Origin of the sequence: Glutamicibacter sp. FBE19, from assembly GCF_015524875.1 — a bacterium.
Lineage (GTDB): Bacteria > Actinomycetota > Actinomycetes > Actinomycetales > Micrococcaceae > Glutamicibacter > Glutamicibacter halophytocola.
In genome coordinates, this window is record NZ_JACKQN010000016.1 from 1 (window position 1) to 43,191 (window position 43,191).

Sequence of the window (43,191 nt, forward strand, 5' to 3'; positions counted from 1 at the left end):
AATGGCCGCCCAATGCGTTTACTTGAAACTAGGCTTCTTCAGCAGGTGCCAACTCAACGTTGGTTACCGTGAGCTCGCCTTCTGCTTCAACCAGTGTCAATTCGCGTGCGTTGGCCGCGGACTTCAGGTCCTCGAAACCAGCGCGCAACTGAGCTACCTGCGCCGGGGATGCGTGGATTTCGCCCGACAGCACCTCGGTGCGCTGCTTGACCTTCGCATCGGATTTGGCCTTGCGGATGCCCGAAAGGGCTTCGCCAACCAGCGGGAGAACCGCAGGATCGGCGCCCTCGACGGCGCTGGCCAAGTGATCGGTGCCCGGCCACTGGGTCAGGTGCACCGACCCGGTTCGCCACCAGCCCCAGACCTCTTCGGTGGCGAAGGGCAGGAACGGCGCGAACAGGCGGAGGACCGAATCCAGTGTCGTAGCCAACGCAGCCAGGACGCTGGCCTGCTCGGCCTCGCCATGGCCGCCGTACGCACGGTCCTTGACCAGTTCCACGTAATCATCGGTGAACGACCAGAAGAACGACTCGGTGATATCCAAAGCGCGCGCGTAATCGTAGTTGTCGAAGGCGCGCTTGGCGTCCTCGATCACGGTGGACAGGCGTGCCAGCAGTGAACGATCCAGGCCGTTGGTGACAACCGAAGCATCGTCAGTCAAGACGTTGGCCTCGGTGGCGCCCAGATTCAGCACGAACTTCGAAGCATTCAGAATCTTGATGGCCAGGCGGCGGCCAATCTTCATCTGGTTGATTTCGTACGCGGTATCGGCACCCAGCTTGGCGCTGGCTGCCCAATAGCGTACGGCGTCGGCGCCGAACTTCTCCAGCACCTCGTTGGGAACCACGACGTTGCCCTTGGACTTCGACATCTTCTTGCGGTCCGGATCCAGGATCCAGCCCGAAATCGCTGCGTGCTTCCACGGGGCGCTGGCGTGCAGGGAATCTGCGCGGACGGCGGTGGAGAACAGCCAGGTGCGGATGATGTCGTGGCCCTGTGGACGCAGGTCGAAGGGGTAGACCTTCGAGAAGAACTCGTCGTCGCGGCCCCAGCGGCCCGCGATCTGCGGAGTCAGCGAACTGGTGGCCCAGGTGTCCAAGACGTCGGCGTCGCCGATGAAGCCATTGGCGGTGCCACGCTGATCCTCGGTGTAGCCGGTTGGCGCATCCGCGGCCGGATCAACCGGAAGCTGCTCGATGGCCGGCAGGATCGGTGCGTCGTAGTTCGGCTCGCCGTGCTCGTCGACCTGGTACCACACGGGTACCGGAACGCCGAAGAAGCGCTGGCGGGAAACCAGCCAGTCGCCGTTCAAGCCCGACACCCAGTTCTCGTAGCGCGAGCGCATGAACGAAGGATGGAAGTCGATTTCCTTGCCGCGGGCAATCATCTGGTCGCGGCGCTCTTCATCGCGGCCACCATTGCGGATGTACCACTGGCGGGAAGTCACGATTTCCAGGGGCTTGTCGCCCTTTTCGAAGAAGTTCACCGGACGCGAGATCTTCTTCGGTTCTCCGTCAAGCAGGCCCGCGTCGGTCAGCAGCTCGACCATGGTTTCCTTGGCGGAGAACACCATCTTGCCGGCGATCTGGGCGTAGGATTCCTTGCCGGCCTCGGTGGTGATCCACTCCGGGGTCTCGGCCAGGATGCGGCCGTCGCGCCCGATGATGGGACGGGTTGGCAGCTGCAGTTCGCGCCACCAGGTCACGTCTGTCAAGTCGCCGAAGGTGCACACCATGGCGATGCCCGAACCCTTGTCGGCCTGGGCCAGCGGGTGCGGGTGCACGGTGACCGGGACGCCGAAGAGCGGAGAGGTGACGGTCTTGCCGAACAGGTGCTGGTAGCGTTCGTCATCCGGGTGGGCCACCAGTGCGGCGCAAGCCGCCAGCAGCTCCGGACGGGTGGTCTCGATGAAGACCTGCTCGCCGTTCTCGGCGTTGAAGCCATAGCGGTAGTACGCGCCGGGCATTTCGCGGTCTTCGAGCTCGGCCTGGGCCACGGCGGTGCGGAAGGTGACATCCCACAAGGTCGGAGCCTCGGACATGTAGGCATCGCCCTTGGCCAGGTTCTCCAGGAAGGCACGCTGGGACGCTGCGCGGGAGTTGTCGTCAATGGTGCGGTAGGTCATCCGCCAGTCAACGGACAGGCCCAGGGTGGTGAACAGCTGCTCGAAGACCTTTTCGTCCTCGACGGCCAGCTCCTCGCACACCTCGATGAAGTTCTTGCGGCTGATAACGTCCCAGTCGCGCTGGTTCTTGGCCGGCTTTTCCGGTGGACGGTAGCCTTCGATGTACGGCTTGGTCGGGTCGCAGCGCACCCCGAAGTAGTTCTGCACGCGGCGTTCGGTCGGCAAGCCGTTGTCATCCCAGCCCAGTGGGTAGAAAACGTTCTTGCCGCTCATGCGCTGGTAGCGGGCCAACACGTCGGTCTGCGTGTAGGAGAACATGTGTCCTACGTGCAGGGACCCGGACGCCGTTGGCGGGGGAGTGTCGATGGAGTACACGGACTCGCGAGTCGTGTCCTCGTTGAAGTGATAGGTGCCCTCGGTGCGCCACCGGGACGAAAGACGTTCTTCCAAGCCTTCCAAAGCGGGCTTGTCAGGAACGGAAACCGTTGCGGGCGTGTCTGTGCCCAAGTTTTCTTCTGCCATAGCCTTATTCTTTCATGTTTTGCACAGCGACAAGGCATTGTTTCCCATGGCCTGCGCCACGATGCCGCCAAGGGCGGGTAAAACCGCATTTTGGCCGCATCCCGGGCAGAAAGCAGAGGTCAACGGCCACAGCACCTGGCATCCTGCTATTTGCGCATGAAGCAGCTGGGATCTCGAGGTCCTGAAACGTAAGAGAAATTCACGCCTTACCAGCTGGCAATGAAGTAGCCATAGAGTTGGAGGTATGACTAACACAGAATTTCAAGCGCATCGTTCCGCCGTTGTCACCGGCGCTTCTAGCGGTATTGGCCAAGCCACCGTTCGAGCCCTGCGCAATCAAGGATGGACCGTTTTCGCTGTCGCTCGCCGTGCGGATCGATTGGAAGCTCTTGCCCAGCAGACGGGTGCGATTTCCGTCCCTGCGGATGTCAGCGTCCAGACCGATGTAGAGGTATTGGCCAAGACCGTTGAAGCCGCAGGAGGCATCGATACACTGATCAATTGCGCCGGTGGCGCACGAGGCACCGAGTACTGGGCCGATGCCATTGACGAGGACTGGGAATTCATGTGGCAGGCCAATGTCATGGGAACGATGCGGCTCACGCGCGCCCTGTTGCCACAGTTGCGCCAGGCCCGGGGCACGGTCCTGAACGTGACCTCGACAGCAGCGCTAGCAAGCTACGAAGGCGGCAGTGGATACAACGCCGCCAAGGCGGCCGAGCGCGCCATGACCCAGGCTTTGCGTTTGGAAGAAGTGGAAAACGGCTTGCGAGTCATCGAGATCCTCCCTGGCCTGGTGCAAACCGAGGAATTCGCGCTGCGGCGCCTTGGCAGCCAAAGCGCGGCAGACAGTGTCTATGCCGGGGTTGACAATCCGTTGACGGCCGAAGATGTCGCCGAGGTGATTCGCTACGCCATCAGCGCTCCAGCCCACGTTAATCTCGACGAGATCGTCATCCGGCCCCAGGCGCAAGCCGCCAACCACAAGCTAATCCGCAACGCCAAATAATCGTTGCGCAACCCACCGTTGAGGATTTATTCAATGAGCCAAAAAACCCAGCGCACGATTCACGTAGTTGCAACATCGCACGGAACGGACAATGCCAACGGCCAACAGCTGATCCACGATTTGCGAGCCCAGCTCGAAGAGCTGGGCAAGGACCAGATTCCAGCCTCGCTGGTATGGCACGAGGCCTACGTGGATGTGCAGCAGCCGTCGTTGGATGACGTGGTTGCCGGACTGCCGGATGCGGAACCAGCAGTGGTTCTGCCGCTGCTGGTTTCAGATGGCGTGCACACCACCCTCGACATCGCCAAGGCCGTGGATTCCCGAGAAAATACTGTGTCGGCTGGCCCGCTGGGACCGATGCCCGAGCTTGCCCAGGTCCTCGCGGACCGGGCTGAAGAGCATCTCGACGGTGACCCAATGGTCGTCCTGGCCGCTGCGGGCACCCGGCTTGAAATCGGCCAACGCCAAGTCCGCGACCTCGCCGGGCAAATTTCGCGCATCCTAGACCGTGACGTGCCTTTTGGCTATTGCGCCGGAGCAAAACCACAGATCTCAGAAGTTGTTGAAGGCGCGTTAAAGCGTCCGGTGCTTGTTCTGAGTTCCTTGCTGGCCGACGGATACTTCCAGTACAAGCTCGCTAGCACGGGAGCAGATGTGGTGACAAGGCCTCTTTTACCTGACGTAACGATTGCGCAATGTTTCCTCGTGCGTCTCCAAGAGACGCTAAAACAGGCCGGTTATGTGTCGCCAAATGACGAAGTTCTAACTCAGTAGGCAACCAGCGGTCATGTGACTACTTGCGTTTGCCGTCCCCCTGGGGTGGGTTTCTACGCTGGATTACATGACGCAGACAACCACACCCGCTCGTCCTAAGAGGGCGGCAAAGCCCAATGGCCAATGGAAAATCGACGGCCCTGCGCCGTTGAACGCCAACGAAGAAATGAAGGCCGCGGATAACGGCCTGAACGTGCGCCAGCGCATCGAGGAAATCTACTCGAAGCAGGGCTTCGATTCCATTGACCCAGAGGACCTGCACGGGCGCTTCCGCTGGTGGGGCCTCTACACCCAGCGTGCCCAGGGGATCCCGGGCGGCAAGACTGCGACGCTGACCCCCGAAGAACTTGAAGACCGCTACTTCATGCTGCGCGTGCGCATCGACGGTGGTGCGCTGACCACTGAGCAGCTGCGCGTCATCGGCCAGATCTCCACCGAGTTTGCCCGCGACACCGCGGATTTGACGGACCGCCAGAACGTCCAGCTCCACTGGATCGACGTTGTCGACGTGCCTGAGATCTGGCAGCGGCTGGAAGCCGTGGGCCTGCACACCACCGAGGCCTGCGGCGACGTTCCCCGCGTGATCCTCGGTTCGCCGGTAGCTGGCATCAGCAAGGACGAGATCATCGATCCGACCCTGGTGATCGCCGAAATTTCCCGCCGCTACATCGGCAAGCCGGAATTCGCGAACCTGCCACGCAAGTTCAAGACGGCCATCACCGGCCACCCCAGCCAGGATGTCGTGCACGAAATCAATGACATCGCCCTGATCGGCACCGTCCACCCGGAACTTGGCCCCGGATACGACCTTTGGGTGGGTGGCGGCTTGTCCGCCAGCCCGCGGCTGGGCGAGCGTCTCGGCGCCTTCGTCACCGAAGAGCAAGCGCCAGATGTCTGGGAAGGCATTGTCTCGATTTTCCGCGATTACGGCTTCCGACGCCTGCGCAACCGTGCGCGCCTGAAGTTCCTGCTGGCCGAATGGGGCACCGAGAAAATGCGCCAGGTGCTGCAGGACGAATACCTGGGCTATGAGCTGCCCGACGGCCCGTTGCCTGTCCAGCCGACCGAGGCCGGGGACCACAGCGGAGTGAACGAGCAGAAGGACGGCAAGTTCTACATCGGGCTGACTGCTCCAGCAGGGCGAGTCTCGGGCACCTCGCTGACCGCTCTGGCTGATCTGGCTGAGGCACACGGATCCACCCGGCTGCGCACCACCCCGCACCAGAAGATCATTGCGCTGGACATCGCCGAAGACCAGGTCAAGGGCTTTGTCGGTGCGGCCCGCAGCCTGGGGCTGGAAGCGTACCCGAGCCTGTTCAAGCGTTCGGCGATCGCCTGCACCGGTATCGAATTCTGCAAGCTGGCGATCGTGGATACGAAGGACACCATGATCGACGCCGTGGCAAAAATCGAAGATCGCCTGGCCGACCATGAGGGCAAGCTGCCGCGCCAGCTGTCCCTGCACGTGAATGGCTGCCCGAACTCGTGCGCCCGCATCCAGACCGCCGACTTGGGCTTCAAGGGCCAGCTGATCACCAATGAGCAAGGTGAACAGGTTTCCGGCTTCCAGGTGCACCTGGGCGGGACCCTGGCCGGTTTCGAAAATGGCGAAGCGGCCCTGGGCCGCACGGTCCGCGGCCTGAAAGTCGCTGCCGATGAACTCCCCGAATATGTAGAACGCGTTGTCAAGAACTACTCGGCTTCCGCCACAGAAGGCGAGTCTTTCGCCGCCTGGGCCCACCGAGCCGAAGAGGATGAACTGAAATGAGCCAGCAGACCCCTAACCGCACCCGCAGCGAAGCAGAACTGCGCGAAATCGCACGGCTCGGAGCTGAAGAGCTGGCGTGGGATGCCAGCGCCGCGGAGGTTGTCGCCTTTGCCGCCAAGCACTTTGACGCCAGCGAAGTAGCCGTGGCCTGCTCCATGGCTGATGCGGTGCTTCCGCAAGTCGTTGCCGAGCAGCTTCCGAAGGTCGATGTTCTCTTCCTCGACACCGGCTACCACTTTGTCGAAACCCGCAGCACCCGCGATGAGGTGGCCCGCGTCCTGGACGTGAACATTGTCGATGTCCTTCCCGAGCTCACCGTGGCCGAACAGGATGCCAAATATGGCAAGGACCTCTTTGCCAGCAATCCGGCGCAGTGCTGCCAGATGCGCAAGGTGGACCCGCTGGCCAAGTCCCTGGGCGGCTACAGCGCCTGGTTCACCGGGGTCCGCCGCGACGAGGCACCCACGCGAACCAATACTCCGCTGGTGGCTTTTGACGAAAAGAACGGGCTGGTCAAGTTCAATCCCTTGGCACCTTGGAGCTTTGACGAGCTGATCGACTACGCCACCGACAAGCAGGTCCCTGTGAACCTGTTGCTGTCCAACGGCTACCCATCCATCGGTTGCGAACCGTGCACCCGGCCCGTTGCCGAGGGCGAAGATCCTCGTGCCGGCCGATGGGCCGGGCTGAACAAGACCGAATGCGGCATCCACATCTAAGGAGCAAGCCATGACCATTACCGCTAACGCCCCCACCGGCACCCAGCGCAGCGTCCTGGACGCCCTGGAAGCTGAATCCATCCACATCATCCGTGAAGTCCTCGCCGAATTCGAGAAGCCAGGTCTGCTCTTCTCCGGCGGCAAGGACTCCGTGGTGGTCCTGCACCTGCTGGCAAAGGCCGTCGCGCCACTGCGCGTGCCGATCCCTGTGGTGCATATCGACACCGGCCACAACTTTGCCGAAGTCCTGAACTTCCGCGATTCGGTAGTCGAAAAGTACGGGCTGAACCTTGTGGTCGGCTCCGTGCAGGAGTACATCGACCGCGGCGAGCTGACCGAGCTGCCAGATGGCACCCGCAACCGCCTGCAGACCCGTGTCCTGCTGGACACCATCGAAAACAACGGTTTCGATGTCGTCTTCGGCGGCGCCCGCCGCGACGAGGACAAGGCCCGCGCCAAGGAGCGCATCCTGTCGCTGCGCGACGAATTCGGCGTTTGGGATCCGCGCAACCAGCGCCCGGAAATCTGGAGCCTGTACAACGGCCGCCACGAGCCGGACTGGCATGTGCGCGCCTTCCCGATTTCCAACTGGACCGAACGCGATATCTGGGCCTACATCCAGCGCGAAAACATCGAGCTGCCATCGATCTACTTTGCGCATTGCCGCCAGGTCTTTGAACGGGACGGCATGTGGCGGGCGCTGACCCCGGTGAGCCAGCCCAATGATGACGAGCCGGTGATCATCAAGCAGGTGCGCTACCGCACCGTGGGCGACGCCAGCTGCACCGGAGCTGTGCTCTCGGCCGCCGACACCGTAGGTAAGGTGCTCGACGAACTGGCCATCGCCACCGTCACCGAACGCGGGGCCACCCGCGCCGATGACCGCATTTCCGCCGCGGGAATGGAAGACCGCAAGACCGAAGGGTACTTCTAAAATGACCACCACACTATTGCGCATCGCTACTGCAGGCTCGGTAGACGACGGCAAATCCACTTTGGTCGGACGGCTCTTGCACGATGCCAAGGCGATCCTTGCCGATTCCCTGGATGACATTGCCCGCACCAGCGCCGAGCGGGGCTTCGGCGGGTCCGATGGCACCTTGGACCTGGCCCTGGTGACCGATGGCCTGCGCGCCGAACGCGAGCAGGGCATCACCATCGACGTGGCCTACCGCTACTTCTCCACCGACAAGCGTTCCTTCATCCTCGCGGACTGCCCTGGGCACGTTCAGTACACCCGCAATACTGTCACCGGCGCCTCCACTGCGGATGTTGCCATCGTGCTGGTGGACGCCCGCAATGGCGTCCTTGAACAGACCCGCCGCCACCTTGGCGTGCTCGCCTTGCTGCGCGTTCCCAACCTGGTTGTGGCAGTGAACAAGATGGATCTGATCGGGTGGGATGAGCAGGCCTTTGGCGCCATTGAAGCCGAAGTCCTGTCGCTGGCTGCGGAGCTGGGCCTCCAGTCAACCACTGTTATCCCGGTCTCTGCGCTGCAGGGCGATAATGTGGTTGAACCATCCCAGGCGGCTCCGTGGTATGCCGGACCCACCCTGCTGGGCCTGCTCGAAGAACTGGAACCGAAACTCGGCAGCGGCACCGCACGCCTGGATGTCCAGTACGTCATTCGCCCGCAGGGCGCCCTCGCTCCAGGCCTGGATCCGGAAGCCTACCGCGATTACCGCGGATATGCCGGAACCCTGGTCGACGGCACCTTGAACGTGGGGGATGCCGTGCAGGTGCTCTCCAACGGCCAGCCAGCAGCCAGCCGGGTCAAGGCCATCAGCACCCCTGCCGGTCCAGCCCAGAGCGCTCAAGGCGGCGAGGCGGTTGTTGTCGAGCTGGAATCGGACGTGGACATTGCCCGCGGCGACACCATCGTGGCCGGTGAACTGCCTGCGGCACAGCGCGAATTCCAGGCGAACATCTGCGTCTTGGATCCGGTAAAGCTCACCAGCGGCCAGCGACTGCTGATCAAGCATGGAACCAAGGTAGCCGCAGCCAAGCTGTCGACCATTGATTACGTGATCAACGTGGCCGACTATTCGCAGCAGCCAGCCGAATCCCTGGAACTCAACGACCTGGGCCGGATCACCCTGCGCAGCCAAGCCGCCTTGGCAATTGAACAGTACGCCTCCTCGCGTACCGGCGGCAGCTTCTTGCTGATCGATCCAACCACGGGTCGAACGCTGGCCGCGGGGATCATCGAGGAAAAACATGAAGCGGCCTGAAACTGCTGAACCGGCAAGGCATGGCAATCGTGTGCGCTTGACGGCCCATGGTCCCGAGGCGGGATACGGCGGCAGGTTTCTTGGGCTTGCAGGCGTAGGGGTGCTCGCTGCCCTGGCAGTGGTCACGGCCTTGTTGCCCGGGCCCAGCGACGAGCAGGCGCAAGCTGCGGATCTTGGACCCGCAGCCGAACTGAAGGTCGGCTACTTCGCGAACCTGACGCATGCTCCAGCCCTGATTGCCCAATCCGAAGGAATTCTTCAGGACGCGGTGCAAGAAGACGGAACCAAGGTGCAGAGCCAGGTTTTTAATGCAGGACCCGCAGCAGTGGAAGCCCTGAACTCCGGTGCCATTGACGCGGCATACCTGGGGCCAAACCCGGCGTTGAACAGCTACCTCTCCAGCCACGGCGAATCATTGCGGGTGGTATCAGGCGTAGCCTACGGCGGTGCCAGCCTCGTGGTGAACGACCAGATCAACAGCCCAGGGCAACTGGCTGGCAGCAACCTGGCTAGCCCGCAGTTTGGCGGCACCCAGGACGTGGCGTTGCGAAATTACCTCAACGGGCTGGAGCTGAACCAGGACGCAACCGTCACACCGAGTTCCAATGGCACGGTGGCCCAGCTATTTGGCCGCGGAGAAATCGATGGCGCTTGGCTCCCTGAGCCTTATGCGTCGCTGCTGGTGGAAAAGTACGACGGCCATCGCCTGGTCAATGAGTCGCAGCTGTGGCCTGACGGAAAATTCCCGACGACAGTTTTGGCTGTTTCCCAGGACTTCCTGGCAAGCCATCCGGAAACTGTCCAGAAATTGGTGGATGCCAATACAGAGGCAATCAGCTGGTTGAACCACGCGGATGAAAAGCAAAAGCTCGAGGCCGTGCAATCCGCTTTGGTGAAGGCCAATGGAAGTTCGTTTGATGAGTCAGTGATCGCTTCTGCGCTGAAACAGATTTCATTCAGCGAAGATCCATTGCCTGAAACCTACCAAACGCTGGTGGACCATGCGGCCGCTGTTGGCGTTGGCTCCACGGGTGATGCACAAGGGCTTGTCGACACTCGCTTTCTCAACCAACAGGAGCGGTAATGGGAGTTCTACTCAATGAAGTATCGCTGAGCTATCCTGGCACGGGGCTGGTCATTGACCGGCTCAGCGCTGAAATTGAAGATGGCGAATTCATTGCAGTTCTCGGCGCCTCCGGATGCGGGAAATCCTCCTTGCTGAATATGATCGCCGGCTTGCTGGCGCCGAGTTCTGGATGGCTGGAAGTACCTGAAGACGGGGCCGCCTTCATGTTCCAGGACGCAAACTTGTTGCCTTGGCTGACTGCCAGCCAAAACGTCGACTTGGCCTTGAAGCTTGCCGGTTACCCGGTAGAGAAGCGGCCAGCACGAGTTGAAGAATTGCTGGATCTTGTTCAGCTGGGGCACGCCAGCAGCAAAAAGCCCCACGAGCTATCCGGCGGCATGCGCCAGCGGGTAGCCCTGGCCAGGGCTCTGGCACAGGACCGGCAGGTCTTGCTGATGGATGAGCCTTTCGCGGCGCTGGATGCCATTACCCGCGACATGCTCCATGAACAGCTGCGCGCCTTGTGGGAGCAAACGGGAAAGACGATCATCTTCGTTACGCACAATGTGCGCGAGGCAATTCGGCTGTCCGGACGGATCCTGGTGCTCTCTTCGCATCCGGGACGAATTCTGGAAACCCGCCGGATCACCGACGAATTACGCCAGGACCCAACCCAAGCGGCCGCACTGGCAGATGAACTAACCACGATATTGAGAAAGGAGCAGCGGAAGCATGAGCTCACTGACCGAGTCTCCAACTGAGTTGAAGCCATTGCAGCATTCAAAGCTGCGCCAGCGCAGCCGCCTGGACGCAGTGGTCGCACCGTTGCTCACCGTGGTGGTACTGATTAGCTTGTGGCAGATCATTTCTTGGGCCAGCCCGCTGCGCGAGGATCTCTTCCCGGGACCGCTGGCTGTCGCCCAGAAGCTTCCACAGCTGCTCTCCGACGGATCTCTGCTTTCAGCTGTGGGCACATCGCTATTCCGTGCCATCAGCGGATTCGCTATCGCGGTGGTCGTTGCGACCCCTGTGGCGTTGCTCCTGGCCCATCAGCCTTTGCTGCGCAAAGGTGTCGGCCCGCTCGTATCGGCGATGCAGGTACTGCCCTCCATCGCGTGGGTTCCAGCGGCAATCATCCTCTTCGGATTGAGCGACGCAACCATTTACACGGTCTTGCTGCTCGGCGCGATCCCGTCCATCATCAACGGGCTGCTCGCCGGAATCGACATGATCCCGGCACAGTACAAGGCGCTGTCCAAGGTGCTTGGCGCCTCCAAATGGGAACATGTCATGCACATTGAGCTGCCAGCTGCCATGCCAGGCTATGTTGCAGGATTGCGCCAAGGGTGGGCCTTCGCCTGGCGCTCGCTGATGGCGGCCGAATTGATCGCGGTGGGCGGCTCGCTGGCCCTCGGCGTAGGTTCGCTGTTGCAGCGTGGACGCGACCTGGCAGATCTGCCATTGGTCATGCTGGTGATCCTGACCATCCTGCTGGTTGGCGTGCTGATCGAATTAGTATTCTTTGCTCCGATTGAACGCAAGCTTTTGCGTGATCGCGGCATGAGCCGAACTGGAGACAACAATGGCTAAAGGACATATCACCCTCATTGGCGGTGGCCCCGGTGATCCAGAATTGATTACCGTCGCCGGCTACAAAGCGCTTTTGTCCGCCGATGTGGTTTTGGCTGACCGGCTTGGCCCCACCGCATTGCTTGCCGATTTGTCCGATGACGTCCTGGTGATCAACGTGGGCAAGTCGCCTGGCTGCCACGTGAAGACCCAGGATGAGACCAACGAGCTTTTGGTCAAGCACGCGCTTGAAGGAAAGCACGTGGTCCGGCTTAAAGGCGGAGACCCCTTTGTCTTGGGCCGTGGCGGGGAAGAGATGCTCTACGCCGCCGAATACGGGATTTCCACGCGCGTGATTCCCGGAATCACCAGCGCCATTTCGGTTCCCGGCGCTGCCGGCATCCCGGTGACGCACCGTGGAATCGCTGCGGGATTCACCGTAGTGAGCGGCCATGCCGAACTGGCCGACGTGCCGATTCGCTCCGATCACACCCTTGCGGTGCTGATGGGAGTATCAAATTTGGCACTAATTGTTGAGACATTGCTTACCCGAGGTTTGCCGTCAAGTACGCCAATTGCGATAGTTGAGCGAGGTTACTCACAGACGCAGCGCACAACTATCGGTACTCTAGAAGAGATTGTAGTGCGCGCCCGCAAGGCCGCAGTGGCGAATCCGGCCGTCATCGTCATCGGTGATGTCGTTCGGCTAGCCCCGGAAGCCTCCGACCAACTGGTAGACCTCCTGCCGCTAGAGAACGCCGATGCCACCGAGCCGGCCTCATTCGTTGACTAAGAAAGAGAAGTTGTTTGATGAGTGAAATTATCGTCCCTGATCACCTGGCCTCCCGGGCACTGCGCGTGGCCATCGTTGGCGCCGGTCCTGCAGGCATCTACGCAGCAGACCTGCTGAACAAGAGCCAGCCAGTTTCCAGCGGTGAACTGAAACTGCACGTCGACCTCTTCGACGAGCTGCCTACTCCTTTCGGCCTGATCCGCTACGGCGTATCCCCGGATCACCCGCGCATCAAGGGCATTATCAACGCGCTGCACAAGGTGCTCGACAATGACTGGATCAATTTCTACGGCAATGTCGGCCTGGGCCGAGACATCAGCCTCGACGACCTGCACGCACGCTACGATGCAGTGATCATCTCCACCGGCGCCCAGAAGGACGCCGACCTGAACATCCCGGGCATCGACTACGAAGGCTCCTTCGGCGGCGCTGACTTCGTTTCCTGGTATGACGCGCACCCGGATGCAGACAAGAACTGGGACCTGTCGGCCAAGGAAGTTGCTGTTATCGGCAACGGCAACGTGGCCCTCGACGTCGCTCGCATTCTTTCCAAGCACGCTGACCAGCTGCTGGAGACCGAAATCCCAGAGCACATCTACCAGCAGCTGAACGACTCGGCCGTCACCGACGTCCACGTCTTCGGCCGCCGCGGACCAGCCCAGGTGAAGTTCACCCCTCTGGAACTGCGCGAACTGTCGCACTCCAAGGATGTAGACATCGTGCTGTACCCGGAGGACTTCGAATTCGACAAGGCTTCGGACGAAGCCATGAAGACCAATAACCAGACCAAGACCATGGTCTCGACCTTGACCAACTGGCTCATTGAGCAGGAAGAACGCGAAGAGGCACCAAGTGCTTCACGCCGCCTGCACCTGCACTTCCTGCAGTCGCCCGTCGAGGTTCTCGGTGAAGACGGCAAGGTCACCGGCCTGAAGGTGGAACGCAACGAATTGGACGGCAACGGCGGTGCCCGCGGCACCGGCGAGTTCGTCGAATACCCGCTGCAGGCCATCTACCGCGCCGTAGGCTACTTCGGCTCGGCCGTTGACGACATTGAGTACGACGGCGCCAAGGGTGTACTGCCAAACATCGAAGGCCGTGTTCTTGACGCTGCCGGAACCCACGTTCCGGGCCTCTACGCGACTGGCTGGATCAAGCGTGGCCCAATCGGCCTGATCGGCCACACCAAGGGCGACGCCCTGGAGACCATCACCCACCTGCTTGAGGACCTGACCCAGCTGGCTGAGCCTGAATCCTCGCAGCAGATCGCAGAACTGCTTGAAAGCCGCGGTGTGGCCTTCTCGGACTGGGATGGCTGGAAGACATTGGACGAACGCGAGAAGGAACTCGGCGCAGCCGAAGGCACCGTTTCCACTCGCTTCGGTGACATCACCCGTGACCGAATCAAGGTTGTCGAGCGCGAGGCCATGATGGAATTCTCTCGCGCAAAAAAATTAGCTGAGAGCCTGTAAGTCTCACCCCAGGCTCTGAACCTCAATGGCGGTGGCTGCTGGCAATAATTTGCTGGCAGCCACCGCCATTGGTGTATTCGGCTGTACTCAGAGCAGTACGTTCCACAGGTAGTCTTCGCCTACGATCGGTATGCCGTAGTCTCGTGCCTTCTTGGCTTTTCCAGACAGAGAATCGGGATCGGCTGCCACCAGCAGCGCCACCTTCTTGGTGACAGCGCGATGCGGAGTGAACCCCGCCCGGGCGAGCTGCTCCTCGATATCGCTCCGAGCGCGTGACATGTCGCCCGTGAGCACGACCAGGGAGCTGGGCGGAACCTCGTGGCTGTTTGCAGGAGCAGCGCCTTTCGGCAGATACTGTGCAACTGCTGGGGCAATTTTCGCTTCGTTGATTTTTTGTGCAGGCAATCCCAACAGGGCGAGGACCTTGGAAAGATCAGCAATTTCGTCGTCTGCAAGAACACCGTCTGCCCAAGCAGCAGCAACCAGCTGCTGGAAGTAGTGCTCGTGAAGGGCCAAAGCGGCCTTCTTGTCCAGGCCGATATCCGAAGCTGTCTGCAGCAGCTGGGCTTCCTCGTGCGCAGAGAGATAGCGATCCATGAGTGCCAGATCCAAGATGGCTAGATAATTCTCTTCTGTCTCGGTGCCGGAGAATTCAGGAAGCCTTGACGCAAGCTTTTCCAGGAAATGGCCCGCAGGCTTGTCCGTTGACCGTGAACGAACAACCGCCGGAACACGAAGCGCCGGCACATTATCAAACCAGCGGTTGTCCGCGGCAGCATGCAGCCGGTGGTCCCAATCTGGTTCGTCTGGATCCAATTCCATGTATCGGGAAAGCAAAACTGCGGTTGCCGATGCATCGCCGAACGCACTGTGCGCTTGCTGCAAATCAATACCAAATGAATCGCAGCAATCCTGGAGCGAACGCCCGGCTCCTTGCAGATATCGATGGGACAAGCGCATGGTGCATAAGCCCTGGGATAAGAAGTCCCCGGGAACAGGAGCGCCTGCCTTGCGGAACTCGGCATCCAAGAAACGCGCGTCAAAGGATAGGTTGTGTCCTACGAGTACAGTGCCGGACAATCGCCAATGAAGTTCTTCGGCCAGTTGGCCAAAGGTCGGCGCGTCGAGAAGATCACGGCTCTGGAGTCCATGAATCGCCTGCTTCCCAAGATCTCGCTGTGGATTGACCAAGGTTTCCCAGGAGCCTACGACTTCTCCTGCGCGGTTCATCGTCACAATAGCGATTTCTGCGATCCGGTCATTGCCGCCGGGAAACAACCCAGTGGTTTCGGTATCGACGATGGAGAATAGCTCGCGGCTCATTTACCTGCTCCTGACGAAAAAGTTGTTGCGTCAATCTATAACAGCCTGATCGTGAAGATGCACTACTTTTCTTCAACGTGCGCATTCGGCATCCGTGCTGCCCAGACCCTGTCGGCCTGGGCAGCACGGATGCCGGGCGCAGAGCAGCAAGGGCTATCGGCCTGCGAATGGCACCTTGTCGTCGTGGCTTTGTGTTCTAACGCTGCGGCGAAGCATGATGAACAGCAAGATCATGCCTGCAGTGATCGACATGTGGCCAAGACCGGCGACGCCCGAAATCATCTTGGAAGACTCCATGCCTAGTACGGTCATAGAGCCGTGGGTGAGCTGCATTCCCGCGGTCAGGATTACTCCTGCGTTGTAGGTGCCCATGAACCAGGCAAAGAGCTTGCGGTGCTTGCTTAGCCCGAAGGACTTCTCCAGCAGCAATACCAGCAGCAGCATGATGAAGCCCAGAACCAGCAGGTGAGTGTGCACCACCGAAAGCTGGGTCCACTGTCCCTCGGGGAAGCCATTGATCTTGGTGAATTCGCGGTAGAAAAGACCTGAAGCAACGCCGAGGAGCATGTAGGCGAAGGAGAAATTAACGAGATTACGCATCGATTTTGCTTTCTTTCTGAATGGCTGGTTGTGCAAAAGACTTGGCGGGCGGGGAAGCTTTGCCAAAGATTGGATGCTTTCCTGAGCCCAGGACAGCGAAGAGCGCGGGCAGCATCAGTGTTCGAACCACGAAAGTATCGAGCAGGACGCCGAGCCCGACTATCAAGCCCAGCTGGCCCAGAACCGTCAGCGGCAAGGTTGCCAGGGCCGCGAACACGCCAGCCAACACGAGTCCGGCACTGGTAATGACTGATCCCGTGCGGCTAGCAGCCATGACGACCGCCTCACGCAGATCCAGTGCCTGTGCGTCTTGGCGCACACGCTGCGTCAGGAATATCGTGTAGTCCACGCCAAGGGCTACCAGGAAGACGAAGGCCAAGAGCGGCACTTGGACATCCAGTGCGTCAGCCTCGAAGACTATCGAGGAAACCAGGGAGCCGAGGTCAACAGCAGCGGCAGCGCTGAGCAGATTTGCCAACCCCAAGGCCAAGGCGGTGCGCCACGAGCGGGTGAGCCAGCCGAGCATCACGAAGCAGATGGCCATGATTAGCGGGGCAACGAGGTACAAGTCGCGCAAGTGCATCTGGTGGGAATCCAGCTGTTCGGCGCTCTGCCCGCCCACCAGCACCTGTCCTCTGCCGATTGCTGCCGCGGTATCTCGCAGATCTTCCACCAGATCCTGGGCGTGGGCGGAGCTGGGATCTACAGCCGGAATGACGGTGAACTGCTGCCACGCGGTCTTCCCGAGCTGATGGACCTCGCCCACACGCTTGACGTTCGCGACGCTTGAGAGATCATGGCGCAGTACCTCGGTATCGATGTCTTGCGCCAATACCGTGATCGGCTGTGTTTCACCGGCGGGGAAGTGCTCAGCGAGAGTCTGCATGGCGTTGGTTGATTCGGTGGCCGTGCGGAACTGCTGGGCCTGGTCCAAGCCAATGCGCGTCCCGGTCAGCGCACCGGCAAGAACCAGGAGCAAAACCGCCAGCGCCGCGAGGTTCAGTCCCGGGCGGTTCATCACAGAACGAGCGGCACGACCGAAGAAGTTTTCCTTCTTGGCTTCCTGATCTGGACGAGGAATCAAAGGCCAGAAGGCATTGCGGCCGCACATGGCCAAGACCGGAGGCAGGAGGAATAGCGCGAAGACCGCAGCGATCAGCAAGCCAGCGGCGCAAACGATACCCAAACCGCGGGTATCTTCCATGGCGGCCAGCCCCAGCGTGAGCAGTGCCAAAACCACGGTCAGGTTGGAAGTCAGGATGGCTTCAAAGCTGGATGCCCACGCCCTGGATAGCGCCTGGCGATGATCGGCGCTTTTGTGCAGCTCATCGCGATAGCGGGAGATCAGGAGCAAGGCGTAATTGGTGCCCGCGCCGAAGACCAAAACGCTGAGCACCCCGGAGTCGAAGTGCAGATCGAAGGCGTTGCCCAGCAAATTGGCTACCAGCGAGGCGCTGCGATCGGCGATGGCAATCACGACCAGCGGGATCAGCCAGAGCACCGGCGAACGGTAGGTGAGGATCAGCAGGACTGCCACGATGCCGACGGTCACGGCCAGCAGGGTGAAATCAGCCCCCGCGAAGGCATTGGTGATGTCCACCGCGAATGCGGTGGAACCTGTGACCTGCAGCGCCATCCCATCGGCGCGATGGTCCTGGACCCAGTCGCGGATCTCGCTGAGCTTCTCACGATCGGCCTGATCTGAGACCGTGCCCCAGGTCAGCGGAACCATCGCTGCCTGCTGGTCCTCGCTGGCCAAGGTGCGTCCTGCGGTGACCCCGACGTCGTGGCTCAGTGCCGTGCTGCGCTGGTCCAGGGACGCCATGTCGGCGTTGCCCAAGACCTGGCCATCGGGGCGGTTGGCCACCAGCAGGGCCGAGCTCTGGGAATCGGTGGTGTTGGCCTCCAGCAGTTCGGCGACCTGCGCCGAATCCGAGCCGTCGACCAGGGAACTGGCCGAACGGGCGGGAGCCTGGATGCTGCTCAGGGCTCCGAAGAGCACCAGGATCACTGCAAAAACTGCGGCGGCCCAGATGCGGGCACCGCGGCGGCTGGTCAGCGAATCGCCGACCCGGGAGATAACTGGAACTTTCATAGTTCCAGTCAACGAGAATTTACGGGTTCAGCCATCGTGGAATGAGGTGAATAAAAGATCAACCGAAAGGTTGAGAGCACCTCTGGCGTGTCGGCCACACGATAATCGACGCTACAGCAAACCGGCCTCGCGGGCTTTATTAATTGCGTCGGTCCGTGTCCTCGCCTGAAGCTTGTCGAAAATGTGCACCAAGTGCGTTTTGACCGTCGCTTCAGAGACAAACAAGGACTTGGCGATTTGCTTGTTGCCGGCCCCGGTTGCCAGCTGCACGAGAACATCGCGCTCTCGTGCGGTCAGCTCCGCTTTGGGCCGGCGCATGCCCTCAACCACACGGCGGGTCATTTCCGGGGCCAGAACCATGAGACCCGCGGCAGCTTGGCGCAAGGACTCGACGATGGTTTGGGCGCTGACGTCCTTGAGCAGGTAACCGCAGGCGCCGGCCTCAATGCACGCCAGAATCTCCGCATCCTTGTCAAAAGTAGTCAAGATCAGCACCTGTGGCGCGCGGTGCAGCCGTCTGATGCTTGCCGTTGTCTGGGCGCCATTCATCCCTGAACCCAGTCTCAGGTCGCAGAGCACAACGTCAATTTGCTGATCTTTGGCGAATTCAACGGCTTCTTCTCCGGTGGAAACTTCGCCCACGACCTGGATATCGCCGTAATTTTCGAAAAGCGCTCTCAACCCGGTGCGAACAATCGGGTGATCGTCCACCAACAGGATGCGGATCATGGTTTGTCCTTTCGTGCCCGAAGAGGCAGATGGGCGCACAAGGCGGTGCCGTCTCCAGCAGCGCTTTCCACTTCCAGTCCGCCGCCAAGTTCAATGAGGCGTCGGTTCATCGCCGTGAGGCCAAAGCCTCCCACCTGCGTATTTGGCAATAGCCGACCGGCCGGGGGAGTGAAGCCAATACCGTCATCCACGATATCCAGGCGTACCTCGTCATCGCTGAAACTCAAGCTCAAGACGACCTTTGTGGCTTGCGCATGCCGGCGAACATTGGACAGCGCCGACTGGGCCGTCCTCAACAGGGCAATTTGAACACTGGGGTCCAATAGCGGCAATCCAGGCTCAATATCCAGAGCGGATTCAACACCGGAGTCGCTGCTGAAGTTCTCAAGGACGCGAGAAAGGGCTCCGGCGAGCGCCTGCGAATCAAGTTCAGCAGGTGCCAGGGCGGCAATGATTCTGCGCAGGTCGTTGAGTGCCTGCGCGGATAGCTGGTCGATACGTTGCAGCGCCTCTTGCGCCGCACCGGCGTTGCTGGCGCCCGTGGCGGCCTTGGCATGCAAGCCGATAGACGATAGCTGCTGGGCGATAGTGTCGTGGATTTCCCGGGCTAGGCGTGTGCGCTCGGCCGCGATTCCTGCTTCATGCTGGGACCGGGCCAAATCCTCTTGGAGCGCGGCCATTTCCTGTTGGGCTCTCATTAAGGAATTGACCAAAGAGGTGCGTTCTTGGGCGTCCCGTTCCATCTGCAGGTAGCCTCGCGAAATGCCCCAGGCAAAAAGGCCGCCGACCAATGGACCTGCTGCGGACGCAAGGCTGAGCTGCGTGTGGTGCAGGTAGGGTGCGAGCAAGGTAAAGGCATAAACCACAACGGACCACAGCACTGAAGGCAGGAATGGCAGCTGGTGTCCTATGAGCAGCCAAAGGCTGAAGGCTAGCCACATGAATTCAGCCGAAATCAAGAGGCTTGCTATCCAGATTCCCAGCAGGAGCGCCAACCACCACGTGGGTTTGGGGAAGATCCTGTTCTTGGCATGCGGGATGAATCCTGCGCTGTACCAGGCGGCGAAGAGCAGCGAGATGAGAATTGCCGGCAGCGCATTGTCTTGCGCCGAAACTTGTCGCAGCAGCGCGATGACAAGCAGGATGGCCGTCACCAGATGCTGTCCCCAGCGCAGCACCCTTGGCGAAGCCAAGGAGTGCTGCTGATTTTGGGTCTGAACCCATCGTGGCTCCGTAGTACTCATGCATGCCAGCCTACCTAAAGGGAGCGTGGCCTATTGCTCGGTGAGCACCACCAGTTGAGCTGTTGCCCTGGTCATGGCCACGTACCTGCGGACAGCGCCGCCCAAGCCTGTTCCGAAGGACTGTGGCTGGCAGACGAGTACCAGGTCGAATTCCAGCCCCTTGGCGTTCTCCGGAGATAGCACGCTGACCCTGCTGGGCGCACGGAAGTCAGAGGCACCGATGACGGCTGCCGTGCCCTGGGCATTCTCGGCCAGCCAATGATCCAGAATTGTTCCGAGTTCTGTGGGCCGGGCGTACTTTACTGGCGCACCGTCTAGGCGCAATGATCGCGGCACGTTCGCTTCTGGCAGGTGGGCCAGGATCTGCTCTGCGGCAGCTTCCATGATCTGCGCGGTACCTCGGTAGTTGACGTGTAGCGGGGATACGGTGATGTCGCGAATGCCGATCTGGGCCAGCCGCTGTTCCCATGTCATCCTGAAGCCGTCGACGGCCTGGGCCCTGTCGCCCACAATGGTCAGGCTTCCTGAGGGGCAGCGCCTTTGGACCATCGCCCACTGGGCATCGGTCAAATCTTGCGCTTCATCGATGATGACATGTGAAAAAGGTCCACTGTAGCCGCCTGAGGCCACATGGCTCTCCAGGCCCTGGGCAAGCAGTTGCTCCTGAAGGTCTTGGTGCATGAGCTGGGACGACAGGTCTTCCTTGTCGTCAGCCGAAGCCATCAGGTCATCAATCACGTTTTTCCACCGCTTGCGCTCGGCAGCTATGCGCGATTGCTCATCGAGATGTTTCGATTCGCTGTGCGGGTCGCCAATGAGGAAGCGGGCAAGGTCAATCAGGGGGATATCTGATGCGGTCCATGACCCGGCTGCCGGATTTGCCAGCAGCTTTGCAATTTCTTCACTGCCGAGTTCTCGGCCGCTATAGCGGAGCAGCGCTGGCGTCGAATACAGGGCCTTGAGCAGATTGAGCGGATCCAACACGGGCCAGTGCTCATCTAGCAACCCGTTCAGCGCTGTACTTCGCGCCAACTCTGCGCGCAGCAGCGGCTCATCGTCATCGGCACTGGCAACTTGGGGAAGCAGCTGGTCTATGAGGGCTTCGCGCAATTGGATGCGTGCTTCATTGTGCGGGGTATCGTGATCAATCATGGCAGCGGCATCGCGCCACAGCTGCGATGTCACGGTGGCTTGAGCTTCTGCAAGGTCGATGAGCACGTCGGCGGAAGGCGGTTCTTCAAAGACCAGCACTGCCCGCTTGATTGTGTCCAGCATTGCCAAGCTGGATTTTATGCGGTGGACTTCTTGGTCCGGTTCCACAAGCACGCCATCGTCATTCGAAACTATATTCGAAAGCGTTGAAATGAGCGCTTCGTCCTCACCGAGATTCGGAAGAATGTCAGAGACATAGGCGGAATAGGCTTCATGCGGGCTTACCACCAAAATTCTGCCACCTTGGCTGCGAAGCCGCGGATCCGCGTACAGCAAATAAGCTGCGCGATGCAGGGCAACCACCGTCTTGCCGGTACCAGGTCCTCCATCCACGACCAAGGCGCCCTGCGAGCCGCTTCGGATGATTGCATCTTGATCGGACTGGATGGTGGAAAGCACGTCCTGCATTTTTGGTGAACGCTTGCTGCCAAGGGATGCAAGAAATGATGAGTGGTCATCCAAGCGGGCATGGGAGGCCAGCTGGGAAGAATCGAACACTTCGTCCCAATAGTCGGAAATGCGTTGCCGGCGCCAACGGTAGCGGCGGCGTATCGCCAGGCCGTAATTCTTTTCGTGCGTCGCAGCGAAAAACGGTTCTGCTGCCGGGGCGCGCCAATCAATCATCAGCTGCTTGCCGTGTTCGTCGCTCAAGCCCAGGCGGCCCACGTAGAGGCGCTCGCCGGTCTCGGCCAGTTCCATGAATCCCAAGCAGGCGTATGGGCCCATGCGGTCTAGCTGGCGCAGCCGCCGAGCCAATTCACCGAGTTCGACATCGCGTTCAAGGGATTGCTGCAGAATGCCGGCCTGGTCTTTTCCTCGTGCGGCGATGCGCTCGATCAATTCGGCACGGAGCTGCTCAATCCGCGCGGCGATTTCGCAGAGCCGTTGCTGGTCTTGTTCGGTATTGGCAGGGCTCTCTGATGATGGACTTGGCTGGGTGGCATCGAAGTAGCTGGTATTTGAGGTTTTGGCAGGCACGCGGGCTCCCTGAAGTGGCTGGCTTTCGTGGCGAAGATATCGATTATGGACCATATGCGGGGCCTTGCGGCAAGGCCCCCTCAACGCGCTATTCTGAAAATGCAGGGATTGTTGTTTTGGGTTTTCCAGTCAGGGTGCTGTGAGCCTGAACTCACTTGCGATCCCTGGGATTCTGGTGAATGTGCACCAAGGGCATCACGCGGTACGATATAAGGACTGCGACTTTGACCCGGCTATCACCGGCGAGTCTTCGGAAGAACGGTGTTCCGCATTGATGGGAACCACCTAGTAGAACCGAACGGGACCAGCCCGTCACAGCTGATGATAAGTGGTTCTCCACCATCTGGTGGGGGATAAGCGGGGTGGTACCGCGGCTTAACTGCCGTCCTCGTAGGCAAGGAATTATCGACCCTACGCTTGAAGGACGGCCCATTCGATGAGCTTCTACCCGAAGGTCACTACTGACCCAACCGGTTCGACCCCGGCTTCACCGCGCTTCCCTGAACTAGAGAAGCGCGTCCTCGAATACTGGAAGAACGACGACACTTTCCAGGCCTCCATCGACCAGCGCGAGGGCGAAGAATTCGTCTTCTACGATGGCCCTCCCTTTGCCAATGGGCTGCCGCACTACGGCCACCTGCTCACCGGCTACGTCAAGGACCTGGTCGCCCGCTACCAGACCCAGCGCGGCAAGCGCGTCGAGCGCCGCTTCGGCTGGGACACCCACGGCCTGCCCGCCGAGCTGGAAGCCATGAAGCAGCTGGGCATGACCGACAAGAAGCAGATCGAAGCCATGGGCATCGACAAGTTCAACGACGCCTGCCGCACCTCGGTGATGAAGTACGCCGACGAGTGGAAGCAGTACGTGAACCGCCAGGCTCGCTGGGTCGACTTCGAAAACGACTACAAGACCCTGAACGTCGAGTTCATGGAATCGGTCATCTGGGCCTTCAAGCAGCTCTCGGACAAGGGCCTGACCTACCAGGGCTTCCGCGTGCTCCCATACTGCTGGAAGGACGAGACCCCGCTGTCCAACCATGAGCTGCGCATGGACGACGACGTCTACAAGAACCGCCAGGACCAGACCGTCACCGTGGGCTTCACCATCCTTGCCGGCGAAACCGAGGCCTCCCAGGCCCTGGCCGGCGTGCAGGCCCTGGCCTGGACCACCACCCCGTGGACCCTGCCGACCAACGCCGCGCTGGCCGTGCACCCATCCATCGAGTACGTGGTGGTTCCTGCCGGGGAAGCCGGCGTAAAGGCTTCGGCCGCCGCCGGCCCGTTCCTGCTGGCCAAGGACCTGCTCGGCTCCTACGCCAAGGACCTGGGCTACAAGGATGCCAAGGAAGCTGCCGCGGCGATCACCGCCAGCTACACCGGTGCCCAGCTGGCTGGCGTGCGCTACCAGCCGTTGTGGGATACCTACACCGACACCGAGAAGTACGGCACGCAGAACGCCTGGCAGATCCTCACCGCCGACTACGTCACCGTGGCCGACGGCACCGGCATCGTCCACCAGGCTCCGGCCTACGGCGAGGACGACCAGAAGGTCTGCGAAGAGCACGGCATCCCGGTGATCCTCTCGGTGGATGAGGGCGCCAAGTTCCTGCCGGTCTTCGCCTCCGGCCCGCTGGCCGAGATCGTCGGCGTGCAGGTCTTCGACGCCAACAAGACCATCACCACTGTGCTCAAGGACGAGGCCAAGCTCATCAAGCAGGCCTCCTACGAGCACTCCTACCCGCACTGCTGGCGCTGCCGCACCCCGCTGATCTACCGCGCGATCTCCTCGTGGTACGTCGAGGTCTCCAAGTTCAAGGACCGCATGGTCGAGCTGAACGAGCAGATCAACTGGATCCCGGGCAACGTGAAGCACGGCCAGTTCGGCAAGTGGCTGGAAAACGCCCGCGACTGGTCCATCTCGCGCAACCGCTACTGGGGCTCGCCGATCCCGGTCTGGGAATGCACCGGCGCCGAGTGCACCCACCGCGAAGTCTTCGGCTCGCTTGAAGAGATCAAGAACTTCTTCGGCCGCCTGCCGGTCAACCACGAGGGGCAGCCGGATCTGCACCGCCCGTTCATCGACGAGCTGACCCTCGCCCATGAGGGCTGCGCCGAAGGCGGCACCCTGGTACGCGTGGAAGACGTGCTCGATGTCTGGTTCGACTCCGGCTCGATGCCCTACGCCCAGGTGCACTACCCATTCGACAACCAGGACTGGTTCGATGGGGGACACCACCCGGCTGACTTCATCGTGGAGTACATCGGCCAGACCCGTGGCTGGTTCTACACCATGCACGTGCTCTCCACCGCGCTCTTCGACCGCCCGGCCTACACCAACGTGATCTCCCACGGCATCGTGCTCGGCTCGGATGGCCAGAAGATGTCCAAGTCGCTGCGCAACTACCCGGACGTCACCGAGGTCCTGGACCGCGACGGCTCCGACGCCATGCGCTGGTTCCTGATGGCCAGCCCGATCCTGCGCGGCGGCAACCTGGTGGTCACCGAGCAGGGCATCCGCGACGGCGTGCGCCAGGTGCTGCTGCCGCTGTGGAACGTCTGGCACTTCTTCAACCTCTACACCAACTCCGCGAACAACGGGGCCGGCTACGAGGCCAAGCGCTCCACCAGCTCCACCGACCCGCTGGATAAGTACATGCTGGCAGCCACCGGCCAGCTGGTGCGCGAAGTCACCGTTGCCCTGGATTCCTACGAGGTTTCCGACGCGACCGAAGCAGTGCGCCAATACATGGACACGCTGACCAACTGGTACGTGCGCCGTTCCCGCCAGCGCTTCTTCGACGAAGACACCCAGGCCTTCGACACCCTGTACACGGCGCTGGAAACCCTGGTGAAGGTCACCGCTTCGCTGCTGCCGCTGGCCAGCGAAGAGATCTTCCGCGGGCTCACCGGCCAGCGCTCGGTGCACCTGACCGACTGGCCAGATGCCAACGAGTTCCCGGCCGATGCTTCCTTGCTGGAAACCATGGAAACCACCCGCAAGATCTGCTCGGTCGGCTCCTCGCTGCGCAAGGCCAAGAACCTGCGCGTGCGCCTGCCGCTGGCAGAACTGAAGATCGTCCTGAACGATGCGGCCCGGCTGGAAGGCACCTACGCCTCGATCATCAAGGACGAGCTGAACCTGAAGGCCGTGACCCTGATCGACGCCGAAGGCGTGGACGCCGCCAGCTACGGCATCAGCCAGCAGCTGGTGGTCAATGCCCGCGCTGCAGGCCCCCGATTGGGCAAGAACGTGCAGCAGGCCATCAAGGGCGCCAAGTCCGGGGACTGGTCGGTAGCCAATGGCGTGGTCACCGCCGGCGGCCTGGAATTGGCAGAGGGCGAGTACACCCTGGATACCGTGGTGGACGCGGCCGGCGAGATCGCCGCGGCGGTCATCGACGGCGGCTTCCTGGTGCTGGACACCGAGGTGACCGAAGCGCTGGCCGCCGAAGGCACAGCGCGCGACATGATCCGCGCCATCCAGTCGGCCCGCAAGGACGCCGATCTGCAGGTTTCCGATCGCATCCGCACCGTGATCACCGCCAACGCCGCGACCATCGCGGCACTGGAAGCCAACCGCGAGCTGGTGGCCGGCGAAACGCTGACCGCCCAACTGGAACTGGTGGCCGATGATGCCGCCGCCGACGAGCAGATCACCGTATCCAAGCTGGATTCCGACAAAGTTGAGGTCAACTAGTGAGCGAACTGGACCGCGTCTACGGGCAGCTGCTGGCCCGCGCGCCGGAAAACAAGATGGAACCGCGCATGGATCCGATGTTCCGCGCGATGGAGATCCTCGGCGAGCCGAACAAGGCCTGCCCGGTCATCCACATCACCGGCACCAACGGCAAGACCTCGACCGCCCGGATGATCGAGTCGCTGCTCATCGCCCATGACCTGCGCACCGGCCGCTACTCCTCGCCGCACCTGGTCTCGGTCACCGAGCGCATCGCCATCGATGGCGAGCCTGTGGACGATGAAACGTTCGTGCGCGTTTGGGACGAGATCAGCCCGTTCTTGGAGATTGTTGACGCCGAGCTCGTGGAGCGCGGCGAAAACAAGCTGACCTACTTCGAAGCAGTCACCATTTTGGCCTTCGCGATTTTCGCCGAAGTCCCGGTCGATGTTGTGGTGCTCGAAGTCGGCCTGGGCGGCATCACCGACGCCACCAACGTGGCCGATGCGGATGTCTCGGTGTTCACTCCGATCTCCCTGGACCACACGGACCTGCTGGGCGATACCACTGAGCTGATTGCCGAGGAAAAGGTGGGCATTCTCAAGCCCGGCGGATACCTGGTTTCCTCGGTGCAGCCCACGGATGCAGCCGATGTCTTGCTGGCCCGCGCCCGAGAACTGGAAGTGCCGGCCGCGTTCGACACCTTGGACTTCAAGCTCTTGGAGCGGAAGTCCGGAGTTGGCGGACAGCTGCTTTCGATTCAGGGCCAGGCCGCACGCTATGAAGAGATTTTCCTGCCGCTCTTCGGTGCCCACCAGGCGCAGAACGCCACCGTCGCCCTGGCTGCGGTGGAGGCCTTCCTGGGCGGCGGGCAGCGCGAGCTGAACATTGAATTGGTGCGCCAGGGCTTCGCAGCGGCTTCCAGCCCGGGCCGGCTGGAACTGGTGCGCAGCGCGCCGAGCATTCTGGTTGACGCCGGCCACAACCCGGAAGGCATTCGCGTCTCCGCAGAAGCCATCAAGGAATCCTTCGGCTTTACCCGGCTGGTTCTGATGGTTGGCATCCTGGCGGAGAAGGACGCAGAAGCAATGCTCTACACCATGCGCGAGGAGTACGGCGATATGGTCGAGGATCTGTGCATCACCCAGTCCTCGTCGCCGCGAGCTATCCCTGCCGGCGAATTGGCCAATCTGGCCATGAATGCCGGATGGCCTGAAGAAGATATCCACGTGACCGAGGATCTGGAAGACGCGGTGGAGTGGTCGGTGGGCCGAGCCGAAGCTGGCGAGGACCTCGGTGGGGGCGTGCTGGTCACCGGTTCGATTACACTGGTGGGCGAGATTTCCCTGCTGCTCAAGAAAGGCGACTCCTAATGGCCAAACTCACCCGTGCCCAGCGCGAGTGGCGTCCGGGCATGAAAAAGAAGCTGCGCTCGACCAAGATGATGTTCGCGTCAACCGTCCTGGTCTGCGAGGCGCTCCTGGCAGTATTCGTCACGCTTGCTGCCTTTGGGCTGAAGCGCGGGGGAGAGCCGGTGGTCGTCCTCGCCCTCGGCGCTGTGGTTGCACTGTTGTGCATCCTGAACTGTGCCTTGCTCGGCAAGAAAATCGGCTACATCATCGGCTGGATTCTGCAGGCGGTCTTCTTCCTCACGGGATTCATTCTCGTGGACATGTTCTACCTGGCCGCCGCCTTTGCGCTGTGCTGGTGGTACGCCTTGTACAAGGGCGAAGAAATCGACGTGGAAAATAAGCGCCGTGCCGCAGCCCAGGAAGCCTGGGAACAAGCCCATCCCGAACAAGCCTGAAAACCTAGAAATACATCAACGATACGAAGAGGTAGTCAAATGACTGAACGTACCCTGATCCTGGTCAAGCCAGATGGCGTCAAGCGCGCCCTGACCGGCCAGATTCTCGCCCGCATTGAAGCCAAGGGCTACACCATTGCCAAGCTGCAGCAGCTGGAAGCAACTCGTGAGCTCCTGGCCGAGCACTACGCCGAGCACGAGGGCAAGCCATTCTACGAGCCGCTGGTCGAGTTCATGCTCTCCGGCCCGGTTGTCGCCATCGTCGCAGAGGGCCAGGGCGTTATCCCGGGCTTCCGCTCGCTGGCTGGCACGACCGATCCAACCACCGCAGCTCCAGGCACCATCCGTGGCGACTTCGGCCGCGACTGGGGCCTGAAGGTGCAGCAGAACCTGGTGCATGGTTCAGACTCGGCTGAGTCCGCAGAGCGCGAGATTGCGATCTGGTTCGGCAAGTAAGCCAAAAGCCGAAGAACCCCGACAGTTTAAAACTGTCGGGGTTCTTTGCGCGTTAATGCCGGTTTCAGTACCAGTCATCCAGGCTTTCGGCATCTGGCCCAGGAGCCTGGGCCGCGCGGTCCACAAGCGGGTAGGAAGTTTGAGGATCATGAACCGAATTTCGTCCGAGGTCTTCGACCGAGCCGATCGTGACGACCTGATGATGCCCTGCCGTTGCGTCGACCAGGTGCGACAAATCATCGTCCATGTTCTCGTTGCTGAAACTCAACATTCTCAGTCCTTCCAGGCTTGTTGCGTATCGGCCGCTATTTTGCGGGGCTATTGGGTCCGGGGTGAGAGCTCGACCCGGCGGAAGACCGGGTGCTGCCGGTCAACCGTTTTCACTTCAGTCACATTAAACACACTGGGCACTTCCGTGACAACGCCATCCAGCTGATTTCGAGCTGTGACAGCGAATGAATCGAAAGCCGATCAGCCGCATATCACGCTGGATCAGCCCGTTTCGAAATCATGCTAGCAATCGCATCTGGCGTTTTAAAGAATTTGCTCCACAGAAACAAGCCGGGTGTCTGCTGTGAATCTGTGGAGCACCATATTCTTCAAGCTATCGAGGGCCGCGGCTAGCCTTTGCCTTCCCCAGAAGTGCTGTCCTGGCCAGCCTCGAGCTTTTCGAGGGCCTTCTCGTCTTGGTCGGATTCAACTTCCGACTTGATCTCGGCACTGGCATCAGGGACCGGATCATTTCTTTCCCGACCCGTCCAGACCTTGATCACTGCCCACGATGCGGCAACCAGCGGAACCGAAAGCACGGCGCCGACGATGCCGGCCAGGACAGTGCCTGCGGTCAAGGCCATCAAGACCACCAATGCGTGCAGGTTCAGGGCGCTGGCCATGACGACCGGCTGCAGGAAGTTTCCTTCAAGCTGGTTCACCAGGATCACGGACGCCAAGACAATCAAGGCAACGATGGGCCCGTTGGTTACCAGGGCAATCAAGGTCGCAAGAACACCGGCGACCGTGGCGCCAACCATGGGCACGAACGAACCGAGGAACACGATAATGCCCAACGGAATCGCCAGCGGCACGCGGACGATCAGCAGGGTCGCCGTGATGCCAATGGCGTCTACGGCAGCAACGGTAGCGGTGCCGCGAATGTACCCGCCAAAGGTGCGCAGGGCCCGGTCTCCTGAGAGGATCCACTTGTGGCGGTAATGCTCAGGAGTCCATGAAACGGCAAAGGCCCAAATCTTGTCGCCGTCCTTCAAGAAGAAGAACAGGATGACCAGCAGCAGTACCAGGCCAGTGAGGAAGCTGCCGGCTGCGCTAAGGGTGTTCAGCGCACCAGTTCCGAACTGCGAGCTGGTCAAGAAGCCGGTGACCGTGTCAACGACGCTATCGATCTGCGCTTGGTCAATCGCGATCGGCAAATTGCCCATCAGGTCCTGGACCATGTCGTTGAGCTGGTTGAAACCCTGGACGGCTTTGTCAACGAGTTTTGGCCATTCATTAATAACGGAGAAGACCAATCCGGTGCCGATTCCACCGAGAATCAGCAATGAACCGAGGAACACGATCCAGGCCGAGAGCATCGGCGAGAAAACCTTGCGCAGTTTCACTACCAGTGGCCACAGGGCACAGGAGATGATCACGGCAAGCAGGGTGGGGATGACGATCATCGTCAAGCGCAGCATTCCGATGACGAGGAAGGCGCCCAATGCGCCGACAACGAGCAGCTGGGCGCTGCGGATCCCCAGCCGGCCGAGAAGATCAGTCCACAGCCCGCTGACCGTGAAGTCGGGTTTTGCATCCGTGCCGGCCAGCGTGGAGCCCGTTGCCGAAGCTGGAATGGCTTCCGGTGCGTGCTGTTTCTTCGGCGCTTGGGATTTACCCTTGCGGAAAAGGGCCATGGTTACTCCTTGTCGCTAGTAATAATTAGTTCTAAGACTAGGCTAGCTAGTTCGGCTGCTGCGCAGGCAACACCGAAAGGATGATTTAATCCAGCTCAAGGCTGAATATCGGCTTCCGATGCAGAGGTTCCCCAGCCGTGCCAAAAAGAAGTGGCCGCCCGCGATCGCGGACGGCCAGCACGCCCGAACGGCGTGAGCTAGGCGCTACTTTCTGAAATATTCCTCGGCGAGCAGCCCCATGATGATCTTGTCGTGGAACGATCCGTCATGGAAGCCGGCTTGCCGAATGCGCCCTTCTTCCCGGAAACCGGAACGGATGAACGTGCGCAGCGCCCTTTCGTTGTAGGCCCAGACGGTCAATCCAATGCGGTTCAATCCCATTTCGCGGAAGCCGTAGTCAATGATCATCTTGGCGGCCAGGGTTCCATAGCCCTGTCCGACATTTGATCCGCCAATCATGATCATGAGTTCCGCGGACCGGGCAGGCGCGTTGTAGTCATATAGCGCGGTGTGCCCGATCAACGTGTCGTCGGGCAGGGTGATCGATAGCCCAACACCGTCGGTGGTGCCACGATTCAGGCTTCGGGACTTGAAGAGGGCGGCCGCTTCGTTGACCGGATGGGGGAGCACCAGGCTTCCCTGCAGTGCCATGAATTCCGGGCTGTTCCACCATTGCGTGAGGAAAGGCAGATCATCTTCCTGGAGTTCGCGCAGGCGCAGTTGTTCCGAGATCAGAAGATCGATCCCGTAGTTTTGGGCATTTTCTGTGTTCCATTTGTCACTTGCCATGTTCCCAATCTAGCGGTCTTAGCTGGGCAAGGACGGCAAAATCGCGACGCGCGCAGCCAAATCACTGGAAATCAAACGCGCTGGCACAGCTATCCGCTGGCTGCAGGCAAAAGAAAAGCCGGTTCGTTCCCAAGGCAACGAACCGGCAATCGATAGCGGGGCTTAGCCGAAAAATGCGTTCGGGAAGCGAAGCACCACTGTAGCTGCAACCAAGAGCCACAGGATGGCAGTGGCAATCCAGCTCCACTCGGTGAAGAACTTTTTCGCCGCTGCGCCAGCGGGGATCACGCCCGTGACCACATTGCGAGCCGTAGTGAAGACAAAGAGCGGTATGGTCATGGCCCACACGACCATGCAGTAGGGGCACAGCGCGTTGATCTCGTAGAGGGCTTGCGACCAGAACCAGATGACCAGGCCCATGGCGGCGGTAACACCAATCTGGAAGCAGATCCAGAACCAGCGCTGCAGCTTGTTCGCGCCGGCAAGCAGCACCACGCCGATGGTGATGACGATCGCGAAGCAGACGATGCCGAAGAACGGGTTGGGGAATCCGAAGATTCCAGCCTGCTCCGACCTCATCACGGTGCCGCAAGAGATCCATGGATTGATATCGCAGCTGGTGACGTAGTCGGGGTTCTTGTAGAGCTCGATGCGTTCCAAAACGAGAGTTCCGGCCGCGAGCCACGAAATGAAACCTGTGGCGATGAGAACCAGCCCGAAACCGCGATCCTTTGCCCACCATGGCAACACGCCCGGGTTGGGGCTCTTTTCTAGTGATGAAACCATGTTTCGACTATTCCATAAATTTGTAGGAAAGCGGGAGATTCCGCTTCGAGCGTTTTCATCTTAGGAAGCAATTCTGTGCAACGGATGAGAAGCAATGAACAAGGCGTGAACTAAATATGAGAGAATGGAAATGGTTGCTCGCGGATCCACAGTCTGCTTTCAACCCGACGACAGACTTTTGAAACAACAGATCGCCAGGCGATGCATCGCTTCGGTTGAGTGCCCAATATGTGCGCCTCCCGAGGGAATACCGCGGATCGTAGGGCTGCAAAGGAAAGCAGCCGGTTTTCTTAGGCCACGTTGATCCGCAGGAATTGCGTCCGGCTCAGTCATATGAGCCAGTGGCAATCTTGCGGAAAATAGCGAGCTTTTGTGTCTGGCCGATTTAAAGCAGTCGGCCAAGGGACACGTGATGATTGTAGTTTCAGCTGAGGCGCCGTCTGTGGAGGATGCCAAAGCGGGACAAAGTAGGAGTACGCGAATTTAAATGAGCGCAGCAAATCAACGAAAGGGTGGGGCGCAAGGTAGCAAGCGAGGCAATCGTTCAACGCGAGCCCGTCGTACCAGCGTTTCAACCACCCCTGCGCGGCCACTGCGCCGCGCCATGACCCTGGCTGAACTCAATGCCGCAGCCGGCATTGAAGAAAGCCCATACCGTTGGCGAGCTACTCGCCGCACCCAGGTTTCCACCCCTGATTCAGCCCAGCGCGCCAGCCGCCAGGCAGAGCGCCGTGCGCAGGTGGCACGCCATGCTGCCAGCGACGAAGCAGTCGAGCAGGCAGCTGCCAAGCAGGAGACCACCGAACAGGCCAGCGAAGAAATCGCCAACCCGGTGGCAGAAGAGACCACTGAGCCGCAGGACGCCCCAGAGGTGGTAGAAGACCACACCGGCCAGCTGCTGGCCGAGCACGGCAGCTCGATGATCTTGAACCCTTTCGCCATTCCAGAAACCGCTCAGGCGGTTCTGGCGCAGGTCGTTGCCAAGAAGCACGAACCAGCGCGCAAGGAAACTCCTGAAGCCGAGAGCGATGACGTGACCTCGCGCCGCCGCCGTCGCCGCCGCCGCGGAGATGTTGATCTGGAACTTGAGGGCGGTTCGCAGGACGATCCACCCAACACCGTGACCCGCGTTCGCGCACCGCGCGGCAGCGTCGAAAGCCATGGCTCGGTCAGCGACAAGGTGGCCTCCGTGCGCGGTTCGACCCGCCTGGAAGCCAAGCGCCAGCGCCGCCGCGAATCACGCGAGACCGGCCGCCGCCGCCAGGTGATCACCGAGGCAGAGTTCTTGGCCCGCCGCGAATCCGTGGAGCGCAAGATGATCGTGCGCCAGCGCGAAGACCGCATCCAGATTGGCGTCCTGGAAGATGGGGTGCTCGCCGAGCACTTCGTGTCCAAGACCCAGCAGGATTCGCTGATCGGCAACGTGTACGTCGGCAAGGTGCAGAACGTGCTGCCTTCCATGGAAGCTGCTTTCGTGGATATCGGACGCGGCCGCAACGCCGTGTTGTACGCAGGCGAAGTCAACTGGGATGTTGCTGCCCTTGAAGGCCAGCCGCGCCGCATTGAGAATGCGCTGAAGGCTGGCGACTCGGTGCTCGTGCAGGTCACCAAGGACCCCGTAGGACACAAGGGTGCCCGCCTGACCAGCCAGATCTCCCTGCCGGGACGCTACCTGGTCTACGTGCCGGGCGGCTCGATGACCGGCATCTCCCGCAAGCTGCCCGACGTAGAGCGCCAGCGCCTGAAGAAGATCCTGAAGGACCACCTTCCGGAAAACGCAGGCGTGATCGTGCGCACCGCCGCCGAAGGCGCCTCCGAGGAAGAGCTGACCAACGATATCAACCGGCTGCGCGCGCAGTGGGAAGGCATCGAAGAACAGGCCAACTCCACCAAGACCCTGGCTCCGGAACTGCTGTACTCCGAGCCGGACCTGACCATCAAGGTGGTCCGCGACGTCTTCAACGAGGACTTCACCAAGCTGATCGTCTCCGGCGAGCATGCCTGGGACACCATTGAGGCCTATGTCATGTATGTGGCGCCGGACTTGATGGGGCGCCTTGAGAAGTGGGAATCCGACGAGGACATCTTCGCCGACTTCCGCGTCGACGAGCAGATCGCCAAGGCGCTGGACCGCAAGGTCTTCCTGCCATCGGGTGGTTCGCTGGTGATCGACCGCACCGAAGCAATGACGGTCATCGACGTGAACACCGGCAAGTTCACCGGCTCGGGCGGCAACCTCGAAGAGACCGTGACCAAGAACAACTTGGAAGCGGCCGAGGAAGTCGTGCGCCAGCTGCGCCTGCGCGATATCGGCGGCATCATCGTCATCGACTTCATCGACATGGTCCTGGAGTCCAACCGCGATCTGGTGCTGCGCCGACTGGTTGAGTGCCTGGGCCGCGACCGGACCAAGCACCAGGTGGCCGAGGTCACGTCGCTGGGCCTGGTCCAGATGACGCGCAAGCGCATGGGCACCGGTTTGCTGGAAGTCTTCGGCGAAGAGTGCGAGCACTGTGCTGGAGCCGGTGTGATCACCCACGAAGAGCCGGTGGAATCCCGCCGCACCTTCAATTCGGCCGGTGAACCGCACGCCAAGAAGTTCAACGAGAAGCCATCTCGCAATTCCCGCCGCCGCCGCGGTGGCGAGAAGGACGAGGCCAAGCCGGTTGCCAAGCAGGAGGCTGCCGCCACGGGCGAGAAGGATGAAGCCACCCGCAATGCGCTGGCAAGTATTGCTGCCGCATCGCATTTGGAGCCACACGCTGAGAACGCTGTGAGCATCGAAGGCGAGCAGATTCCAGTGCTGAAGACCGGCACGCCAGTGGCCGCCGACGTCTCCGTCACCCTCGAAGCGCTCGAAGCTGCCCTGCCGGGCAAGGACGAGACCGAGGATGAGGGTGGCGAGGGCAACCGCAAGCCGCGCCGCCGTTCGCGCTCCCGTGGACGCAACCGTTCACAGGCAGACGCCGAGCAGCAGGGCGCCAAGGCTGAGGAAGCTGGCCAGGACATCGAAGCGGAGCAGCCAGCGGCTGTTGCCGTGGAGGATGAGCCGAAGCAGGTTGAGCAGCCGCGCAAGCGTTCCCGCCGGGCATCACGTCCACAGGGCTCGGGAGCTGCCTCAGCGCAGGACCAGCCGGTACTCACCGGCCTGGCCATACCTGCATCGAGCGCTCCAGCAGCTGCAGAGGCCACGGCCACTGCAGCAGCATCGGCTGCCGCTAGCGCGGTGGCCCCACAGAGTTCCACGAAGCCAAAGCGGCGCAGTCGTCGAGCCACCTCGGCTCAGGGCGACGCAACCGCAGAGGTTCTCGTGGCAGAGGTATCCGCTGCTACCGGTTCGGTAGTTCAAATGGATGCCTCCAGTTCGCACAACGAAAAGCCAGCTGAGCCTGCCGGGCAACCGGTAATGTTCGGTGTCGGCGTTCCGGTGCGCGAACTGAAATAGATGAACTTGATCACGCTTCACCCGCTGGGGCAGTTTGTATTTGCCCCAGTGGCGTGGACTAGCGTAATCTAGTTGATCGGTGCTAAACGCCAAGATCACGGACTTTCCGTCCGCTCGGCGTCAAGGCACAAGCGCATGAGATCCCCGTTCATTGCACTCATTTATGGGTGTTCGGGTCGATATCTGCGCCGGTAAGACAATAAACGTCGAGTAGAAGTGAGTACCCACGTGGTGTACGCAATTGTCCGCGCAGGCGGCCACCAGGAGAAGGTTTCCGTTGGAGACCTCATCACCGTTGACCGTCTTCAGGCTGCCCCAGGTAGCTCCATCGAGCTTCCTGCTTTGCTGTTGGTAGATGGCGAGAAGGTAACTTCCGCAGCTGCCGATCTGGCTAAGGTCACGGTTACCGCTGAGGTTGTAGAAAACCTTCGCGGCGAGAAGATCGTTATCCAGAAGTACAAGAACAAGACCGGTTACAAGAAGCGCCAGGGCTTCCGTGCCGCTCTGACCAAGGTCAAGGTCACCTCGATCGCCTAATTCAGGCTGATCGTAATATCCATTTTTGTAGCGAAAGAGGCTAAAAGGCATGGCACATAAGAAAGGTGCGAGTTCCACTCGCAACGGTCGCGATTCCAACGCACAGTACCTAGGCGTAAAGCGCTTTGGTGGTCAGGAAGTCAAGGCAGGCGAAATCATCGTTCGCCAGCGTGGCACCCACTTCCACCCAGGCGCCGGCGTAGGCCGTGGCAAGGATGACACCCTGTTCGCCCTGGCTGCTGGTGCAGTCGAGTTCGGCACCCGTCGTGGTCGCCGCGTGGTGAACATTGTTGCTGCTGCCTAATTCAGGCATCAGGCAAATTTTTTAGTACAGAAGGGGTGGGCCGTTATTCGGTCCGCCCCTTGTGTGCGTAGATAGACTTTTTCTGCGAGAGCTTCTCGCAACCCCGTTCTAGGAGAAGATGGCCCCGTGGCTGCATTCGTTGATCGCGTAACCCTTCATGTCACCGCAGGTAATGGTGGCCACGGTTGTGTGTCCATCAAGCGCGAGAAATTCAAGCCGCTTGGCGGACCCGATGGCGGCAACGGTGGCAAGGGCGGCGACATTATCTTGCGCGTTGACCCGCAGGTCACCACGCTGCTGGACTTCCACCACCTGCCGCACCGCAAGGCCGGCAACGGCGAACCCGGAAAGGGCGGACTGCACCCAGGCAAGCACGGCGAAGACCTGATCCTCGGCGTGCCCGCAGGCACCGTGGTGAAGACCAAGGACGGGGACATCCTGGGGGACCTGGTCAACACCGGCGACGAATACATTGCCGCCATCGGCGGCATGGGCGGCCTGGGCAACGCGGCGATCTCCTCGGACAAGCGCAAGGCCCCGGGCTTCGCGCTGCTGGGTATTCCCGGAACCAGCCAGGACATCGTCCTGGAGCTGAAGTCCATGGCCGATATCGCGCTGGTGGGCTACCCCTCGGCTGGCAAGTCCTCCCTGATCGCCGCGGTCTCCGCGGCACGTCCGAAGATCGCGGACTACCCCTTCACCACCCTGGTGCCGAACCTCGGCGTGGTCCAGGCTGGCGATACCCGCTTCACCGTAGCCGACGTCCCAGGGCTGATTCCTGGCGCTTCGGAGGGCAAGGGCCTGGGCCACGAGTTCCTGCGCCACGTTGAGCGCTGTGCCGCGATTGTGCACGTGCTGGACTGCGCATCGCTGGAGTCCGACCGCGATCCGATTAGCGACCTGGACACCATCGAAGCCGAGCTTGCGAACTACGAAGCCGACTCGACCTTCGCAGGCACCGACGGGACGATCGTCCCGCTGATCGAACGCCCCAAGCTGATCGCCCTGAACAAGGTCGACATGCCAGACGGTGCGGAAATGGCCGAATTCGTGCGTCCTGAACTCGAACAGCGCGGATATCGCGTCTTCGAGATCTCAGCCCTGTCACGTAACGGATTGCGTGAACTGTCCTTCGCTATGGCTGAATTGGTAGAACAAGCGCGAGCCGAACAGGTCGTTGAAGCACCGGTAGTCGAGGTGCCTGTGATCCGTCCGCGCTATAGCAACAAGGAAGAGTTCTACATTCGCCGCGAGGAACAAAACCTTGAGCCTCTGTGGCGCGTTATTGGCGAAAAGCCAGAACGCTGGATCATGCAGACCGACTTCCGTAACGATGAGGCCGTCGGCTACCTCGCTGACCGACTGGCCAAACTGGGGGTAGAAAACAAGCTATTCAAGGCCGGAGCCAAGCCGGGCGACGCTGTCGTCATTGGTTCCGAAGAAGATTCGGTGGTCTTTGACTGGGAGCCAACCATGGCTGCCGGCGCTGAATTGCTCGGCGGCAGCCGCCGTGGCGAAGACGTGCGACTCGAAGACCGCGGCAATCGAAAGACCCGCGAAGAAAAGCGTGCCGAACACGAAGACCGGAAGTCCGCCAAGGCTGCCGCTCGAGCAGAGCTGGAAGCCGAACGCAAGGCTGGCATCTGGACTGAATCGGTCAACGCCAAGAACGCAAAAAAAGCTGCTGGGAAGAAGGCAGCACAGGAGGAAGAATAAAGTATGAGTGAAAGTGCCACCAAGACTATTTCAGCCATTGCCTCTCCTCACGAATTGCCGGATGCACGGCGGCTCGTTGTCAAGGTTGGATCCAGCTCGCTGACCACGGTCAGCGGGGGGATATCCCATGAGAGACTGAAGTTTTTGGTGGACACTCTCGCCGAAACCGTGAACAACGGCACCGAGGTCATCCTCGTTTCCTCCGGCGCAATTGCCGCCGGCCTGGCCCCGCTGGGTTTGCCCAAGCGTCCCAAGGACTTGGCAACCCAGCAGGCCGCCGCGGCCGTCGGCCAGGGGCTGTTGCTGGCCCAATACACGCAGCTCTTTGAAGAACATGACCTGCGTGTTGGCCAGGTATTGCTCACGGCAGATGACTTGATGCGCCGTTCCTCCTATACCAACGCATTGCGTTCCCTGGTCAGGCTCTTGAACCTTGGCGTGCTGCCCATCGTCAACGAAAACGATGCGGTCGCAACCCGTGAAATCCGCTTCGGCGATAACGACCGCCTTGCATCTTTGGTAGCGCACCTTGTTAAAGCTGATGCGCTGCTGCTTTTCTCAGACGTCGATTCAGTTTATGACGCGCATCCTGAAGAGGGCGGAAGCCGCATTACCACCATCGAGCACCCCGATGAGCTTGAAGCGGTAGACCTGGGTACACCTGGTGCTGCTGGCGTGGGCACCGGCGGCATGATCACCAAGGTTGACGCCGCAACCATGAGCTCTTCGGCCGGCATCCCTACCCTGGTGACCAGCACCGACAACGCCGCCAAGGCGCTGCGGGGCGAAGACGTGGGTACCTGGTTTGCCGCTAGAAACTCCCGCCGCTCTGCACGCGATGTATGGCTTGCCTACTTGGCAAGCATTGAAGGCCGCCTGATCCTTGACGAAGGCGCGGTCCAAGCAATTTCCCGAGGCACCAACTCGCTGCTTGCCGCCGGCATCATCGATGTAGAGGGGGCCTTCGAGCCCGGAGATGCCGTGGAAATCTGCGGTTCAGACCGCGTGCCTTTCGCCCGCGGCCTGGTGAATTACAGCTCTGAAGAGCTGCCGGAGATGCTTGGGCAGAACACCGGCGACCTGGTTGAGCAACTTGGCGAAGGTTACGATAAGTCGGTCGTGCATGTCGATGACCTAGCTTTGATCGAACCTATTTTCTAGGATGGAAACTATGAGTATCGACGCAGTACGAACAGAAGAACACCTCTCCGACGTCACTGGTTCGGTTTATCAGCTCGCTGATCGAGCACGCCGTGCCTCGCGAGTGCTCAAGCGCGCCAATCGAGACTGGAAAGACCGTGCACTGCTTGCGATCGCAGCAGGAATCCATGAGAACCGCTCCAAGATCTTCCTGGAAAATAAAAAGGACTTGGAGGCGGGGCAGGCTAATGGTACATCCGTGGCCATGCTGGATCGCCTGAAGCTTGATGACAAGCGCGTTGACGGCTTGGTTTCCGCATTGCATGAACTCGCAGGCCTACCGGATCCTGTCGGTCGCGTGGTTCGCGGCGAGACCTTGCCTAATGGTTTGCGGATGCGGCAGATCAATGTCCCGATGGGCGTCATCGGAACCATTTATGAAGCCCGTCCCAACGTCACGGTTGATATCGCCGGCTTGTCGCTGAAGAGCGGCAACGCAGTCTTGCTACGTGGCGGAACTGCTGCATTGCACTCGAACCAAGTCCTCGTTTCGATCATTCGAGACGCCTTGGAATCCGTTTCGCTTCCGCGAGATCTGGTGACCTCAATCGATCAGTTCGGTCGCGAGGGCGCCGACGCCATGATGGGTGCTCGCGGCAAGATCGACGTGCTGATCCCTCGCGGCGGCCGCGACTTGATTCAGCGTGTTGTCACCACCGCCAAGGTGCCGGTGATTGAGACCGGTGAGGGAAATGTCCACATTTTCTTGGATTCCTCGGCTGAAGAGCAAATGGCTATCGATATCTTGATGAACGCCAAGACCCAGCGCCCAAGCGTGTGCAATACCGTGGAAACCCTGCTGATTCATAAGGACTCGAAGGTTGCCTCGCCAGTTCTCAAGGCGCTTTCCAATGCAGGTGTCACTTTGCATGTGGATGCACGCGCTGCAGCCCTGGTACCTGATCTCAAGACCGTTCCAGCTCAGGACGAAGACTGGCGCGTTGAATACATGGATATGGATCTCGCAGTCAAGGTCGTCGACGACATTGACGAGGCCTTGGATCATATCCGCGAATACTCAACCGGGCACACCGAGGCGATCGTTACGTCGTCCTTGGCTGCTGCTGAGCTCTTCATTGCCGAGATCGAGTCGGCTGCTGTCATTGTGAATGCGTCGACCCGCTTCACCGATGGCGGACAGCTGGGCCTTGGCGCCGAAGTAGGCATCTCCACACAGAAGATGCATGCGCGAGGTCCTATGGGTTTGACCGAACTTACGACCACCAAGTGGATTGTTCAGGGCGACGGGCACGTTCGCAAATAGTTTCTGACCGCCGTTTTCGGTAGGATGTAGAAGAAACGTACCGTTACTTTTCGGACCGCTGGATCTTCGATAGAAATTGAAGATCCGGTGTCTTCCGTGGATACGACTGGAGATTTACTTGAACGCGCTGATTCTGGCCTCCGAAGCCGCTGCCCCTGGCTTGAGTGCACACACTTGGTCCCTGCTGATCGGTGGCGGCATTTTTGTTGCATTGATGATCTTGCTATTGATCACCGTTTCCTACACCAATGTTGGCAACCGCCACTCGGTCAAGGACGAAGAACAAGATATTCACCGCCAGTTCAAGACGCACCAACCACATAGCCACTAGTCTTGAGCGAGCGGCAGCACAGTGACCGCCCATTACGCCTCGGCGTGATGGGCGGTACTTTTGACCCCATCCACAATGGCCACTTGGTCGCCGCGAGCGAAGTTGCGGCCGAGTACGACTTGGATGAGGTAGTTTTTGTACCCACCGGGCATCCTTGGCAGAAGGCCGACAAGCAGGTTACCAGCGCGGAACACCGCTACCTGATGACCGTCATTGCCACGGCTTCCAATCCCCGGTTTACGGTAAGCCGGGTCGATATTGACCGTGAAGGTGCCACCTTCACTCGGGACACCTTGCTTGATCTGCGGGCACAACGGCCTGATGCGGAATTGTTCTTCATCACCGGTGCCGATGCGATGAGCCAGATCATGAGCTGGCGCGACATCGACCAGGTCTGGGACCTCGCTCATTTTGTTGGCGTGAGCCGTCCTGGGTACGTAATGAGCGATCTTGGCAGGGACAATGTTTCCCAGTTGGAGATCCCGGCGCTGGCGATTTCGTCGACGGATTGCCGAGTACGAGTCGCTCAGGATAAGCCAGTTTGGTACCTTGTGCCCGATGGTGTGGTGCAGTACATTGCAAAATATGGGCTGTATACCGAGTCGTAACCTCACATTAGGTGACGTAACACGGCATAATCTCTAGGTAAGGGTGACGGTATTTGTCTATGCGGTCGGGGAGAAGTACAGGATGAGCGATAACTCGCAGCCGGTTTCTAGCAGGCGAGCTCTGCGCGAAAAGCGACGTGCCGAAATGGAAGCATTGCTGGCAAGCAGCAAGGCAGAACAAGAAGCAAAAGAACTCGCAAGTGAGAAAAAGGCGGGAGAACCCGAGCAATCGGCAACGCCAGCGAAAGCTGATGCCGCTCCCGCAGCAAAGCCAACTCCGAAACCGGAACCGGCCAAGCCACAGGCGGCAAAACCGACCCCGAAACCCGCACCGGCAGCTAAGACCAGCGCAGCAGCCCAGAAGCCTGCTCAGCAGCCCACTTCAAAGCAAGCCGATGAAGCGCCGCAAAGCCCAGGCAAGCCTGCAGCAGCGCCCGGCGTTCAAAAGCCAGCTCCGTCGAAGGACAATGACGAGCAGGCGGCCAAGCCTAAGCCAGCGCCGCAGGCCAAGGCTGCTGCGAAGAATGATTCGCCGGCCACTGAGCCGGCTAATGAGGAACCGGTGGGGGAGCGCGCATCGCTTCGTCGTGCCCGGAATCGTGAAGCTTTGCGTGAGCGCCGTCGTCTTGAAGGCGAAGTAGATGCGTTGACTAGCCACATTCCAACGGTTGAACCTGCGGACGACCCCAAGCCCCTGACTCGTCGCCAGCTTCGGTTGCAGGCATTGGCCGAACAGGGCAAAGCCGATCCGGCAGCCGCGCCAAAACCGGCTGCGAAGCCAGTCAAGAAACCAGCTGCTGACGAAGATTCACCCGAAACTACGGTGATGAGCGTTGAGCAAGCACTTGCAGCGCGACGCGCGCATGCTCCGAAAGCGCCAATCGACCCGAACCTCTTGGGCGAAGATGACTCCGAGATTGATCTCGAAGTACTTGCCCATCAGCGTGAAATGGCAGCTCGTGCCGCCATTATTTCCCGCCGTGCCGCAGAACGCGAGCGCTTGCGTGTAGAAAACGCCAAGCAGGGCAAGGATGACAAGTCTTCTGATCCTTTCACCGGCGCAATGGGGAATATTCGCGAGGTAGAAGACCGCATTGCCAAGACTGGCGTCCAGGGCCCCAAGACGCAAAGCGTGTCTCTTAATCTTGATTCTGACGGCAAAATCAGTTCCAAGAAGGATGAAGCTGCACCGGCTGCAAAAAAGCCTTCGGCTAAAACAGCTGACGCTGCCAAGCCAGCGCCAAAGCCAGCTGCGGCGAAGCCGGCGCCCAAGCCCGCTGCCAAGACTGCACCTAAACCTGCACCGAAGGCAGCTCCCAAATCGGCCGCCAAGCCGGCAGCCAAAACGCCAGCTAAGCCAGTTGCGGAGGCAAAAAAGCCAGCCGCGGCTCCTGAAGCCTCCCCAGAAGTTCAGATGCCGCGAATTGATGCTGTGAACGCCCAGGGGCTTGAGCCGTTGGATGTTCAAACACATGGCGTTCGTCGCGCCAACAATATGCTTATCGCCATGATCGTGGCACTGAGCGTCGGCGGTGCAGCGCTGATCGCCGGGCTGATCATGTTGCTCGGCAACTAGTTTCGTTGCAAAATTAAGTTCTCGATCTACACCTCTAACAAGGAGACACCCCACTCAATGGGAGCACACGCAGATTCAATTGCCCTCGTGAAGATTGCAGCACAGGCTGCATCTGAAAAGTTGGCAGAAAACATGGTCGCGCTAGATGTAGCGGACCGCCTGGGCGTCACCGACGCCTTCTTGATTGTCTCTGGTGGATCAGAACCGCAGGTGAACGCAATCGTTGATGAAATTCAGGCCAAGGTCCTGGAAGAATACAGCATGCGCCCGGTCCGCCGTGAAGGTTTTGGCTTGGGCCGTTGGGTCCTGTTGGACTACGGAGATGTTGTAGTCCACGTACAGCACCAGGAAGACCGCGTTTTCTACGCGCTGGAACGTCTCTGGGCTGATTGCCCGGTGATCGAGCTGCCTGAGGACCCGAAACAGCCGAACCAGTAATCGTGAATTTGCATCCTGATCAGGTAGTCATCTATGATTATGGAGTTGCCTGATCAGGGTAGCAATCCTTTTGGGGGTATGGCGCAGTTGGTAGCGCGTCTGCATGGCATGCAGAAGGTCAG

Annotated in this window: 36 protein-coding genes; 25 read left to right on the forward strand and 11 right to left on the reverse strand. The window is 60.4% G+C overall.

Translation table 11 applies throughout. The features are described from left to right. Positions 1 to 28: 28 nt before the first annotated feature. Complete coding sequence (valS, locus tag H6F58_RS17380; RefSeq protein ID WP_195182237.1) at positions 29 to 2,647, reverse strand: valine--tRNA ligase; 2,619 nt, start codon at positions 2,645 to 2,647, stop codon at positions 29 to 31. A 244-nt stretch (positions 2,648 to 2,891) separates the two neighbouring features. Between valS and H6F58_RS17385 the strand changes: the two genes are divergently transcribed. The 11 genes from H6F58_RS17385 to H6F58_RS17435 all read left to right on the forward strand — a co-directional run bounded on the left by H6F58_RS17385 (position 2,892) and on the right by H6F58_RS17435 (position 14,048). Further along, positions 2,892 to 3,656, forward strand: a complete 765-nt coding sequence (locus H6F58_RS17385) for an SDR family oxidoreductase (RefSeq protein WP_146275266.1) — start codon at positions 2,892 to 2,894, stop codon at positions 3,654 to 3,656. Positions 3,657 to 3,689: 33 nt separating this feature from the next. Beyond that, positions 3,690 to 4,430 (forward strand): CbiX/SirB N-terminal domain-containing protein, encoded by a 741-nt coding sequence (locus tag H6F58_RS17390; protein ID WP_171918397.1) that lies wholly within the window; start codon positions 3,690 to 3,692, stop codon positions 4,428 to 4,430. A gap of 67 nt (positions 4,431 to 4,497) precedes the next feature. Then, a complete protein-coding gene (locus tag H6F58_RS17395) occupies positions 4,498 to 6,198 on the forward strand; it encodes a nitrite/sulfite reductase (RefSeq protein WP_195182238.1) in 1,701 nt (566 codons plus the stop codon). Next, positions 6,195 to 6,917, forward strand: a complete 723-nt coding sequence (locus tag H6F58_RS17400) for a phosphoadenylyl-sulfate reductase (RefSeq protein ID WP_171918398.1) — start codon at positions 6,195 to 6,197, stop codon at positions 6,915 to 6,917. Before H6F58_RS17395 ends, H6F58_RS17400 begins: the two co-directional genes overlap by 4 nt. Before the next feature lie 10 nt (positions 6,918 to 6,927). Continuing rightward, positions 6,928 to 7,851 (forward strand): sulfate adenylyltransferase subunit CysD, encoded by a 924-nt coding sequence (gene cysD / locus H6F58_RS17405; protein WP_060701792.1) that lies wholly within the window; start codon positions 6,928 to 6,930, stop codon positions 7,849 to 7,851. A 1-nt stretch (position 7,852) separates the two neighbouring features. Continuing rightward, the gene (locus tag H6F58_RS17410; protein ID WP_236995161.1) at positions 7,853 to 9,148 is read left to right on the forward strand and encodes a GTP-binding protein; all 1,296 of its coding nucleotides are present in this window, start codon (positions 7,853 to 7,855) and stop codon (positions 9,146 to 9,148) included. Then, positions 9,135 to 10,232: an ABC transporter substrate-binding protein gene (locus H6F58_RS17415; protein ID WP_060701790.1), complete on the forward strand. Its 1,098-nt coding sequence runs from the start codon at positions 9,135 to 9,137 to the stop codon at positions 10,230 to 10,232. The genes H6F58_RS17410 and H6F58_RS17415 overlap by 14 nt, the downstream gene beginning before the upstream one ends. Then, the gene (locus tag H6F58_RS17420) at positions 10,232 to 10,975 is read left to right on the forward strand and encodes an ABC transporter ATP-binding protein (protein WP_146275263.1); all 744 of its coding nucleotides are present in this window, start codon (positions 10,232 to 10,234) and stop codon (positions 10,973 to 10,975) included. The genes H6F58_RS17415 and H6F58_RS17420 overlap by 1 nt, the downstream gene beginning before the upstream one ends. Next, entirely contained in the window at positions 10,947 to 11,804 is an 858-nt protein-coding gene (locus tag H6F58_RS17425; RefSeq protein WP_060701788.1) for an ABC transporter permease, read from the forward strand. Before H6F58_RS17420 ends, H6F58_RS17425 begins: the two co-directional genes overlap by 29 nt. After that, a complete protein-coding gene (cobA, locus tag H6F58_RS17430) occupies positions 11,797 to 12,576 on the forward strand; it encodes a uroporphyrinogen-III C-methyltransferase (protein ID WP_060701787.1) in 780 nt (259 codons plus the stop codon). The genes H6F58_RS17425 and cobA overlap by 8 nt, the downstream gene beginning before the upstream one ends. A gap of 17 nt (positions 12,577 to 12,593) precedes the next feature. Next, complete coding sequence (locus H6F58_RS17435) at positions 12,594 to 14,048, forward strand: FAD-dependent oxidoreductase (RefSeq protein WP_146275261.1); 1,455 nt, start codon at positions 12,594 to 12,596, stop codon at positions 14,046 to 14,048. 87 nt (positions 14,049 to 14,135) lie between these two features. On the opposite strand, the gene H6F58_RS17440 is transcribed toward H6F58_RS17435, so the two are convergent. The 6 genes from H6F58_RS17440 to helR all read right to left on the reverse strand — a co-directional run bounded on the left by H6F58_RS17440 (position 14,136) and on the right by helR (position 22,229). After that, complete coding sequence (locus H6F58_RS17440; RefSeq protein WP_195182239.1) at positions 14,136 to 15,371, reverse strand: exonuclease domain-containing protein; 1,236 nt, start codon at positions 15,369 to 15,371, stop codon at positions 14,136 to 14,138. A 153-nt stretch (positions 15,372 to 15,524) separates the two neighbouring features. After that, positions 15,525 to 15,971: a DUF2871 domain-containing protein gene (locus H6F58_RS17445; RefSeq protein WP_060701784.1), complete on the reverse strand. Its 447-nt coding sequence runs from the start codon at positions 15,969 to 15,971 to the stop codon at positions 15,525 to 15,527. Next, a complete protein-coding gene (locus tag H6F58_RS17450; RefSeq protein ID WP_195182240.1) occupies positions 15,964 to 18,066 on the reverse strand; it encodes an efflux RND transporter permease subunit in 2,103 nt (700 codons plus the stop codon). Before H6F58_RS17450 ends, H6F58_RS17445 begins: the two co-directional genes overlap by 8 nt. Positions 18,067 to 18,177: 111 nt before the next feature. Next, the gene (locus tag H6F58_RS17455; protein ID WP_195182241.1) at positions 18,178 to 18,795 is read right to left on the reverse strand and encodes a response regulator transcription factor; all 618 of its coding nucleotides are present in this window, start codon (positions 18,793 to 18,795) and stop codon (positions 18,178 to 18,180) included. Continuing rightward, complete coding sequence (locus H6F58_RS17460) at positions 18,792 to 20,039, reverse strand: sensor histidine kinase (protein ID WP_195182242.1); 1,248 nt, start codon at positions 20,037 to 20,039, stop codon at positions 18,792 to 18,794. The genes H6F58_RS17455 and H6F58_RS17460 overlap by 4 nt, the downstream gene beginning before the upstream one ends. 30 nt (positions 20,040 to 20,069) lie before the next feature. Beyond that, complete coding sequence (gene helR, locus H6F58_RS17465) at positions 20,070 to 22,229, reverse strand: RNA polymerase recycling motor ATPase HelR (protein ID WP_195182243.1); 2,160 nt, start codon at positions 22,227 to 22,229, stop codon at positions 20,070 to 20,072. A 436-nt stretch (positions 22,230 to 22,665) separates the two neighbouring features. Here helR and ileS point away from each other — a divergent pair, with 436 nt between their 5' ends. From ileS to ndk, 4 genes are read left to right on the forward strand one after another with little or no spacing between them, the layout of a single operon-like run. Further along, positions 22,666 to 25,926 (forward strand): isoleucine--tRNA ligase, encoded by a 3,261-nt coding sequence (gene ileS / locus H6F58_RS17470; protein WP_195182244.1) that lies wholly within the window; start codon positions 22,666 to 22,668, stop codon positions 25,924 to 25,926. Further along, positions 25,926 to 27,278, forward strand: coding sequence for a folylpolyglutamate synthase/dihydrofolate synthase family protein (locus H6F58_RS17475; protein WP_060701778.1), 1,353 nt, complete (start codon positions 25,926 to 25,928; stop codon positions 27,276 to 27,278). The genes ileS and H6F58_RS17475 overlap by 1 nt, the downstream gene beginning before the upstream one ends. Next, on the forward strand, positions 27,278 to 27,712 hold the full coding sequence (locus H6F58_RS17480) for a DUF4233 domain-containing protein (RefSeq protein WP_060701777.1): 435 nt from the start codon (positions 27,278 to 27,280) through the stop codon (positions 27,710 to 27,712). The genes H6F58_RS17475 and H6F58_RS17480 overlap by 1 nt, the downstream gene beginning before the upstream one ends. A gap of 39 nt (positions 27,713 to 27,751) precedes the next feature. After that, a complete protein-coding gene (gene ndk / locus H6F58_RS17485; protein ID WP_060701776.1) occupies positions 27,752 to 28,168 on the forward strand; it encodes a nucleoside-diphosphate kinase in 417 nt (138 codons plus the stop codon). Positions 28,169 to 28,232: 64 nt separating this feature from the next. Here ndk and H6F58_RS17490 read toward each other — a convergent pair whose 3' ends face one another. The 4 genes from H6F58_RS17490 to H6F58_RS17505 form a co-directional block, all read right to left on the reverse strand. Continuing rightward, a complete protein-coding gene (locus H6F58_RS17490) occupies positions 28,233 to 28,439 on the reverse strand; it encodes a hypothetical protein (protein WP_195182245.1) in 207 nt (68 codons plus the stop codon). Positions 28,440 to 28,788: 349 nt separating this feature from the next. Then, the gene (locus H6F58_RS17495) at positions 28,789 to 30,075 is read right to left on the reverse strand and encodes an AI-2E family transporter (protein WP_146275253.1); all 1,287 of its coding nucleotides are present in this window, start codon (positions 30,073 to 30,075) and stop codon (positions 28,789 to 28,791) included. A gap of 204 nt (positions 30,076 to 30,279) precedes the next feature. Continuing rightward, complete coding sequence (locus H6F58_RS17500) at positions 30,280 to 30,864, reverse strand: GNAT family protein (protein WP_060701773.1); 585 nt, start codon at positions 30,862 to 30,864, stop codon at positions 30,280 to 30,282. 162 nt (positions 30,865 to 31,026) lie between these two features. Further along, entirely contained in the window at positions 31,027 to 31,650 is a 624-nt protein-coding gene (locus tag H6F58_RS17505; RefSeq protein ID WP_195182246.1) for a vitamin K epoxide reductase family protein, read from the reverse strand. 604 nt (positions 31,651 to 32,254) lie between these two features. Between H6F58_RS17505 and H6F58_RS17510 the strand changes: the two genes are divergently transcribed. The 10 genes from H6F58_RS17510 (at position 32,255) to rsfS (ending at position 43,069) form a co-directional block, all read left to right on the forward strand. After that, complete coding sequence (locus H6F58_RS17510; protein WP_195182252.1) at positions 32,255 to 35,095, forward strand: Rne/Rng family ribonuclease; 2,841 nt, start codon at positions 32,255 to 32,257, stop codon at positions 35,093 to 35,095. Between the two features lie 228 nt (positions 35,096 to 35,323). Beyond that, positions 35,324 to 35,632 (forward strand): 50S ribosomal protein L21, encoded by a 309-nt coding sequence (gene rplU / locus H6F58_RS17515; protein ID WP_013349163.1) that lies wholly within the window; start codon positions 35,324 to 35,326, stop codon positions 35,630 to 35,632. A gap of 49 nt (positions 35,633 to 35,681) precedes the next feature. Further along, complete coding sequence (gene rpmA / locus H6F58_RS17520; RefSeq protein ID WP_022875303.1) at positions 35,682 to 35,936, forward strand: 50S ribosomal protein L27; 255 nt, start codon at positions 35,682 to 35,684, stop codon at positions 35,934 to 35,936. Between the two features lie 126 nt (positions 35,937 to 36,062). Continuing rightward, positions 36,063 to 37,652 carry a GTPase ObgE gene (gene obgE / locus H6F58_RS17525; protein ID WP_195182247.1) on the forward strand — a complete coding sequence of 530 codons (1,590 nt, stop codon included), beginning with the start codon at positions 36,063 to 36,065 and terminating at the stop codon, positions 37,650 to 37,652. 3 nt (positions 37,653 to 37,655) lie between these two features. Continuing rightward, positions 37,656 to 38,813 carry a glutamate 5-kinase gene (gene proB / locus H6F58_RS17530; protein WP_060701768.1) on the forward strand — a complete coding sequence of 386 codons (1,158 nt, stop codon included), beginning with the start codon at positions 37,656 to 37,658 and terminating at the stop codon, positions 38,811 to 38,813. A 10-nt stretch (positions 38,814 to 38,823) separates the two neighbouring features. After that, positions 38,824 to 40,116: a glutamate-5-semialdehyde dehydrogenase gene (locus tag H6F58_RS17535; protein ID WP_244652677.1), complete on the forward strand. Its 1,293-nt coding sequence runs from the start codon at positions 38,824 to 38,826 to the stop codon at positions 40,114 to 40,116. A gap of 118 nt (positions 40,117 to 40,234) precedes the next feature. Continuing rightward, positions 40,235 to 40,447 carry a hypothetical protein gene (locus tag H6F58_RS17540; RefSeq protein ID WP_195182249.1) on the forward strand — a complete coding sequence of 71 codons (213 nt, stop codon included), beginning with the start codon at positions 40,235 to 40,237 and terminating at the stop codon, positions 40,445 to 40,447. Between the two features lie 2 nt (positions 40,448 to 40,449). After that, on the forward strand, positions 40,450 to 41,055 hold the full coding sequence (nadD, locus tag H6F58_RS17545) for a nicotinate-nucleotide adenylyltransferase (protein WP_075972469.1): 606 nt from the start codon (positions 40,450 to 40,452) through the stop codon (positions 41,053 to 41,055). Positions 41,056 to 41,137: 82 nt separating this feature from the next. Continuing rightward, positions 41,138 to 42,631: a hypothetical protein gene (locus tag H6F58_RS17550; RefSeq protein ID WP_195182250.1), complete on the forward strand. Its 1,494-nt coding sequence runs from the start codon at positions 41,138 to 41,140 to the stop codon at positions 42,629 to 42,631. A gap of 57 nt (positions 42,632 to 42,688) precedes the next feature. Continuing rightward, positions 42,689 to 43,069, forward strand: a complete 381-nt coding sequence (gene rsfS, locus H6F58_RS17555; RefSeq protein ID WP_195182251.1) for a ribosome silencing factor — start codon at positions 42,689 to 42,691, stop codon at positions 43,067 to 43,069. Positions 43,070 to 43,191: the final 122 nt, after the last annotated feature.

What these genes read in the sequence shown, in the direction of transcription:
- H6F58_RS17420 (WP_146275263.1), top strand. Translation starts at nt 10,232, where the DNA reads ATGGGAGTTCTACTCAATGAAGTATCGCTGAGCTATCCTGGCACGGGG.
- H6F58_RS17550 (WP_195182250.1), top strand. Translation starts at nt 41,138, where the DNA reads ATGAGCGATAACTCGCAGCCGGTTTCTAGCAGGCGAGCTCTGCGCGAA.
- H6F58_RS17435 (WP_146275261.1), top strand. Translation starts at nt 12,594, where the DNA reads ATGAGTGAAATTATCGTCCCTGATCACCTGGCCTCCCGGGCACTGCGC.
- H6F58_RS17490 (WP_195182245.1), bottom strand. Translation starts at nt 28,439, where the DNA reads ATGTTGAGTTTCAGCAACGAGAACATGGACGATGATTTGTCGCACCTG.
- H6F58_RS17510 (WP_195182252.1), top strand. Translation starts at nt 32,255, where the DNA reads ATGACCCTGGCTGAACTCAATGCCGCAGCCGGCATTGAAGAAAGCCCA.
- H6F58_RS17425 (WP_060701788.1), top strand. Translation starts at nt 10,947, where the DNA reads ATGAGCTCACTGACCGAGTCTCCAACTGAGTTGAAGCCATTGCAGCAT.
- ndk (WP_060701776.1), top strand. Translation starts at nt 27,752, where the DNA reads ATGACTGAACGTACCCTGATCCTGGTCAAGCCAGATGGCGTCAAGCGC.
- proB (WP_060701768.1), top strand. Translation starts at nt 37,656, where the DNA reads ATGAGTGAAAGTGCCACCAAGACTATTTCAGCCATTGCCTCTCCTCAC.
- H6F58_RS17415 (WP_060701790.1), top strand. Translation starts at nt 9,135, where the DNA reads ATGAAGCGGCCTGAAACTGCTGAACCGGCAAGGCATGGCAATCGTGTG.
- cobA (WP_060701787.1), top strand. Translation starts at nt 11,797, where the DNA reads ATGGCTAAAGGACATATCACCCTCATTGGCGGTGGCCCCGGTGATCCA.
- H6F58_RS17440 (WP_195182239.1), bottom strand. Translation starts at nt 15,371, where the DNA reads ATGAGCCGCGAGCTATTCTCCATCGTCGATACCGAAACCACTGGGTTG.
- H6F58_RS17385 (WP_146275266.1), top strand. Translation starts at nt 2,892, where the DNA reads ATGACTAACACAGAATTTCAAGCGCATCGTTCCGCCGTTGTCACCGGC.
- valS (WP_195182237.1), bottom strand. Translation starts at nt 2,647, where the DNA reads ATGGCAGAAGAAAACTTGGGCACAGACACGCCCGCAACGGTTTCCGTT.
- H6F58_RS17460 (WP_195182242.1), bottom strand. Translation starts at nt 20,039, where the DNA reads ATGAGTACTACGGAGCCACGATGGGTTCAGACCCAAAATCAGCAGCAC.
- H6F58_RS17455 (WP_195182241.1), bottom strand. Translation starts at nt 18,795, where the DNA reads ATGATCCGCATCCTGTTGGTGGACGATCACCCGATTGTTCGCACCGGG.
- rpmA (WP_022875303.1), top strand. Translation starts at nt 35,682, where the DNA reads ATGGCACATAAGAAAGGTGCGAGTTCCACTCGCAACGGTCGCGATTCC.
- H6F58_RS17450 (WP_195182240.1), bottom strand. Translation starts at nt 18,066, where the DNA reads ATGAAAGTTCCAGTTATCTCCCGGGTCGGCGATTCGCTGACCAGCCGC.
- H6F58_RS17390 (WP_171918397.1), top strand. Translation starts at nt 3,690, where the DNA reads ATGAGCCAAAAAACCCAGCGCACGATTCACGTAGTTGCAACATCGCAC.
- rsfS (WP_195182251.1), top strand. Translation starts at nt 42,689, where the DNA reads ATGGGAGCACACGCAGATTCAATTGCCCTCGTGAAGATTGCAGCACAG.
- H6F58_RS17480 (WP_060701777.1), top strand. Translation starts at nt 27,278, where the DNA reads ATGGCCAAACTCACCCGTGCCCAGCGCGAGTGGCGTCCGGGCATGAAA.
- cysD (WP_060701792.1), top strand. Translation starts at nt 6,928, where the DNA reads ATGACCATTACCGCTAACGCCCCCACCGGCACCCAGCGCAGCGTCCTG.
- H6F58_RS17495 (WP_146275253.1), bottom strand. Translation starts at nt 30,075, where the DNA reads ATGGCCCTTTTCCGCAAGGGTAAATCCCAAGCGCCGAAGAAACAGCAC.
- H6F58_RS17445 (WP_060701784.1), bottom strand. Translation starts at nt 15,971, where the DNA reads ATGCGTAATCTCGTTAATTTCTCCTTCGCCTACATGCTCCTCGGCGTT.
- H6F58_RS17535 (WP_244652677.1), top strand. Translation starts at nt 38,824, where the DNA reads ATGAGTATCGACGCAGTACGAACAGAAGAACACCTCTCCGACGTCACT.
- H6F58_RS17410 (WP_236995161.1), top strand. Translation starts at nt 7,853, where the DNA reads ATGACCACCACACTATTGCGCATCGCTACTGCAGGCTCGGTAGACGAC.
- ileS (WP_195182244.1), top strand. Translation starts at nt 22,666, where the DNA reads ATGAGCTTCTACCCGAAGGTCACTACTGACCCAACCGGTTCGACCCCG.
- H6F58_RS17395 (WP_195182238.1), top strand. Translation starts at nt 4,498, where the DNA reads ATGACGCAGACAACCACACCCGCTCGTCCTAAGAGGGCGGCAAAGCCC.
- H6F58_RS17400 (WP_171918398.1), top strand. Translation starts at nt 6,195, where the DNA reads ATGAGCCAGCAGACCCCTAACCGCACCCGCAGCGAAGCAGAACTGCGC.
- H6F58_RS17505 (WP_195182246.1), bottom strand. Translation starts at nt 31,650, where the DNA reads ATGGTTTCATCACTAGAAAAGAGCCCCAACCCGGGCGTGTTGCCATGG.
- H6F58_RS17500 (WP_060701773.1), bottom strand. Translation starts at nt 30,864, where the DNA reads ATGGCAAGTGACAAATGGAACACAGAAAATGCCCAAAACTACGGGATC.